At 71.3% G+C, this 55690-nt stretch carries 52 protein-coding genes and 1 pseudogene (1 of these 53 cut by a window edge); 24 read left to right on the top strand and 29 right to left on the bottom strand.

All coding sequences use genetic code 11. From position 1 onward, the window contains the following. From ACFXJ5_RS27355 to ACFXJ5_RS27345, 3 genes are all read right to left on the bottom strand, one after another. Positions 1-322: the 5' portion of a carbohydrate ABC transporter permease gene (locus tag ACFXJ5_RS27355; RefSeq protein ID WP_384636383.1), read on the bottom strand. 587 nt of this gene lie to the left of the window's left edge; the window shows 322 of its 909 coding nt (coding positions 1-322); it begins with the start codon at positions 320-322; its stop codon lies beyond the left edge, outside the window. A 69-nt stretch (positions 323-391) separates the two neighbouring features. Further along, a complete protein-coding gene (ngcE, locus tag ACFXJ5_RS27350) occupies positions 392-1813 on the bottom strand; it encodes an N-acetylglucosamine/diacetylchitobiose ABC transporter substrate-binding protein (protein WP_384636381.1) in 1422 nt (473 codons plus the stop codon). 64 nt (positions 1814-1877) lie between these two features. Beyond that, on the bottom strand, positions 1878-2888 hold the full coding sequence (locus ACFXJ5_RS27345) for a hydroxyacid dehydrogenase (RefSeq protein WP_384636378.1): 1011 nt from the start codon (positions 2886-2888) through the stop codon (positions 1878-1880). Between the two features lie 311 nt (positions 2889-3199). On the opposite strand from ACFXJ5_RS27345, the gene ACFXJ5_RS27340 reads away from it, so the two are divergent. The 3 genes from ACFXJ5_RS27340 (at position 3200) to ACFXJ5_RS27330 (ending at position 8628) form a co-directional block, all read left to right on the top strand. Continuing rightward, a complete protein-coding gene (locus ACFXJ5_RS27340; RefSeq protein ID WP_384636375.1) occupies positions 3200-6100 on the top strand; it encodes a polysaccharide lyase family 8 super-sandwich domain-containing protein in 2901 nt (966 codons plus the stop codon). Between the two features lie 64 nt (positions 6101-6164). Beyond that, on the top strand, positions 6165-7916 hold the full coding sequence (locus ACFXJ5_RS27335) for a DUF2264 domain-containing protein (protein WP_384636372.1): 1752 nt from the start codon (positions 6165-6167) through the stop codon (positions 7914-7916). A gap of 64 nt (positions 7917-7980) precedes the next feature. Then, positions 7981-8628: a ThuA domain-containing protein gene (locus ACFXJ5_RS27330; protein WP_384636369.1), complete on the top strand. Its 648-nt coding sequence runs from the start codon at positions 7981-7983 to the stop codon at positions 8626-8628. A gap of 8 nt (positions 8629-8636) precedes the next feature. Here the strand turns inward: ACFXJ5_RS27330 and ACFXJ5_RS27325 are convergent, their stop codons facing one another. Further along, positions 8637-8801: a hypothetical protein gene (locus ACFXJ5_RS27325; RefSeq protein WP_384636366.1), complete on the bottom strand. Its 165-nt coding sequence runs from the start codon at positions 8799-8801 to the stop codon at positions 8637-8639. Positions 8802-8944: 143 nt separating this feature from the next. Between ACFXJ5_RS27325 and ACFXJ5_RS27320 the strand changes: the two genes are divergently transcribed. Beyond that, positions 8945-9316 carry a nuclear transport factor 2 family protein gene (locus ACFXJ5_RS27320; protein WP_384636363.1) on the top strand — a complete coding sequence of 124 codons (372 nt, stop codon included), beginning with the start codon at positions 8945-8947 and terminating at the stop codon, positions 9314-9316. A 54-nt stretch (positions 9317-9370) separates the two neighbouring features. Then, positions 9371-10363, top strand: coding sequence for an aminoglycoside phosphotransferase family protein (locus tag ACFXJ5_RS27315; RefSeq protein ID WP_384636360.1), 993 nt, complete (start codon positions 9371-9373; stop codon positions 10361-10363). On the opposite strand, the gene ACFXJ5_RS27310 is transcribed toward ACFXJ5_RS27315, so the two are convergent. The 4 genes from ACFXJ5_RS27310 to sfnG are packed head-to-tail and all read right to left on the bottom strand — an operon-like array spanning position 10344 to position 14096. Then, complete coding sequence (locus ACFXJ5_RS27310) at positions 10344-11501, bottom strand: LLM class flavin-dependent oxidoreductase (RefSeq protein ID WP_384636357.1); 1158 nt, start codon at positions 11499-11501, stop codon at positions 10344-10346. The genes ACFXJ5_RS27315 and ACFXJ5_RS27310 overlap by 20 nt on opposite strands. A gap of 51 nt (positions 11502-11552) precedes the next feature. Beyond that, positions 11553-12740: an SfnB family sulfur acquisition oxidoreductase gene (locus tag ACFXJ5_RS27305; RefSeq protein ID WP_384636354.1), complete on the bottom strand. Its 1188-nt coding sequence runs from the start codon at positions 12738-12740 to the stop codon at positions 11553-11555. Continuing rightward, a complete protein-coding gene (locus ACFXJ5_RS27300; RefSeq protein WP_384636352.1) occupies positions 12737-12946 on the bottom strand; it encodes a hypothetical protein in 210 nt (69 codons plus the stop codon). Before ACFXJ5_RS27300 ends, ACFXJ5_RS27305 begins: the two co-directional genes overlap by 4 nt. A gap of 46 nt (positions 12947-12992) precedes the next feature. After that, complete coding sequence (gene sfnG / locus ACFXJ5_RS27295) at positions 12993-14096, bottom strand: dimethylsulfone monooxygenase SfnG (RefSeq protein ID WP_384636349.1); 1104 nt, start codon at positions 14094-14096, stop codon at positions 12993-12995. A gap of 396 nt (positions 14097-14492) precedes the next feature. Between sfnG and ACFXJ5_RS27290 the strand changes: the two genes are divergently transcribed. Beyond that, the gene (locus ACFXJ5_RS27290) at positions 14493-15413 is read left to right on the top strand and encodes a LysR family transcriptional regulator (protein WP_384636346.1); all 921 of its coding nucleotides are present in this window, start codon (positions 14493-14495) and stop codon (positions 15411-15413) included. Here ACFXJ5_RS27290 and ACFXJ5_RS27285 read toward each other — a convergent pair. The 4 genes from ACFXJ5_RS27285 to ACFXJ5_RS27270 form a co-directional block, all read right to left on the bottom strand. Then, the gene (locus tag ACFXJ5_RS27285) at positions 15383-16111 is read right to left on the bottom strand and encodes a class I SAM-dependent methyltransferase (protein WP_384636343.1); all 729 of its coding nucleotides are present in this window, start codon (positions 16109-16111) and stop codon (positions 15383-15385) included. The two genes, ACFXJ5_RS27290 and ACFXJ5_RS27285, sit on opposite strands and share 31 nt — an antisense overlap. Before the next feature lie 143 nt (positions 16112-16254). Next, positions 16255-17091, bottom strand: coding sequence for an aldo/keto reductase (locus ACFXJ5_RS27280; RefSeq protein WP_384636341.1), 837 nt, complete (start codon positions 17089-17091; stop codon positions 16255-16257). An 81-nt stretch (positions 17092-17172) separates the two neighbouring features. Next, complete coding sequence (locus tag ACFXJ5_RS27275) at positions 17173-19011, bottom strand: AMP-dependent synthetase/ligase (RefSeq protein ID WP_384636339.1); 1839 nt, start codon at positions 19009-19011, stop codon at positions 17173-17175. Positions 19012-19425: 414 nt separating this feature from the next. Further along, complete coding sequence (locus ACFXJ5_RS27270; RefSeq protein WP_384636337.1) at positions 19426-19644, bottom strand: hypothetical protein; 219 nt, start codon at positions 19642-19644, stop codon at positions 19426-19428. A 210-nt stretch (positions 19645-19854) separates the two neighbouring features. Between ACFXJ5_RS27270 and ACFXJ5_RS27265 the strand changes: the two genes are divergently transcribed. Further along, positions 19855-21726: a hypothetical protein gene (locus tag ACFXJ5_RS27265; RefSeq protein WP_384636334.1), complete on the top strand. Its 1872-nt coding sequence runs from the start codon at positions 19855-19857 to the stop codon at positions 21724-21726. 39 nt (positions 21727-21765) lie between these two features. On the opposite strand, the gene ACFXJ5_RS27260 is transcribed toward ACFXJ5_RS27265, so the two are convergent. Continuing rightward, entirely contained in the window at positions 21766-22638 is an 873-nt protein-coding gene (locus ACFXJ5_RS27260; protein WP_384636331.1) for a LysR substrate-binding domain-containing protein, read from the bottom strand. Positions 22639-22806: 168 nt separating this feature from the next. On the opposite strand from ACFXJ5_RS27260, the gene ACFXJ5_RS27255 reads away from it, so the two are divergent. Beyond that, positions 22807-23847 (top strand): bile acid:sodium symporter family protein, encoded by a 1041-nt coding sequence (locus ACFXJ5_RS27255; protein ID WP_384636328.1) that lies wholly within the window; start codon positions 22807-22809, stop codon positions 23845-23847. Between the two features lie 12 nt (positions 23848-23859). Here the strand turns inward: ACFXJ5_RS27255 and ACFXJ5_RS27250 are convergent, their stop codons facing one another. Then, positions 23860-24165 carry a hypothetical protein gene (locus ACFXJ5_RS27250; RefSeq protein ID WP_384636326.1) on the bottom strand — a complete coding sequence of 102 codons (306 nt, stop codon included), beginning with the start codon at positions 24163-24165 and terminating at the stop codon, positions 23860-23862. Positions 24166-24403: 238 nt separating this feature from the next. After that, positions 24404-24775, bottom strand: a complete 372-nt coding sequence (locus tag ACFXJ5_RS27245) for a DoxX family protein (protein ID WP_384636324.1) — start codon at positions 24773-24775, stop codon at positions 24404-24406. A 34-nt stretch (positions 24776-24809) separates the two neighbouring features. On the opposite strand from ACFXJ5_RS27245, the gene ACFXJ5_RS27240 reads away from it, so the two are divergent. Both ACFXJ5_RS27240 and ACFXJ5_RS27235 read left to right on the top strand, forming a co-directional pair. Beyond that, entirely contained in the window at positions 24810-25196 is a 387-nt protein-coding gene (locus ACFXJ5_RS27240) for a VOC family protein (protein WP_384636321.1), read from the top strand. Then, positions 25196-25789 (top strand): histidine phosphatase family protein, encoded by a 594-nt coding sequence (locus tag ACFXJ5_RS27235; RefSeq protein ID WP_384636318.1) that lies wholly within the window; start codon positions 25196-25198, stop codon positions 25787-25789. Before ACFXJ5_RS27240 ends, ACFXJ5_RS27235 begins: the two co-directional genes overlap by 1 nt. Here ACFXJ5_RS27235 and ACFXJ5_RS27230 read toward each other — a convergent pair. Next, positions 25755-29951: a glycoside hydrolase family 38 N-terminal domain-containing protein gene (locus tag ACFXJ5_RS27230; RefSeq protein ID WP_384636316.1), complete on the bottom strand. Its 4197-nt coding sequence runs from the start codon at positions 29949-29951 to the stop codon at positions 25755-25757. The two genes, ACFXJ5_RS27235 and ACFXJ5_RS27230, sit on opposite strands and share 35 nt — an antisense overlap. After that, complete coding sequence (locus tag ACFXJ5_RS27225; protein ID WP_384636313.1) at positions 29948-30940, bottom strand: N-acetylglucosamine kinase; 993 nt, start codon at positions 30938-30940, stop codon at positions 29948-29950. Before ACFXJ5_RS27225 ends, ACFXJ5_RS27230 begins: the two co-directional genes overlap by 4 nt. Before the next feature lie 256 nt (positions 30941-31196). Between ACFXJ5_RS27225 and ACFXJ5_RS27220 the strand changes: the two genes are divergently transcribed. From ACFXJ5_RS27220 to ACFXJ5_RS27200, 5 genes are all read left to right on the top strand, one after another. After that, on the top strand, positions 31197-32363 hold the full coding sequence (locus ACFXJ5_RS27220; protein ID WP_384636310.1) for an ROK family protein: 1167 nt from the start codon (positions 31197-31199) through the stop codon (positions 32361-32363). Positions 32364-32653: 290 nt separating this feature from the next. Continuing rightward, positions 32654-33982 (top strand): ABC transporter substrate-binding protein, encoded by a 1329-nt coding sequence (locus ACFXJ5_RS27215; protein ID WP_384636307.1) that lies wholly within the window; start codon positions 32654-32656, stop codon positions 33980-33982. 45 nt (positions 33983-34027) lie between these two features. After that, positions 34028-34996, top strand: a complete 969-nt coding sequence (locus ACFXJ5_RS27210) for a carbohydrate ABC transporter permease (RefSeq protein ID WP_384636563.1) — start codon at positions 34028-34030, stop codon at positions 34994-34996. A 32-nt stretch (positions 34997-35028) separates the two neighbouring features. After that, a complete protein-coding gene (locus ACFXJ5_RS27205; protein ID WP_384636304.1) occupies positions 35029-35910 on the top strand; it encodes a carbohydrate ABC transporter permease in 882 nt (293 codons plus the stop codon). 15 nt (positions 35911-35925) lie between these two features. Beyond that, positions 35926-37869, top strand: a complete 1944-nt coding sequence (locus ACFXJ5_RS27200) for a hypothetical protein (RefSeq protein WP_384636560.1) — start codon at positions 35926-35928, stop codon at positions 37867-37869. Between the two features lie 3 nt (positions 37870-37872). Here the strand turns inward: ACFXJ5_RS27200 and ACFXJ5_RS27195 are convergent, their stop codons facing one another. After that, positions 37873-38247: a cupin domain-containing protein gene (locus tag ACFXJ5_RS27195; RefSeq protein WP_384636300.1), complete on the bottom strand. Its 375-nt coding sequence runs from the start codon at positions 38245-38247 to the stop codon at positions 37873-37875. 90 nt (positions 38248-38337) lie between these two features. Here ACFXJ5_RS27195 and ACFXJ5_RS27190 point away from each other — a divergent pair, with 90 nt between their 5' ends. Beyond that, positions 38338-38784 carry a MarR family winged helix-turn-helix transcriptional regulator gene (locus ACFXJ5_RS27190; RefSeq protein WP_384636297.1) on the top strand — a complete coding sequence of 149 codons (447 nt, stop codon included), beginning with the start codon at positions 38338-38340 and terminating at the stop codon, positions 38782-38784. A gap of 68 nt (positions 38785-38852) precedes the next feature. Further along, complete coding sequence (locus ACFXJ5_RS27185; protein WP_384636294.1) at positions 38853-39551, top strand: alpha/beta fold hydrolase; 699 nt, start codon at positions 38853-38855, stop codon at positions 39549-39551. Positions 39552-39557: 6 nt separating this feature from the next. On the opposite strand, the gene ACFXJ5_RS27180 is transcribed toward ACFXJ5_RS27185, so the two are convergent. After that, a complete protein-coding gene (locus ACFXJ5_RS27180) occupies positions 39558-40016 on the bottom strand; it encodes a MarR family winged helix-turn-helix transcriptional regulator (protein ID WP_384636291.1) in 459 nt (152 codons plus the stop codon). A 61-nt stretch (positions 40017-40077) separates the two neighbouring features. Between ACFXJ5_RS27180 and ACFXJ5_RS27175 the strand changes: the two genes are divergently transcribed. Both ACFXJ5_RS27175 and ACFXJ5_RS27170 read left to right on the top strand, forming a co-directional pair. Further along, the gene (locus ACFXJ5_RS27175) at positions 40078-41034 is read left to right on the top strand and encodes an LLM class flavin-dependent oxidoreductase (protein WP_384636288.1); all 957 of its coding nucleotides are present in this window, start codon (positions 40078-40080) and stop codon (positions 41032-41034) included. Positions 41035-41038: 4 nt separating this feature from the next. After that, the gene (locus ACFXJ5_RS27170; protein ID WP_384636285.1) at positions 41039-41272 is read left to right on the top strand and encodes a hypothetical protein; all 234 of its coding nucleotides are present in this window, start codon (positions 41039-41041) and stop codon (positions 41270-41272) included. Here the strand turns inward: ACFXJ5_RS27170 and ACFXJ5_RS27165 are convergent. Both ACFXJ5_RS27165 and ACFXJ5_RS27160 read right to left on the bottom strand, forming a co-directional pair. After that, positions 41245-41691: a GNAT family N-acetyltransferase gene (locus tag ACFXJ5_RS27165; protein WP_384636282.1), complete on the bottom strand. Its 447-nt coding sequence runs from the start codon at positions 41689-41691 to the stop codon at positions 41245-41247. The genes ACFXJ5_RS27170 and ACFXJ5_RS27165 overlap by 28 nt on opposite strands. Further along, the gene (locus ACFXJ5_RS27160) at positions 41688-42557 is read right to left on the bottom strand and encodes a LysR family transcriptional regulator (protein ID WP_384636280.1); all 870 of its coding nucleotides are present in this window, start codon (positions 42555-42557) and stop codon (positions 41688-41690) included. Before ACFXJ5_RS27160 ends, ACFXJ5_RS27165 begins: the two co-directional genes overlap by 4 nt. 41 nt (positions 42558-42598) lie before the next feature. Here ACFXJ5_RS27160 and ACFXJ5_RS27155 point away from each other — a divergent pair. Continuing rightward, positions 42599-43432, top strand: a pseudogene (locus tag ACFXJ5_RS27155) (DMT family transporter); the annotation flags it as partial. A gap of 40 nt (positions 43433-43472) precedes the next feature. Here ACFXJ5_RS27155 and ACFXJ5_RS27150 read toward each other — a convergent pair. From ACFXJ5_RS27150 to ACFXJ5_RS27120, 7 genes are all read right to left on the bottom strand, one after another. Continuing rightward, positions 43473-44312, bottom strand: a complete 840-nt coding sequence (locus ACFXJ5_RS27150) for a thioesterase family protein (protein WP_384636277.1) — start codon at positions 44310-44312, stop codon at positions 43473-43475. A 2-nt stretch (positions 44313-44314) separates the two neighbouring features. Further along, on the bottom strand, positions 44315-44917 hold the full coding sequence (locus ACFXJ5_RS27145) for a TetR/AcrR family transcriptional regulator (RefSeq protein WP_384636275.1): 603 nt from the start codon (positions 44915-44917) through the stop codon (positions 44315-44317). 83 nt (positions 44918-45000) lie between these two features. Beyond that, the gene (gene fdhD / locus ACFXJ5_RS27140; protein WP_384636272.1) at positions 45001-45858 is read right to left on the bottom strand and encodes a formate dehydrogenase accessory sulfurtransferase FdhD; all 858 of its coding nucleotides are present in this window, start codon (positions 45856-45858) and stop codon (positions 45001-45003) included. A gap of 152 nt (positions 45859-46010) precedes the next feature. Then, a complete protein-coding gene (locus tag ACFXJ5_RS27135) occupies positions 46011-46898 on the bottom strand; it encodes a 2Fe-2S iron-sulfur cluster-binding protein (protein ID WP_384636269.1) in 888 nt (295 codons plus the stop codon). Then, the gene (locus tag ACFXJ5_RS27130) at positions 46895-48766 is read right to left on the bottom strand and encodes an NAD(P)H-dependent oxidoreductase subunit E (protein WP_384636266.1); all 1872 of its coding nucleotides are present in this window, start codon (positions 48764-48766) and stop codon (positions 46895-46897) included. Before ACFXJ5_RS27130 ends, ACFXJ5_RS27135 begins: the two co-directional genes overlap by 4 nt. Further along, positions 48767-50704 (bottom strand): molybdopterin oxidoreductase family protein, encoded by a 1938-nt coding sequence (locus ACFXJ5_RS27125; RefSeq protein WP_384636263.1) that lies wholly within the window; start codon positions 50702-50704, stop codon positions 48767-48769. It abuts the gene before it with no gap. Continuing rightward, positions 50701-51684 (bottom strand): 2-dehydropantoate 2-reductase, encoded by a 984-nt coding sequence (locus ACFXJ5_RS27120; protein ID WP_384636261.1) that lies wholly within the window; start codon positions 51682-51684, stop codon positions 50701-50703. The genes ACFXJ5_RS27125 and ACFXJ5_RS27120 overlap by 4 nt, the downstream gene beginning before the upstream one ends. 202 nt (positions 51685-51886) lie before the next feature. On the opposite strand from ACFXJ5_RS27120, the gene ACFXJ5_RS27115 reads away from it, so the two are divergent. Together ACFXJ5_RS27115 and ACFXJ5_RS27110 are read left to right on the top strand one after the other, a co-directional pair. Next, on the top strand, positions 51887-52033 hold the full coding sequence (locus ACFXJ5_RS27115; RefSeq protein WP_384636258.1) for a hypothetical protein: 147 nt from the start codon (positions 51887-51889) through the stop codon (positions 52031-52033). A gap of 84 nt (positions 52034-52117) precedes the next feature. Then, on the top strand, positions 52118-52669 hold the full coding sequence (locus tag ACFXJ5_RS27110; protein ID WP_384636256.1) for a cysteine hydrolase family protein: 552 nt from the start codon (positions 52118-52120) through the stop codon (positions 52667-52669). Here ACFXJ5_RS27110 and ACFXJ5_RS27105 read toward each other — a convergent pair. Further along, positions 52666-53280, bottom strand: coding sequence for a TIGR03086 family metal-binding protein (locus ACFXJ5_RS27105; protein WP_384636253.1), 615 nt, complete (start codon positions 53278-53280; stop codon positions 52666-52668). The genes ACFXJ5_RS27110 and ACFXJ5_RS27105 overlap by 4 nt on opposite strands. A gap of 167 nt (positions 53281-53447) precedes the next feature. On the opposite strand from ACFXJ5_RS27105, the gene ACFXJ5_RS27100 reads away from it, so the two are divergent. Beyond that, positions 53448-54131 carry a GntR family transcriptional regulator gene (locus ACFXJ5_RS27100; RefSeq protein WP_384636250.1) on the top strand — a complete coding sequence of 228 codons (684 nt, stop codon included), beginning with the start codon at positions 53448-53450 and terminating at the stop codon, positions 54129-54131. A gap of 128 nt (positions 54132-54259) precedes the next feature. Then, positions 54260-55612, top strand: a complete 1353-nt coding sequence (locus ACFXJ5_RS27095) for an alpha-amylase family protein (RefSeq protein ID WP_384636247.1) — start codon at positions 54260-54262, stop codon at positions 55610-55612. Positions 55613-55690: the final 78 nt, after the last annotated feature.

Below are 55690 nucleotides of genomic sequence, written 5' to 3'. Positions count from 1 at the left end.
CCGAGCCGCGGACTCCCGCCACCTTGCCCCCCGAGCCGCCGACGTTGAGCATGCCGGCGAAGAACAGTCCGAGCGCGATCGTGACCAGCGGCACCACCAGCAGAAGCAGCCCGTTGTGTGCCAGGGCCCGCCAGAAGTCCGGGTCCTGAAGCAGGCGCTGGAAGTTGTCGAACCCGACGAAGGGCTTGTCGGCGGTGAACCCGGACCAGCTGGTCAGCGAGATCTGGAACGCCTGCGCGTAGGGGGAGACCACCAGCACCGCGTACAGGGTGAGCGGCAGTGCCAGGAAGAGAAGAATGATGCGGGTTTTTCCGTGGTTCACGAACGACTCCGGAAGTAGGGAGACGGGATCTGCCGCCCCAACCCCGTGGGGGCGACAGATCCGATCCGGCTAGCGCTTGAACTTCGTGATGGAGGAGTCGGCGGCGACGGTGTCGGCCTTGGCCTGCATTTTGGAGAGGAAGCCGGCCGCGTCGGTGCGCCCGGCGAGCAGGTTGGCCATCTCGGTCTTCATCGTGGTGGCCAGGTCGGCGTACCAGCTGGGGAACAGGTAGGAGAACAGGTCGTTCCCGGCCGCGTCGATGGCCTTCGTCACCGATCCCAACGCGGTGGAACCGAAGTCCTTGTCGCCCGTCGCCCCCTTGACGACGGTGAGGGCATGGGTCGTCTTCGTGAAATTGGCCGCGGCCTCCTTGGAGAGCATGGTCCGCAGGAACTCCTTGCCGCCACGGACGTTCTTGGCCTTGGCGGGGACGACGTAGATCTCCCCTCCCACGGCGTGCAGCGCGGTCTGCGGCAGGCTGCCGGTCGCCGAAAGCGGGGGGACCGTGCCGAAGACCATGTCGAACCCGTCCGGAGTGATCGCCTTCATCTCGTTCTCGATGAATGATCCGGAGTGGTACAGCGCGGCCTTGCCCTGTACCCACGCGGTCTGGGCCTGGGTGTGGTCCAGTCCCTCGCTGCCCTTGAGGAAGTACCCGGACGAGGCCAGTGAGGCGATCGCCTCGGCGGCGGCCTTCACCGGCTCGGCCTGCCACGCCTTGGCTTCCAGATTGTCGATCGCCTTGATCACGTCGACCCCGCCCTGCTTCACCGCGAGCGCAATCAGCGGGCTGAGGAAGTAGTCGGGCGCCGTCGTGCCGCCGTACGCGAACGGTGCGATGCCCGCCTTCTTGATCTTGGCGGCCAGGGCGGTCAGGTCGTCCCAGGTGGTCGGCCAGGTCCAGCCGTGCTTGTCGAACAGTGTCTTGGAGTACCAGAAGCCGCTGACGGTGAAGACGTACGGAAGACCCATCACCTTGCCGTCGAACGTGGCGGGGTCCAGCGCACCCGACAGGAGGGTGTCCTCGACCGTGGTGTCCGGGTCGTCGGCCGAGGGGGCCTTCAGCAGGTCGGACAGGTTGGCCACCTGGCCGTCGGCGACCAGCGTGCCCAACACCATCTTCGTGGCACCACTGTTGTCGACGACGTCCGGCGGGTCGCCGGCGACGAACCGCGGCTGCAGCTCGGTCCCGATCTCGGTGATGCCGGAGTGGCTGACCTTCGCCTTCGGGAACTTCTTGGCGTACAGCTTCTCGTCGAACTTGGCGTAGTCGTCGCTGTAGCCGCCCTTGAAGACGACGACGTCCAGCGCGGCGTCCTCGGCGACGCCGAACGGGTTGGTGGCGGTGACCTTGCCTTCGGCCGCGGTGGTGGTGTCACCGCTGGAGCCGGCGCACGAGGCCAGCAGGCCGGCGCCGGACACGGCGAAAGCGGCGACCGCTGTCGATCTCAGCAGGGCCCGTCGTGAGAAGGCCGGGGGGAGGGTGTTCATTGGTGCCTCTCCTTGATTGCGATGGGGACGGTGTTGCGATGGGGGCGGCGCCGGACGGGCCGGGTCAGGCCAGCAGCGCCAGTTGGTCGGCGCGGATGCGTCCGTGCAGGGGCTGGTCTGCGGCGAGACGTTCGATCTCGGCGACGGCGAACTCGCCGAGCCGACGTATCTCGGTGCCCATCGCCCCGGCCACGTGCGGCGTGACCGTGACGTTGGGCAGCGCCAGCAGCGGGTGGCCGGCGGGCAGGGGTTCGGGGTCGGTGACATCCAGGACGGCGTCGATCCGGCCGGTGACGCAGTGCCGGAGCAGTGCCTCGGACTCGATCAGCTGTCCGCGCGCGGTGTTGATCAGGACTGCGCCGTCACGCAGCAGCGCGAGACGGCGGTCGTCGAGCAGGTGGTGGGTCTCGGGCAGGGCCGGTGCGTGCAGGCTGACCACGTCGCTGCGGCGCAGCAGGTCGTCCAGCTCGACCAGTTGCACCTGTCCGGCCGGAAGCAGCTCGGCCGCCGCGCGCGCGTCCAGGGTCGGGTCGCTGACCAGCAGCTGGAAGCCGTGCGGGGCGAGCAGTTCCAGGACCAGACGACCGGTCCGGGAGGCGCCGACGACCCCGACGACCCGTTCGTGGTTGCCGGTGTCGTCGGCGAGCTTGTTCTTGTAGTGGCCCCGCGAGTACGCGTCGGCCAGCCGGAAGGCGCGCTTGCCCGCGAGCAGGATCGCGCCGACGGTGTACTGCGCGACCGGGAAGGCGTTGGCGGAAACCGCCGAGGAGACGAGGATTCCGCGCTCCCAGACCTCGGGCGTGAGGTGGTGCTTGACCGACCCCGCGGCGTGCACGATCGCGCGCAGCCGGGGGGCGGCGTCGAGGACGTCGCGGTCGACGAGGGGACAGCCCCAGCCGGTGAGGAGCACGTCGGTGTTCGCCAGGCGCTCGCCGACGGCCGGATCGGTGAAGTCGGTGATGACGTCGGGCTGTACGGCCGCGCTCTCTTCCAGCCGGGCGGCGAGCGCCTCGGTGAGGGCGAGGGCGGCGACCTCACGCTGCATCGCGATCGCGACGGTCATGCGGCGGCTCACCGTTTCACTGCTCCTTGGGGAAAGAGGGTTGCTCCAGTGCGTGCAACCGGTTTCATGATTGGGGTGCCGTCAAGGTAGGGGCCATCGAGACACCGCGTCAAGAGACGGCATGGAGGAGACGATTTCCCCATGAAAATCGGCTAAGAGTTGGGATCGATGAAGGAAGGAAAGGTTGCCTCTCAAGAGGCAACCGGTTTACTGTCCCCGCCAACTGACCTGCCCCAGCTACCGGGGGGAGGTGGACATCCGTCCAACGCGGACGCTTGCGTCCGCCCGACCGCACCCCGCACGGGGCGCGGAGGGGATCCCCGATGCTCACTCGCCGACAGTTGCTGCAAGTCGCCACCGCCACAGCCGGCATCACCCTGGGCCTGGCCGCGACCGGTGCGTCGCCGGCCTTCGCCGCCGACGAGTACGACACCCTGCGCCTGCGCTGGATCGACAAGACCCTGCTGGGAACCGGCTACGACTCCTCGGACGAGCCGTTCGCCACCCTCCTCGCCCTCATCGGCAGTACCTCGGCCGGCTTCCGGACTGACATGAACCCGACCAGCACGTCTCTCTGGGACGACCTGCCGATCGGCAGCGTCAGCGGCAACGTCACCTCCAGCTATGGGCGCCTGAAGTGGATGGCCCAGGCGTGGGCCTTCGACGGCACCGGTCTGACCGGGGACGCCGATCTCCTCTCCGACGTCCTGACCGGCCTGGACTGGATGTACGCCAACGCCTACACCCCGACGACCACCACCTACGACAACTGGTGGGACTGGCAGATCGGCGCACCACGCCTCTCGCTGGACATCTCCTGCCTGCTGTACGCCGAGCTCAGCAGCGGCCAACTCGCCGACTACTACGAGGCGATCGACGCCTTCGTGCCGGATTCGGCGGTCTCCTCCTACAGCGGGGTCAGCACCGGAGCGAACCGGGTCGACCTGTGCCGCGTGCTCATCCTGCGCGGCGTCCTCGCGAAGAGCTCGGCGAAGATCACCACCGGGGTCACCGGACTCTCACCGGTGTTCCCGCTGGTCCGCAGTGGCGACGGGTTCTACGCCGACGGCTCGTTCATCCAGCACACCACCGTGCCCTACACCGGGTCCTACGGCTCCGTCCTGATCAGCGGACTGGCCGGCCTGCTGTCGCTGCTGGCGGGATCGAGCTGGGAGGTGACCGACGACAACCGGCAGCTCCTCTTCGACGCCGTCACCGACGCCTTCGCCCCGTTCCTGTTCAACGGGCTGATGATGGACGGCGTGTCCGGGCGGGCGATCAGCCGCGGCGTCAAGGTCGTCGACAATCCGCTGGGGATTCAGCAGGACGACCACGTGCGCGGCCATCTCATCATCGGAAGCATCCTGATGCTGGCGGACGCCGCCTCGGCCACCGAGGCCGCCACGTGGAACGCGATGGCCAGAGGCTGGCTGGAGCGCGACTACTGGGCCCCGCTGCTCCAGGACGAATACCAGTCGCTACCTGTCCTGGCGCTCGGCAAGTCCGTTCTCGAGGACACCTCGATCACTCCGACCGCCGAACCGGTCGCCGCCCGGGTCTTCGGCAGCATGGACCGCGCCACCCACCGCCGCGGCTCCTGGGCCCTCGCCGTCTCCATGTGCTCAGGTCGGACCGCGTTCTACGAGTGCATCAACGGCGAGAACCTGCACGGCTGGCACACCAGCTCCGGAATGACCTACTGGTGGGGCGACACCTACGGCAACGGCCAGTACTCCGACGCGTACTGGCCGACCGTCGACCCCTACCGCCTGCCCGGCACGACCGTGTCCCGCATCCCGCTGTCGGACGGCCAAGGCGGTTCCCGGCCGACGCCGTCGTCGAGCGTCGTCTGGGTCGGCGGGGCCACCGACGGCACCTACAGCGCGCTCGGCCAGGACACCCGGGGCCTCGGCTCCACACTGGTAGCCAAGAAGTCCTGGTTCTGCCTCGACGACCAGGTCGTCTGCCTGGGCGCCGGGATCACCGCCACCGACGGATACACCGTCGAGACCACTGCCGACAACCGCAACCTCGGCGCCACCGCCTCCAACAGCCTGGTCGTCGACGGGGTCACCCAGTCGACCACGCTGGGCTGGTCCGCCACCTTCACCGGCGCCTCCTGGGCGTCGATCAACGGGATCGGCGGCTACGTCTTCCCCGGCGGGGCCACCGTGAAGGCGGTGCGCGAGGCCCGCACCGGCGCCTGGAGCGACATCAACACCGAGAGTTCCACCACCTCCCTGACCCGCCGTTACCTGACCCTGTGGTTCGACCACGGCACCGATCCCACCGCCGCCGCCTACAGCTACATCCTCCTGCCCGGCGCCACGTCCACGGTCACTGCCGCCCGCGCCGCCGCCCCGACGGTGACCGTCCTGGCCAACACCGGCTCCATCCAGGCGGTCACCGACACCGCCACCGGCGTGACCGCCGCCAACTTCTTCGCCGCCGGTACCGCGGGCCCGATCACCGTCTCGGCCCCCTGCTCCGTCCTCATACGGGAGTCCGACGACACGCTGTCGGTCAGCGTCGCCGACCCCACCCGCGCCGCCGCCACCATCACCGTCACCGTCAACCGCAGCGGATACACCCAGGCCACCGCGGACGACGGCGTCAGCGTCGTCGGCCTGTCTCCCATCACGCTGATCGTGGAGGTCGGCGGTGCCCAGGGCGCCTCCCGCACCATCACGTTCGGCACCGGTACGACCGTCACCGCCGGCGCGTACACCAAACTCACCCCGACCGCGGACGCCTACGTCCGCGACGGCTCCTACGCCACCACCAACTACGGCAGCACCACCGACCTGGACGTCAAGAACACCGGCACAGGCACGGGCTACAACCGCCGCTCCTTCCTCAAGTTCGACCTGTCCGGCCTGGCGGCCACACCCAGGCGCGCGGTGCTGTGGGTCCGGGGGGTCACCTCCGATTCCGCCGGCACCCAGGCCACCGTCACCGGGTACGGGGTGAGCAGCGACAGCTGGACGGAGACCGGCCTGACCTGGAACACCCAGCCGGCCCTGGGCAGCGCGCTCTCCTCCGGCTCGATCGGCAGCGCCAACGACTGGATCCCGATCGACGTCACCAGCCACATACAGACCCAGTACGCCGGCGACGGGACCGCGACGGTCGCCCTCGCCGAGGCCTCGGCCGGGGTCATCGTCCTCCTGGCCAGCCGGACCAACTCCACGAATCCGCCGTTCTTGCAGGTCATCACGGGGTGATCTGACTGATGGAAACGTAGGCAACCGGTTGCACGTCGGGGGCTTGATCCCTACGATGGCGGCCATGCCCACCCCGTCGCAGCTGTTCGGCCCAGCCCCCACCACCCGGGAGGGCTGGGCCGACGCGCTACTCGCCCTCGTCGCACCGGCCACGCGCACGGCGGCCGCCGGACCCGAGCGCATGCCGGTCCACGCGAGCATGAGCGACCGTGGGGCGGTCTGGTTCGAACTCGTCGCCCGCCCGCTGTGGGGACTCGCCGCGCACGCCGCCGGCGGCCTGTCCGGCGCGGACCGGCAGTGGGACGAACTGCGCCGCGCGCTGACCGCCGCCGTCGACCCCGAACATCCCTGGTACGTCGGCCGACCGGCCGACATGGACCAGCGCCTCGTCGAATCCGCCGCCGTCGGCTACGCCCTCGCCGTCGCGAAGGACCAGCTCTGGGATCCCCTCACCGAACGCCAGCGGGAACAGCTCTCCGACTGGCTGTCGGCGGCGGCGTCGGCAACACCCTTTGACAACAACTGGTGTTTCTTTCCCGTGCTCGCCGCCGCCGGACTGCGTTCGGTGGGCGTACCCGTGGACGAGGCGCGGGTGGCCGCGCACCTGGATCGCATCGAGGACTTCGCACTGCGCGACGGCTGGTATGCCGACGGGCCCGGCACGCCCGAGCGGCCCGGCTCCCGCGACTACTACGTCCCGTTCGGATTCCATTTCTACGGGCTCCTGCTGGCGTCATTGAAAGCGGTCGACGACGAGCGGCGGCGACGCTACCGGCAGCGGGCGACCGAGTTCGCCGCTCAGTTCCAGCACTGGTTCGCCGCCGACGGAGCCGCCGTGCCCTTCGGCCGCAGCCTCGGCTACCGGTTCGCCCAGGGCTCCTTCTGGTCGGCACTGGCCGCGGCCGACCTGCCCGCCGTCGACTGGGCCACCGCGCGCGCCCTGGCGCAGCGCAACCTCGGCTGGTGGTGGCGGCAAGCCATCCTTGCCGAGGACGGCTCCCTCACCGTCGGCTACGCCTACCCGAACACCGGTGTCGTCGAGCAGTACATGGCCGGTGGGTCGACGTACTGGGGCCTGAAGATCTTCGCGAGCCTCGCCGCGGCCGACGATCATCCGTTCTGGACGGCGACGCCCGCGCCGGACCTGCCTGCTTGCGTCAGCCCGCAACCGGCCGCGGCGGTGATCCTCGCACGGGACGCGGCGGGGGACGTCGTCGCCCTCGCCGGGCAGAACGCGCCCGCCTGGAACCCCCGCGGCGGTAACGCCAAATACGCGAAGTTCGCCTACTCCACCCTCGCCGGGTTCAGCGTGCCCACCGGCGAACCGTCCCTGGACCAGGGCGGCTTCGACAGCACGCTGGCCCTGTCCGACGACGGTGAATCCTGGCGTGCGCGTTCCGCCGGAGAATCCCGGATCGAGGGCGAAACCCTCGTCGTGCGCTGGCAGCCGTGGCCGGACGTGGTCATCGAAACCCGGCTGCGGCACGCCGACGGCGGGCACGTCCGCGAGCACCGCATCATCACCAGGCGTCGGCTGTACACGGCCGAAGGCGCGTTCTGCGTCCCGAAGACCGGCCTCGGGGCCACGCCCCACAACGTCACGGAGCGCCCCGGCCTGGCCCGCGCGACGGCCGACACGGCCGTCAGCGAGATCGTCTGCCTGACGGCCGACGAGCCACCACGCGACGGCGTCGTCGTGCTGCAGATGCCGGGCTCCCACCTCCTGCACCCGCGCGCGGTCCTTCCGACCCTGAGAGGCGTCCTCGATCCCGGCGAGCACACCCTGCGCTGCCGTGTTTCCCTCACCCGCCGGTGATGACAGCGCCATCCGGAGGGTCAGCGGGTGGCGACAAAGATCGTTTTCCAGCACTGGAGCGTGCATGTCCACCAGACAGGTTCTCGTGTACACAGCGACCGCCGCCTACCGGCACGAGTCCATTCCCGCCGCTGTCGCCGCCTTCGGCGAGTTGGGCGCCGAGCACGGGTTCACGGTCCGCGCCACCGAGGAGCCGCTGCGTTCCCTCGACGGGTACGACGCGGTCGTGTTCCTGTCGACCAGCGGCGAGGTCCTCGACGAACCGGGCCGGGCGGCACTGCTCGATCACATCGCGGGCGGCGGCGGATTCCTGGGCGTTCACTCCGCTGCCTGCACCGAGTACCAGTGGCCCGCCTACGGTGAACTCCTCGGCGCCAGGTTCGCCGGACATCCCCCGGTGCAGCCGGCCGTACTCACCGTCGACCGCTCGCATCCGGCCACCGCACACCTTCCCCGGCAATGGCACTGGACCGACGAGTGGTACGACTTCGGGACACCACCCCGCGACGTCACCGTCCTGGCCACCGTCGACGAAACGACCTACACCGGCGGCGGTATGGGCGCCGACCATCCCCTCGTCTGGTACCGGCGCCACGGCCGCGGACGCAGCTTCTACACCGCGCTCGGCCATGCGACCGAGGCCTACGACGACCCGGTCTTCCGGGCCCACCTGCTCGGCGCCCTGGGATGGGTCGCCTCCTGGCCGTGCTGAATGGAAGCTCAGGCCGCCGTGGCGGGGGCGGCGGCCGTCGTCCGCTCGGCGCGGACCTGCCGGAGCAGGTGCTGCACCTCGTCGTAGACGCGGTCAGGGTCGCCGGTCTCGAGGAGTGCCGCCAGGTGATGGAGGCGGCGCCAGGTGGCCCCGCAGTGCTGACCGCGGAGCACTGTGCTGATTCGGTGCTGACCGATGATCCCGCTGCCGCCTGAATCGCAAGCCAAGAGGCTTGCCGCCATTACCTCAGCGGTAATCGACGCTCTCGCCGCCCCGGGGCATCGTGGGTCTCGTCCGAACCGACGGAGGAGCGAACATGACGCAGACGCAGTACGAGAACGCAGCCGCCCGCTACATCGAGGCGTGGAACAGCGGCGACCCCGACGAGCGGGCCAAGGCGGTGGCGGCCGCGTGGACGGAGGACGGCAGCTACACGGACCCGTTGGCGGAGGTGGCCGGGCATGAGGGGATCGCGGGGGTGATCGCGGGGGCTCAGGAGCAGTTCCCGGGGTTCGAGTTCAGGTTGGCGGGGGCGGTGGACGGGCACCATGGCGTGGCGCGCTTCGGGTGGGAGCTGGTGTCGGTGGCCGACGGCTCGGCGCCGGTCGCGGGCTTCGATGTGGTGACGCTGGCCGAGGACGGCCGGATCCGTACGGTCAGCGGCTTCCTGGACCGGGTCCCGGGCTGAGCGCCGGGGCAAAAACGGATGCGGGTGGCGGGGGCGCGGTGGTGGGATGCCGTCGTGGACAGCGAGCTGATGACCATCGACGCCGGGGGCTACGACGTCCGGGCCACCCCGTGGTGGGATGTGCGGTGGCGGCGCGACGCACTGGCGTGGGCGGAGGAGGCGCTGGCGGGCGCCGGCCTGCGGGCGGGGGAGCGGGCCGGGTGGGGGGTGCGGTTGCGGCCCTGGTCGGTGGTGATCAGGATTCCGGTGGGGGACGGGACTTCGGCGGTGTGGTTCAAGGCCAATCCGCCGGGTTCCGCCTTCGAGGCGGGGCTTACGCGGGCGCTGGCGGAGTGGGTGCCGGGGCAGGTCCTCACGCCGCTGGCCGTCGACACGGCGCGGGCCTGGTCGTTGCTGCCGGACGGCGGGCCGCTGCTGGCCCACGCCGTGGCGGACGAGGAGGCCGACCCGCACTACTGGGAGGCCCCGCTGCGGCAGTACGCGGTGCTGCAGCGGGCCGTTGGGCCCCGGGTGGGGGAACTGGCCGGGCTCGGGGTGCCGGATCTGCGGCCGGAGGGTCTGGCCGAGCGGTTCGACGAACTGGTGGCGCTGACGGACGCGCCGGAGGCCGTACGGCGGATGCGGCCCCAACTGGCCGACTGGTGCGCGGAACTGGCCGGCTCCGGCATCCCCGCCACCCTCGACCACTCCGACCTGCACGAGGCCCAGGTCTTCCGTGGCGACGGCCGCCGCTTCGTCTTCTTCGACTGGGGTGACTCCTCGCTCGCGTACCCCTTCTCCAGTCTGCTGGTCACCGCCCGCGTCGCGCGCCGGCGCTTCGGCGCGGACGCCCCGGCCGTCCTCGCCCGGCTGCGCGACGCCTACCTCGAACCCTGGACCGACGACGGCCACGACCTGCCCGCACTGCGCCGGCTGGCCGGCCTCGCCTGCCGGATCGGGCCGGTCGGGCGGGCGCTGGCCTGGGGGCGGGTCTTCCCCGGTACGGAGGTTCACCAGGAGCAAGTCGCCCGGTGGCTGGGCGAACTGCTCAACGAGCCGCCGTTGTGAAAGGGATCTGGGCGGGCTGGGCTGCCGCGCCGGGGGCGAAGGGATGGGTCCACAGGCCCTGGGTCTGCAGCAGCGGCAGGACGCCCTCGCCGAACCAGTAGGCCTCTTCCAGGTGCGGGTAGCCGGAGAAGATGAACTCGTCGATGCCGAGGCGGTGGTATTCGGCGATCCGATCGGCGACCTCCGCATGGCTGCCGACCAGCGCGGTGCCGGCCCCACCCCGGACCAGGCCGATGCCGGCCCACAGGTTGGGGTGGATCTCCAGCCCGTCGCGCCCGCCCCCGCCGTGCAGGGCGAGCATGCGCTGCTGCCCCTCGGACTCGCTGCGGGCCAGGCCCGCCTGGACGGAGCGTACGGTCTCCGGGTCGAACCCGGCGAGCAGCCGCCCGGCCTCGGCCCAGGCCTGCTCGGAGGTGTCGCGGGTGATGACGTGCAGCCGGATCCCGAAGCGCAGGGTGCGGCCCTGTTCGGCGGCCAGGCGGCGGATCCAGGCGATCTTCTCGGCGACGGCGGCGGGCGGCTCGCCCCAGGTCAGGTAGACGTCCGCGTGCCGGGCCGCGACGGCACCCGCGGCGGGCGAGGATCCGCCGAAGTACACCTCGGGCACCGGATCCGGGAGCCGGGCGAGCCGCGCGTCCTCGACCTGGAGGTGCTCGCCGGCCAGGTCGACGGTCTTGCCCTCCCACAGGCCGCGTACGACCTCCAGGAATTCGCCCGTACGGGCATAGCGGGCGTCCTTGTCCAGGAAGTCGCCGTACGCGCGCTGCTCGTGGCTCTCGCCGCCGGTCACGACATTCAGGAGCAGCCGTCCGCCGGTCTGCCGCTGGAAGGTGGAGGCCATCTGCGCGGCGAGGGTCGGCGACACGAAGCCGGGGCGGAAGGCGACGAGGAACTTCAGCCGCTCCGTGCGCTGGCTGACCATGGCGGTGGTCAGCCAGGCGTCCTCGCACCAGGCCCCGGTGGGGGTCAGCGCGCCGGCGAAGCCGAGGTCTTCGGCCGCCCGGGCGATCTGGGAGAGGTAGCCGACGGTGGGTGGGCGGTCGCCGCCGGCTGCGGTGACGGGGGTGCCGTGGCCGCCGCCGACGACGTGGCGGCTGTCGCCGTTGGTGGGCAGAAACCAGTGGAAGGTCAGGGTCATGGGTGAACTCCGTTCAGGTCAGCGGTGGGGGAGAGCAACCCGCGCCGCCGGCTACAGCAGACCATGGCGGGGCGGCAGGGTGCCGTTGAGGATGTGGCGGCCGAGGTGTTGGACCTTCCAGCGGACGGGGTCGTGGAGGGTGTGGGTGCGGGCGTCGCGCCAGAAGCGGTGGAGGTTGAGGCCGTCGAGGGCGGCGCGGGTGCCGGCGACCTCGAAGAGGGCGGAGGAGACCTCGACCGCGGCCGTCGCGGCGAAGGCCTTGGCGGAGGCGACGGCGAGGGAGGCCTCGGCGGCGGAGGTGTCCGTGAGGTCGGCGCGGGCGGCGTCGACGGCGCGGGCGGCGGCCACCAGCAGCGCGTCGGAGGCTCGGACCTGGAGGGCGAGTTCGCCGAAGCGCTGGATGAGGAGGGGGTCCTCGGCGGCGGTGTCGAGGCCGGATTCGAACCAGGGCCGGCTCTTGGTGCGTACGAACTCCGCCGCTGCCTCCAGCGCCGCGCCCGCCAGCCCTGCGTCGATGGCGGCGTGCAGCAACTGGGCTACGGCGCCGTGCAGTTGGGGCCCGGTGAAGGTGAGGTGGTGCGGGACGACGCGGTCGGCCGGGACCGGGACGGAGTCGAGGCGGACGGTGCCGCTGGCGGTGGTGCGCTGGCCCATGCCGTCCCAGTCGTCGACGACCGTGAGGCCGGGGGCCTCGCTCGGTACGTATGCGACGTGCAGCAGGTCGTCCTCCGCGCGGGCCAGCACCGGGATCCAGTCGGCGAACAGCGCGCCGGTGGAGTAGTGCTTGACGCCGGTGAGGACGTACGAGCCGTCGGGCTGTGGCTCCAGGCGGGTGCGGATGTCCTGGACGTGCTTGGTGCCGGCCTCGGACTGGGCGTTGCCGAAGCGCTTGCCCGCCAGGAGCTCGGCGAAGAAGAACTTCCGCTGGTCCTCGGTGCCCTGGCGGCGCAGGACGTTGACGTACGCGAAGTGGCTCTGCGGGATCTGGGAGAGGCTGGCGTCACCTGTCGCGAGCAGCCGGAAGACCTCGGCGAGGGTCTGGGCCGAGACGTCGGCGCCGCCGTGCTCGGCGGGGACGGTGATCGCCAGAAGCCCGGAGGCGGAGAGCCGGTCGAGCTCCGCGCGGGGCAGCCGGCGCAGGGCGTCCCGTTCGGCGGCGCCGGCGCGGAATTCGGTGGCGAGGGAGGCGGCGACGGCGAGCGCCTCCGTGTCGTCGGCGATCACATGTGCGGCGGTCACGAGGCCTGCTCCAGTACGGGTGAGGTGCGTATCAGCGCGTCCGAGAACTGGTCGACGACCTGATGCAGGGCGGCGGACGCGTCGGGGGCCACCGTGACACCGCCGTCATCGCCCGGTGTGATCTGCCGGTCGAGCACGAACCAGCCCTGCGGGTCCTTGGAGGCGGGGGCGTTCTTCCAGTCGGTGACGGGGGTGACGGTGCTCATGATGAACCTCTCAAAGATCGATGGGGGTCGGATGATTGATGGTTCGTCAGATGAGAACGGCCTCGCCGGCCTCGGCCGCCTCCAGCTCGCGGACCAGCGGCAGCACCTTCCTGCCGAAGTACTCGACCTCCTCCAGGTAGTGGAGGAAGCCCAGCAGGAAGAGGTCGACACCGAGCCGCTTGTAGGCGACGATCCGCTCGGCGATCTGCTCGGGGGTGCCGATCAGGCCCGTACGGAAGCCGTCGTTGTACTGGACGAGGTCCTCGAAGGAGGAGTCCTGCCACATGCCCTTGCCGTCGGCCGCGGACTGGCCGGCCTGCTTGACGGCGGCGCCGAAACCGTGGACGGCCTCGGTGTCGGCCTTGGCGATGATCTCGCGGAGGGTGTCGCGGGCCTCGGCCTCGGTGTCGCGGGCGATGAGGAAGCCGTTGAGACCGAATTTCGGTGCCGTACGGCCCACGGAGGCGGCGGAGGCGCGGACGTCGTTGATCTGCTCGGTGACGCCGTCGAAGTCCTTGCCGTTGGAGAAGTACCAGTCGGAGACCCGGCCCGCCATGGCGCGGGCGGCGGTGGAGTTGCCGCCCTGGAAGATCTCCGGGTGCGGGCGGCCCGGGACCTCGACCGGCTTGGGCTTGAGGGAGAAGTCGCGGATCCGGTAGAAGTCGCCGGGCAGTTCGACGTTGTCCTCGGTCCAGATGGCGCGCAGCGCCCGGATGAACTCCTCGGAGCGGCGGTAGCGCTCGTCGTGCTCCAGCCACGGCTCGCCCAGCGCCGTGAACTCGCCCTTGAACCAGCCGCTGACGACGTTCACCGCGAAGCGGCCGTTCGAGAGGTGGTCGGCGGTCGCGCCGAGCTTGGCCAGGACGCCCGGATGCCACAGGCCGGGGTGGACGGCGGCGATGACCTTCAGGCGCTGGGTGGCGAGGAGGAGGGCGAGGCTGAAGCTGGTGGACTCGTGCTGGTACTCGGCTCCGTAGCTGGCCATGTAGCGGACCTGGCTGAGCGCGTAGTCGAAGCCGTTGTTCTCCGCGAGGACGGCGAGCTCGCGGTTGTAGTCGTAACCCCAGTCGGTGCGCTGCTCGATCTTGCTGGTGACCAGGCCACCGCTGACGTTGGGCACCCAGTACGCGAAGCGTGCGGGATCGGACATAGGGACTCCCGGTGCAGGAAATGCGGGCATGACGAAGGAGGGCCGGAAGCGGCCGGGGGAGTGGTTCAGGCAGCGCGGCGACAGGAAGCGCTGAAGACGCGCGCGAGGTCGATGTGACGGCGCCGCGTGAGATCAGAAGTCATGATGGCGAAGGGCTCTCTGGGAAGCCGGCCGGAGGGAACGAGGAACGTACGGAGGGACGCGCTGCGCGCTTCAGCGCGGACAGGCGTGGGTGAGGATGCGCACGTAGTCCACGTGCCGCCGCCTCGTGAGGCTCCGAAGTTCGTTCACCATGCAGCGAGGCTACCGGCGGGCGGCGCCGGGGGTCGAGTCGGCGTTGACGAGGGGTTGGTAGGGTTTCCCTATCACTGCGCGCAGGAGGCGGGAGCCGGGCCCGTGCGGATCGAGCAGCTGGAGTACATCGAGGCGGTCACCCGCCTGGGCTCACTGCGCCGGGCCGCCGAGGAGCTGCACCTCTCCCAGCCCGCGCTGAGCGAGACCGTACGCAACCTGGAGCGCGAGCTCGGCGTGGACCTCCTGGACCGCAAGCGCTCGGGCGCGAAGATCAGCGACCAGGGCCGTGAGCTGCTGCCGCACATCATCAGCGTGCTGGAGGCGGTCGACCGGCTGCGGCGGGCGGCCGACGACCAGCACCACACCAGCCGCATGGTGCGGCTCGGGACGGTCAACGCCGCCACCGTGCCGCTGCTCGTGCCGACGATCCGCGAGTTCCGCGAGACGCATCCGGTCACGCAGGTCGAGGTGATCGCCGCGCAGCAGACCGAGATCCACCGGGCGCTCCTCGAAGGCAGCCTCGACCTCGGCCTGGTCAACTACCTCCAGGGCGACGACATCCCGCCGGACTTCCAGACCACCGAGCTGCTGCGGGGCCGGCCCGTGGTCTGCGTACGTCCCGACAGCCCGCTCGCCGCTCTGGCGACCGTCGGCGTGGCCGACCTGCTCGCCGAGCCGCTGATCGTGATGCGCTCCGGCTACGTCATGCACCGCTACGTTCACCGGCTGCTGGCCGGCCGGACCCCGTCCTTCTCGTACTCCACCGACGGTGCCGAGATGGGCAAGCTGATGGTCGCGGAAGGGCTCGGCGCGACCGTGCTGCCCGACTTCAGCGTCATCGGCGACCCCCTGGAGCGCAGCGGCGCCATCACCTGCCGGCCGCTGCGCGACGACGACACCGCTGTCCTCATGGTCATCCAGCGCAGCCGCTCGGGATCGGCCCCCCGCGCCGCCCGCGACCTGCACGAGTTCTTCGAACGGCGGGCCGAGGACTACCGCTTGCGGAAGGCCAGCAGCCGGTAGACGGGATCGGGGCGCGGCTCGTCCGGCTCCGGGAGGGCGTTGAGGCGCCGGGCCAGCGGCGCGGGGTCGTGCGGGCCGAGGAGTGAGGCGTAGTAGCCGCGTTCGGCATCGGCCGCCGCGTCGCGCGGGCTGCGGCCCTGCCCGTGGCCGGTGAAGTGGGTCTCGCCGGCGGGGGTGAGGCCGTGCCGCGCGGCGGTCTCGGCGACCGTCGTGGCGGCGTCGTAGGGCTCGCGGGGCGCACGGTACGGGGCGAGCAGCGCCTCGATGTCGCTGTGGGCGTGGTGGGCGGCGTCCTTGTCGACCGTGGTGACGAAGACCCCGCCGGGGCGCAGGACGCGGGCGGCCTCGGCGATCACGGCGGCCGAGAAGGGCACCAGGTGCAGCAGCCACACCGTCACCACGGCGTCCAACGTGCGGGTGGCGTACGGGAGTTGACGGCAGTCGCCGAGAGCCACCGTGGCCCCGACGCGCCGGGCCGCCATCCGGGCCATGCCGGGTGCCGGGTCCACGCCGAACACCGTCAGGCTGCTGCGGCGCGCGTACCGCTCGGTGACCAGGCCGGTGCCGCACCCCACGTCCAGCAGCGTGCGGGCGTAGCCGGGCACCAGGCTCAGCACGGCTTCCGCCGCCGCGTCGGCTCGCGGTACGCCGCCGCGGGTGGCGTCGTACGCGGTGGCTTCGGCGTCGTAATCGAGCATGTCCGCCTGTCGTCGGGACGTGAACCAGTGACCGGATAGGCGAGAGTAGCCAATGCGGCAGTCGGCCACCAGTGCGACGGGAAACGCCGGCACCCGCGCATGTCAGCGCGGGCGGCGGCGTCAGGACCGGGGGCCGGGCGAGGTCAGCCGACGTAGTCGAAGGTGGCCGGGTCCGGGCCGAGGCGGGTGCCGTTGTCGAGGGCGTCGATGGCGGCCAGGTCGTCGGCGTCGAGCTCGAAGTCGAAGACGTCGAGGTTCTCCCGGATCCGGGAGGGGGTGACGGACTTCGGGATGACGACGTTGCCGATCTGGAGGTGCCAGCGCAGCACGACCTGGGCCGGGGTCTTGCCGTGCTTGGTGGCGAGGGCGGCCAGCGCCGGGTCCTCCAGGAGGCCGCGACCGCTGCCGAGCGGGGACCAGGCCTCGGTGGCGATGCCGTGGGCGGCGTGGAAGGCGCGCAGCTCCGCCTGGGGGAGGTTGGGGTGCAGCTCGATCTGGTTGACGGCCGGGACGACCGAGCCCTCGTCCAGGACCTCCTGGAGCTGCGCGACGGGGAAGTTGGAGACCCCGATGGCCTTGGTGCGGCCGTCGGCGTACAGCTTCTCGAAGGCCCGCCAGGTGTCGAGGTACAGGCCGCGCGAGGGCACCGGCCAGTGGATCAGGTAGAGGTCCACGTGGTCCAGGCCGAGCTTGTCCAGCGAGGCGTCGAAGGCGCGCAGGGTGGAGTCGTAGCCGTGCTCGGCGTTCCAGAGCTTCGTGGTGACGAACAGCTCGTCGCGGGGCAGCCCGGCGTCGGCGATCGCCTGGCCGGTGCCCTTCTCGTTCTCGTAGATCGCGGCGGTGTCGATGCTGCGGTAGCCGGCCTCGAGGGCGGTCCTGACCGCGGCCCGCGCCTCGTCGTCCGGGACCTGCCAGACGCCGAATCCGAGCTGCGGCATCTGGACGCCGTTGTTGAGCGTGATGAAGGGGACCTTGCTCACGAGCAGGTGTTCCTTACGTTGTCGGACTGGTCGTACACGTTCTCCCAGCCTCAACGATCTGCCCCTTGATCGCATTCCCGGTCATGCCCGGTACAGCGCGTCGACCTCCGTCGCGTACGCCTTCTCGATCGCCTTGCGCTTCAGCTTCAGCGAGGGCGTGAGCAGCCCCTGCTCCTCGGAGAACTGGCCCGCCAGGATGCGGAAGGTACGGATCGACTCGGCCTGCGACACCAGGGTGTTCGCGGCCACCACGGCCCGGCGGATCTCGCTCTCCATGTCCGGGTCGCGGACCAGTTCGGCCATCGTGCGCGCCGACTTGCCGTGCATGGCCAGCCAGTGCGAGACGCCCTCCGGATCGAGGGTGATCAGGGCGGCGACGAAGGGCCGGTCGTTGCCGACGACCACGCACTGGGCGACCAGCGGGTGGGACCGCACCCGCTCCTCCAGCGGCACCGGGGAGACGCTCTTGCCGCCGCTGGTGACCAGGATTTCCTTCTTGCGGCCGGTGATCGTGAGGTAGCCGTCGTCGTCGAGGGCGCCGAGGTCGCCGGTGGCCAGCCAGCCTTCGTGGAGGACCTGGTGGGTGGCCTTGGGGTTGTTGAGGTACTCGGCGAAGATCTGGCCGCCGCGCAGCCAGATCTCGCCGTCGTCGGCTATGTGGACGGTGGTGCCCGGGATGGGCCGGCCGACCGTGCCGAAGCGGGTCTGCTCGGGCGGGTTGGCGGTGGCGGCGGCGGTGGACTCGGTGAGGCCGTAGCCCTCGAAGATCCGGACGCCGGCGCCGTCGAAGAACAGGCCGAGCTGCCGGTCCATCGCGGAGCCGCCGGAGAAGGCGTGCCGCACCTTGCCGCCGAGGGCGGCGCGCACCTTGCCGTAGACCAGCTTCTCGTAGAGCTGGTGCTGTACGCGCAGGCCGGCGCCCGGTCCCGGTCCGGTGCCGAAGGCCTTGGCCTCCATGGCCTCGGCGTGCCGCTCGGCGACGTCGACGGCCTTCTCGAAGACCGACAGCTTGCCGCCGGCCTCGGCCTTGCGGCGGGCGCCCTGGTAGACCTTCTCGAAGACGTACGGGACGGCGAGCACGAAGGTCGGCTTGAACGAGCCCATGGCCGGCAGCAGCTGGGCGGCGGCCAGGTTCGGCTGGTGGCCGAGCCGGACCCGGGCGCGGATGGCGGCGACCTCGACCATCCGCCCGAAGACGTGGGCGAGGGGGAGGAAGAGCAGGGTGGAGGCCTCGTCGCCGGGCTTGCTGTGGAAGACCGGCTCGTACTTGTCGATGATGTTGTCGGCCTCGGCCATGAAGTTGGAGTGCGTGATCACGCAGCCCTTGGGGCGGCCCGTCGTGCCCGAGGTGTAGATGACGGTGGCGATCGCGTCCGGGGTGACCGCCATCCGGTGCCGGTGGACGACGTCGTCGTCGATGTGCGTGCCGGACTCGGCGATCTCGGTCACGGCGCCGGAGTCCAGCTGCCACAGCCGGGTGAGCTGGGGCAGCTCGTCGACGACGGCGCCGATGGTCATGGCGTGGTCCTCGTGCTCGACGATGCAGGCCACCGCGCCCGAGTCGTGGAGCATCCAGCGGACCTGGTCGGACGACGAGGTGGGGTAGATGGGCACCGGCTGGGCGCCGATCGCCCACAGCGCGAAGTCCAGGACCGTCCACTCGTAGCGGGTGCGGGACATCAGCCCGACACGGTCGCCGAAACGTATCCCCTGAGCGATCAGGCCCTTGGCGACGGCCATCACCTCGTCGCGGAAAGCGGCGGCGGTGACGTCCTGCCACGGCGCGTCGGGACCCTCGGCCTCGGCTCTGCGGCCGAGCACCACGCGGTCCGGCTCCTCGGCGGCGGTGGCGAACACTGAGTCGGCCAAACCGCCTACCTGGGGTGCCGTCACCAGTGGGGGGATGGTGAACTCACGCAAGAGTCGCTCCTCGACCGCTTGGGGCGCCCGTAACGTACCTGATCCTCAGGGAAGGAGGGAGGGGGGTGAGTGCGGCCCTGTGAGCAGCGGGGATTAGTACATCAGTGCTGGTCGGGGCCGAAAGCCCAGTTGCCGAGGGGAACGCGGCGCGCGCCGGACCCGTGTTGTGGGGCCCGACGCGCGTAGATCTCCATCAAATCTGCTCGCGTCAGTCACTGACGCTCTACAGCGAGGAGAGCGGCTCCCGCCGCCTGTTCCGGCTGGTCATGGGCGACTTCCGGTGCCTTTGTCCGTACGGGAAGGATGACGACGACGCCGGCCGTCAGTCCCACCGCTCCGGCGACCATGGCTGCCGTATCGAGCCCGGAGGCGAAGAGCGGCGCCCGGAGAGCAGCTCGTCCGCTCCGGAGTCCTTTAGAGGCCGCGCGAATAGGTGGGGCGGCCTCTTATTTCGACATGCAATTCGACGCCGAGCTGCTCGGCTACCACGCCCAGGCCGTAGTCTGGCTCACAGTCGCGCCATCCGCGCTCGCCACCGTCGGCGAGGCGCTCGCCGGCCACCCCGAGACCGCCTTCGTCGCCGCGACCACCGGCACGTCCGATCCGATCGCCACAGTCCTCTGCCGCGACCACGTGGGCCGCTCCGCATATCTCAGCGCAAAGAAGCGCAAAGATCGGAGCACTGGAGGGTGTGCGACACGTTGGGACAGCGCCTGTCGTACGGAAGTTCAAGCAGATGACGTACGAAGAACGGATATAGGGCAGGTCCTCTTGCGCAGGGACGCCTACCTGCTCCATCGTACGCACCACAATGCGACCGCCCAGGGGGTGGGTACGACGGAAATGACAGGGGAACAGGCCCCCCACAGAACCACCGGCACCAGCGAACTGAGCGAACGGCTCGCGCGGCTCACGGCCGCGCAGGTCCGCCAGGGAAGCGAACTCGACGGCCTGAACGTCAAGGTGGCCGGCATCGGCGCCTGGGTCGGTGGCCTGCACAGCACGATGAGCGATCTGTCCGGCCGCCTGGCGGACGTGACCCGGACGGCGTCCGGACTGGGCGAGGAAGTCGCCCGCAGCCGCGAGGAGTTCGCGGCCTTCCTCCAGCAGTACGAACGTGACCGCCTCGCCACCGGCGCCCAGGCCGAGCTGGCCCGGCTCACCTCCGACTGGCTGGCCCGCTTCGACGAACGGAAGCGGATCCGCTCCCTCGCCCGGGGACTTGTCCACACACTCACCGCCGACGCGATACGACGGGACGTCGTCGAGACCGTGATCGTCCGGGAGTGCGTACAGGGCGCGACACTGCGGGGCAGCAGCCACTGGCTGGCTCCGGCAACGATGTCATTGGCCGCCCGCTACCTCGGCGACGCGGACCTGTGCGAGCACGCCCGCGGCCTGGCCTACGCCCTCGATCCCGCCAAGGCCAAGCTCTTCACCGCCCTCACCTGCGCCCGGCTCGGCGAGGACGACGCCGCCCGCTGGGCCGGCCGCTATCTGGAGACCCTCGACCCCAGGCGGCTCGGCCCGGAGTTCCTGCCGGTGCTCAGCGCCATCGCCGCCGGCGAACTCGGCGCCGAGGCCCACACCTTCGCCCTCCAGGCGATGCTCCGCTGGGACAACGACCCGGCGGCCCCCGACGAGGGCCCGCAACAGGCCCGGCACATCAGCGCCAGCCGCCCCCGTTCCCTGCGCTGGGAGGGGCGCCTGTGGGACCTGCGCACCCCGGTCTCCGCCGACCGCTTCCCCGCGCTGCGCCAGCTCGCCGCCGACCAGTGGGAACCGCTGGCGTACGGCTGGGAGCTCGCCACCGTCCCCGGCGGCCTGCTCGCGCACCTCAGCCGTGAATTCCCCGACACCCCCGAGGAGTTCGCCGCCGGCCGAGGCTATGCGGGCCTCGCCCTGGACAGCCTCATCGACCGCCTCGAACCCGACGAGGACGAGCTCCACCGCGAGATGGAATGGCAGCGCCGCGTCGTCGAGAGCCGAGGCGAGCCCCCGGCCTCCGTGGTGCCGCCGGCCCTGGACGTCCCGCCGCCCGGCCTCTGCTTCTCCGACGTCCTCGACCACGCCGTCTTCGAGGCCGCCCGTGTCGAACTCGGCGCCGCCGCCCGGCGGCTGGCCCTCATCTGTGTCTGGAAGAGCGTCCAGCACGCCGCCGGTGACTTCGTCATCGCCGCGGCCGCCCAGCGGCCCCCGCACATCCTGCTCTCCCTCGACGGCTGGACCGCCGACGTCCCCACCGATCCCGCGATCCAGGTCGACGAGCCCTTCCTCGCCGACGGCCTCGCCACGCACATCGAGGAGCGCACCCTCCTCAGCGTCCAGGCCATCACCCACAGCCCGCTCCGCCTCCTCGCCGCCGGTCTCGGCGGCGCCCTCACCACCACCCTTGCCGCTCTCCTGCTGCGCGGCACCCCTGCCATATCCGTCGGCCTCGCCGGCTGCGCCCTCCTCCTGTGGGGCCTCCTCGACCTCCGCCGTGTGCCCGTACTGCGGCGCAGGTGTCTCGAGCAGGGTGCGCGCGCAAGGAAGGAAGGGCTGCGGCTGCTGGCCGCCGCCCTGCGACAACGTACGGAGTTCTTCGACACCTGGGACCGCAACAGCAGCGAACTCACCGGGCTGCGGGTGTGGTCGCCGTTCGGCACGGGTTCGGAGTCGGTACCCACGACCCTGGTCTATGACGACGACGAAACCGGGCCGTCCGGCGGGTGACGGATCGCTGTAAGGGGCGGTGGCCCTTGTGGCCGCCCCTTACAGCGGGCGGTGCAGCCGGTCGCCGCCCGCCAGGATCGCGGCTGCCAGCGCCTGGGCGGCGTCCTGCGCGGCAGGACGCCGCCGCCCGTGCAGCAGGACGAAGTCGACGCCGCCCAGCTCCGGCAGCCCCGCGCGAGCGGCCGCCACCCGCGCCAGCCCGGGCGGGATGAGGCCCTGGGCGTGTGCCATCACGCCCAGTCCGGCCCGCGCTGCAGCGATCAGCCCGCTGAGCGAACCGCTCGTGCACGCCAGGCGCCAGGCGCGCCCTTCCCGTTCCAGCGCCTCCAGCGCCCGGGCGCGCGTGATCGCCGGCGGCGGATAGACGATCAGCGGCACCGGACGCTCGGGGTCGATCCGCAGTCCCTCGCTGCCGATCCACACCAGCTTGTCCCGCCACACCAGCTGTCCGTGGGTGGCCTCGCCACCGCCACGCTTGCCGAGTATCAGATCCAGCCGCCCGGCGGCCATCCGCTGATGCAGCGTCGCCGACAGCTCGACGGTCAGCTCCAGGTCGACTTCGGGGTGCTCCCGCCGGAAGGCCTCAAGGATTTCCGGCAGCCGGGTGAGGACGAAGTCCTCCGATGTTCCGAAGCGCAGCCTTCCCCGCAACCGCGTGCCCGCGAACCACCCCGCCGCCCGCTCGTTCGCCGCCAGGATGGTCCGGGCGAACCCGAGCATCGCCTCGCCGTCCTCCGTCAGCTCCACGCTGTGCGTGTCGCGGGCGAAGAGCTGCCGCCCGGCCGCCTCCTCCAGCTTCCGCACGTGCTGGCTCACCGTCGACTGCCGCAGGCCGAGCCGCCCCGCGGCCTGCGTGAAGCTCAGGGTCTGGGCGACCGCCAGGAAGGTCCTCAACTGCACCGGATCGAACACGAGAGCAGTCTATCCGCGCCTATCGCGATACGTGATGACAGTCAGCACGGTCACAGGGATTTACGATTGCCGTGCCAAGGAGGATCCTGGAGAGGGCCCGTTCGGGCACGAGCTCCCCGAGCACGCACAGCGCGACAAGCACAGCACCCCAGTACGTAGAGGAAGAACATGCCCCGCCTGCGTTTCCCGTCCCGGCTCCCCCTGGACCCGTACATCGCGGCGCTCCTCGGCACCGTGCTCCTCGCGGCCCTGCTGCCCGCGCGGGGCCCGGCCGCCACCGCTGCCGGCGGCGCCTCGACCGGCGCGGTCGCCCTCCTCTTCTTCCTCTACGGCGCCCGGCTCTCCACCCGCGAGGCAATGGACGGCCTCAAGCACTGGCGGCTCCACCTCACCGTGCTGGCCTGCACCTTCGTCCTCTTCCCGCTGCTCGGCCTCGCCGCCCGCGGCCTCGTTCCGTACGTCCTGACCCCGCAGCTCTACACCGGCCTGCTCTTTCTGTGCCTGCTGCCCTCCACCATCCAGTCCTCGATCGCCTTCACCTCGATCGCCCGGGGCAATGTGGCGGCCGCCATCTGCGCGGGCTCCTTCTCGAGCCTCATCGGGCTCCTGGTGACGCCGCTGTTCGCCGCGCTGCTCCTGGGCGGCAGCAACGGCGTCGGCTTCTCGGCGGGTTCGGTGCTCGGCATCGTGCTCCAGCTGCTGGTGCCCTTCCTCGCCGGACAGGTGCTGCGCCCGCTGGTCGCCCGATTCATCGCCCGCCACAAGAAGATCCTCGGCTACGTCGACCGCGGCTCGATCCTCCTCGTGGTCTACGCCGCCTTCAGCGAGGGCATGGTCCAGGGCATCTGGCACCAGGTCACTCCGCTGCGCCTCGTCGTGCTCCTCGCCATCGAGGGCCTGCTGCTCGCCACGATGCTCTCCATCACCTCGTACGGCGCCCGACGCCTCGGCTTCTCCCGCGCCGACCGCATCACGATCGTCTTCTGCGGCTCCAAGAAGAGCCTCGCCTCCGGCCTCCCCATGGCCACCGTCCTCTTCGGCGGTCCGCAGGCCGCGCTGGCCGTCCTGCCTCTCATGCTCTTCCATCAACTCCAGCTCATGGTGTGCGCCGTCATCGCCAAGCGCTGGAGCCGCACCCCGGCCCCGCCCAGCCGCCCGCAGCGGCCGCACGTCGACGCCCCCGCCGAGGTGGCCTCGGCGAGGGCGTAGGAGCGGCAGGCGTTACCGGTGGTTGCAGACCCAGTGTCCGGGGACCCAGACCTTGACCCAGAACCCGTGGTTCGAGTGGTTGTGGTGGCCCTTGGAGCCGTGGTGCCAGACCCACTGCCAGTGGCCATGCGTCTTGTGACAGTGGCGGTTGTGGTTCTGATCGTGGTTCTGGTTGTGCCCGGAATTGTTGTGCACCGGTCCAGGGGGCCGGGGTGCGGGAGCCGCGGATGCCGCGCCTGCGGTGGCGAACGCGGCACCGCCGGCCAGCATCGTGGACGCCGCGCCTATCGCGGCGGCTCGCATCAGTCGGTTGCGCATGGGTTGTCCTTCCATGGCGGTTGTCTGTGGTTGCACGCCTGATACGCAGGGTTGGCCGATCGTCAAGTTCCGAGCAGCGGAAGCCAGATGCTGATCGTCTGCGGCTCCACGGCGTTGCACCGGGGTGGCGTCAGCGACCTCTCTCCCCGGAAGAAGGGCCAGACCCACATCAATACAAATCAGAGTATATGCAAATAACTGTTATTAAGCAGAAAAATTAGGCAAAATCGGGCATTTGTCAACGCAGTATGTCCACGACCAGCACGGACAGCGCCATCGTCAGAAACAGCATGTAAGCCCCGAGTGCCCGTCCCCGATCCCCCGACCGCAGCTGCATGGCCAGCACCCAGGCGAAGACCAGCGCCTCGACCGACGCGCCCGCGACCCCCAGCGGCGGCGCCCAGAGACCGACGATGACGGCGACCGTGCCGAACAGGTGCAGTGAGCCCAGCAGTGTCAGAAACCACAGGTGGCGGCCCTGGAGTACGCCCAATCGGGTGAGTTCGTCGAACCGGGTCAGCCCCGGCCGGGCACGGGCCAGCTGGACGACCGCCGACGGCAGCGATTCGAGGACGAGGAGCACGGTGAGGGCCACAGCCAGCGCGAACACGGCGGTCAGTCTGGCATCCGCCTAGGCTGTCGGTGTGGGATCACCCGAATCTTTCATCCATCACATCGGCGTCTTCGCGTCGGACCTCGCCCTCAGCAGAGGCTTCTACTCGGCCGCGCTGGCGCCGCTCGGCATCCGTATCGGATACGAGAGCGACGTGGCCGCCGAATACTGGCACCCCGACCGCGACACCCCCTCGCTCTCCTTGGAACAGCCCGGCGCCGAGCCCACCCGCGGCGTGCACATCGCCTTCGCGGCGGGCGACAGGGGCCAGGTGGAGGCCTTCCACGCGGCGGCCGTGGCGGCGGGCGGCAGCAGCCGCCACGCGCCCCGCCACTGGCCCGAGTACCGGGCATACTGCGCGTTCGTCAGCGACCCGGACGGCAACAACATCGAAGCGGTCCACAAGGAGGAGTCCTGATGCCCCCGCGCCTCATCCTGGTCCGGCACGGCCAGACGGAGTGGTCCAAGAGCGGCCAGCACACCGGCCGTACGGACATCCCGCTCACCGAGGAGGGCCGCGAGGCCGCCCTGCTGCTCGGCAAGCGGCTGAAGCGGGCCCCGTGGAACGACTTTCCCGGCGCCCGGGTCCGCACGAGCCCGCTGGTCCGCGCCCGCGAGACCTGCGAGCTGGCCGGCTTCGGGGACCGGGCCGAGGAGTGGGACGCGCTCAGGGAGTGGGACTACGGCGAGTACGAGGGCCGTACGTCCCCGGAGATCCGCGAGGAGCGCCCCGGGTGGGTGATCTGGCGCGACGGCGTCATCGGCGGCGAGACCTCCTGGCAGGTCGCCAACCGCGCAGACGAGGTCGTCGCCTGGGCCAAGGGGGGCGAATCCGACTGCGTCGTCTTCGCCCACGGCCACTTCCTGCGCACCCTCGCCGCCCGCTGGCTGCGCCTCGACCCGATGCGCGGCATGGTGCTCAGCCTCGCCCCGGCGTCACTGTCCATCCTGGGCTGGGAGTACGGCGACCCGGCCCTCACCCTGTGGAACGACACGGCCCATTTGCAGTGAGCGGCAGCGCGGCCGTGTAGTGCACCGCGCCGAACGCCGAGACCTTGGCCAGCACCCACCACTGGCCGCTGCCGTGTGCCTTCGCGGTGGCTGCGTACGGGAGTTCGGCCGTCTCCCCGGGCGCGACCGCGAACCCCTGGGTGCGCGGCGTGACCGCGAGGTCGTCCCCCGGAGCGCCCCACGTGCCGTACGGGCTGATCAGTTGGACCTCGCCCCGGATCTCCGACCGGGCGTCATTGGTCACGCGGACGCTGTGCGGCGTCAGTTCGGCGCGTAGCGGCTCGGCGGTCGCGGTGCCCACGGTGACGGGCACCACGTCCTCCAGAAGCTGCCCGAGGTCGTCCCGGATGCGCGCCGCGACGTAGTACGTGCCCGGGGCGGCGCCCTCGTCCGGCCTCACGTTCACTGTGAACTCGGCATGCTCGCCCGGCGCCAGGTCGTAGTCCAGGGCTGCCTGCGGCTCGCTCACCAGCCCGGCCGGCACGTCGAGCCCGACCGTGCCCCGCGCGGCCCCGGCGGACGCGGCGACGGTGACCCGGATCCGCCCCGGCTCGGCGAGCTGCGTGAGGTGCACGCTCACCGGCAGGTAACCCACGGGCGCCGGGCCGGTGTTGTGCAGCCAGTACCGGGTGAACACCGGTTCAGCCGCGAGCAGGGGCCGGGGCCGCGGCCCCGAGGGGGGCTCGGGGGCGGGGGAGTACACCGGGCGCGCAGCCAACGTCGCCACGTCCGCCGCCCCCAGCCCGACCCGTACGTCACCGTCCTCCACCGCCAACGGCCGCACATCGGAAGCCTGCTCCAGCAGATCCGTCGCCTCGGCGTCGGCCAGCCCGCCGTACAGCCGCACGCGAGCCGTGGTCGCCCGCCCCTGCGACTCGTACAGCCGGACGGCCAGCCCGTCCGCCACCGGATCGACATCGCCGGGGAGCCCGGAGGCCATCGGATTGCCGCGCGGCTTGAGCGCGCTGAGCAGTACGTTGGCGGGCTCGACGGTCAGCAGCGAGGCCCGGGCGGGAAGTTCGCCGTCGCCGACGGCGGTCTCGGTCGCCAGGAGCGGTTGGTTGGCCTCCTGGCCGGCCCGTACGAAGCCGCCGGCGCGCCAGTCGCCGGGGCCGGCGACGAGGCTGTAGCGGAAGTCGTGCGTCCAGTGCTGGAAGGCGAAGCTGCTGCCGTCGGGGGCGGTGCGGCGCTCGCCGTCGATCCAGACGCCGGCCGGCCAGTCGGTGCAGGCGCGCATGAGGGTGAGGCAGAGCGTGCCGTCGGAGGTGGCGACGAAGCTCGGGGTGCCGTGGTTGATCAGCGCGGCCGAGTAGTCCACGGCGGGCTCGGCCGTGGTGCCGAGGCCGTCGGGCACCGGCACGTCGATGACGGGTCCGTCCACCGCGAGGCCGTGCGCGGCGATGAGCACCGGCAGATCGCGCGGCCCGCGCAGATCCGCGCCGGGCACCCAGGCCTCCCGGCGGGACCGACGGGCCGGTACGAAGACGACGCCGCGCGTGGCCAGCGCCTTGCGATAGACGGGCCCGGCGGAGCGCAGGACCTCCTCCGCGAAGGCATTGTCAGTGCCCAGTGCGAACCTGATGTCGGGGAGATTGGAGTCCGCGTCGAGGGAGCCGTAGCGCAGGCCCTCGGGGCGGGTTGTGGTGGCCGTGACGCCTTGCGCGACAAGGGCGGCCAGGAGGGGGCGTACATCATGGTCTTCGGGGGCGATCACTTCGGCGACGCCGATGGCGTGCCGCTGCGTGCGGCCGTCGGCGCCGTGCAGGGCGAGGCACGCGGTCGTGCCCAGCCCGGCCCAGGTGTGGGCGGGGTTGTCGAGGGTCCACAGGTGCTCGGCCGCGTCGGAGTCGGGGAAGCCGAACGACCGCCCGATCGCGGCGAACCCGACCTCGGAGACCGGCAGCGCGCCCGGCAGGTCGAGGTCGAAGCGGACGCGCAGCATCCGGTCCTCGCCGATCGAGCCGTCGGCGCGGGTACGGAAGTCGATGCGCTCGGCGCCCTCCCACAAGGTCGCCTCCTGTGTGAAGCGCAGTCCGCCGAGGCTCACTTCGCTGGTGATCCGGCGGCCGGCCGCGCAGTGCTCGACGCGTACGGAGGCGGCGCGCTGCGTGCCGGTCCCGCTGCCGGGTCCCTTGGGGAGCAGGTGCCAGGGGCCCTCGCCCCACACGGGGTGGGTGGAGTGCTCGTCCTGGACGACGAGTTCGGCGCCGAGGCCGCCGGGGCGCAGCAGTTCGCGGCCGGTGCGCAGGTCGGTGATGCGGGTGAGGGCGCCGCCGCGCGCGGGGTCGGCCCCGATGCGGAAGACGCCGTTGTCGATGCCGGTCGCGCCGGGGACGGCGGTCCAGCCGCGCGCTGCGCTCTCGCTGTCGCCGTCGCCCTCGCCCTCGACGAGCCGGAAGACGCGGTGGCCGAGGGAGGGCACGTCCTTGGCGATGAAGCTGATCGAGTCCTCCTCCGTGAGGCAGGGCACGGGCCGCCCGGTCTCGTCGCGGACCTCGAGGCCCTGCGCAGAGGGGACGGTCACGATCCCGTCCCGCTCCCACGACAGCGTGTTGGCGACGAACACCGCTCGCCCCTCGCCGCGCGTGTCCGTGCCCTCGGCAAGCTGCTCCAGCGCGGCGCCGCGTACCTGGTCGCCCAGTTCGTACGCCTCCCGCCAGCCGCCGACCAGGTCGATGTACACCTGGTCGGACTCGGTGCCGGTGACGGCGTCGTGGTGGGCGCCGTAGGCGAGTTGCCGCCAGGCCTTGTCGAGGGACTCGGCGGGGAAGCGCTTGCCGAGGAAGGTGGCGGCGAGCGTGGCGAGGCGCTCGCCGTCCAGGACAGCGGTCTCGGCGGCCCGTTGCGCCTGCTTGGTGTCGATGTACGAGACGTCCTTGCCGGTGAAGACCGGGTTCATGTCGCGGGTCTGCGGCAGGACCGGCGACACGGGCCGCGCCTCGGCCTCGCGCCGCACGGCGGCGAAGAAGTCGCGCGGCAGGCCCATCGTGAAGCGTGGCCAGACATAGCGCTTGGCCCACTCGCGGTGGACCTCGGTGCACCAGCGCGACGGCACGTTGTGGTCGTGGCCGACCGGCAGCATCACATTGCGGGTCGCGGCGACCTTCTTCAGGTCGGCGTACTGCCCGTAGGCCGCGTCCATGGCGGCCTCGACCGACTCCGTACGGTGGATGGCCCAGCCGGCGGTGTAGTGCGCGGCCATGTAGTGGGTGAGCACGCCGCGCCCGCTCGGGGCGATCCACTCGAACTCGGAGGGGAACTGCATGCGGGTGATGTCTTCGGTGTGGCCCTTCGGGCCGGAGTTGTGGAAGGGGCCGCGCGCCCAGGCGCTGGAGTCCAGGCCGGCGTCGGCCATCAGGCCGGGGTGAGCGGGGTCGTGGCCGAAGACGTCCAGCATCCAGCCGGAGCGCGGGTCACCGCCGAGGACGTCGCGCTGGTAGCCGATGCCGTAGACCGTGTTGCGGATCGTCGATTCGGGGTGGGTGAGATTGGTGTTGGGCTCGTTGTAGCTGCCGCCGACCAGTTCGATGCGCTCGGAGCGCAGGAAGCGGCGCAGGTCGGCCCGGTCGTCGGGGTAGGCGTCCCAGTGCGGTTTGAGGTAGTCGATCTCGGCGAGGACGAAGCGGTAGTCCTCGTCGTGCCGGGCCGCGTCGAGGTGGGCGCGTACGAGGTCGAAGGCGCTGCGTACGAAGGGCGGGCGCAGCCGGTCGACCCAGGGCAGGTCGGGGAGTTCGTGGCGCACGGCGGTGAAGCCGGCCTGGGTGTTCCACCACACGGGGTCGTAGTGGAAGTGGGACACCATCCACATCGTCCAGCCGGTGGCCTCGGCCGTCACCGTCCCGCCGGCTGTGCAGCGGCGGCTGCCGTGGGCGCCGTCGGTACCCTCGGTGCCCTCCGCGATCGCGGTGACCCGGTGCACGGAACCCTCGGCGGCCGGGGCGGAGATGACGACGCCGACCTCGGCGACGGCTTCCCCGCCGGGGCCCGGGGCGGCGATCAGTTCGGGTTCGGGCGTGCTGACGGTCGAGCCCTCCACGCGGACCCGGACCGGGCCGGTGCCGCCGTGCAGGGTGACGCGGACGACCTGCCGGGGCGCCTGGCCGGTGCCGACGAAGAGGTCGGTGGACCGGATGGCGCCGATCCGCATGGTGTCCCGGTTCATCCCGTGGCCGCCTTTCCGGGGGTAGGTTCGGTGGCGTCGGCGTCGGCGTCGGCTTCGTCGGCCTTGGCGTGGGCGCCTGCGGCAACGGCCCGGGCCAGCCGCACGGCTCCGGTGACCGGTGGCACCCGCAGAGGGTGCACCCGGGTGCCGGGAAGTGCCGCGGCGAGGGCGTGGGTGAGGGCGCCGAAGAGCTCGGGCTGGTTGAGTACGACGCCGCCCGCGACGACGATGTCGTCGGTCTCGGCGCCGCGTTCGGCGAGCCGGATGACCAGGCCGGCCAGGGCCCGGCCGCCGGCCGCGATGACTTCGCGGGCGATATCCGAACCGGTCGCGGCCGCCTCGAAGACGGCGGCGCTGTGGCGCCCCCAGTCGGCGGACGGCTCCTGCGCGGCCTCCAGGGCGGCGCCGAGCGCGGGCACTTCGGCCACGCCGAAGGCAGCGAGCAGCAGCCGGGCGAGTTCGTCGGGCCGGTCGTCGCGGTCGTGGGCCGCGTAGACGGCGCGTACGGCCTCGCGTACGAGACCCGCCGCGCTGCCCTCGTCGCCCAGGACGGCGCCCCAGCCGCCGACCTGGACGGCGGTGCCGTCGGGGAGTTGGCCGACGGCGATCGAGCCGGTGCCGGCGACGAGGCCGACACCCCTGTCCAGGCCGAGGGCGGGGACGAGGAGCCGGGAGTCGTTGACGACGTGGCAGGGCACATGCCCGCCGAGGCGGGCGACGAGGGCCTGCCGGATGAGCGCGCTCTGCCGTGGGGTCTCGCAGGCGTGGGCGCCGACGGCGACCGAGGCCGGACGGTACCCCACGGGCAGGGCGTGGTGGATCAGTTCGGTGAGCCAGTCCGCGGCGTCGGCGGCGTTGTGGGGCCGCCAGCCACGGGTGGTACGGACGTGGTCGGCGACGACGATGTCGTCGTCGCCGAGGCACGCTCGTAGATGCGTCTTGGTGCCGCCGACGTCGATACCGACGACGAGGGCAGTGGAGTCCTGCACGTGGTTCCTTCGCCTTTCGCGACGCAGCGCTGGGGGGTGGGGCTGCTGCGCACGGCGGGCGAGACCGTGGCTGGGTGAGGGCAGAGCAGCGGTGTCGGGAGACCCCGGGACGGGCCTCGGTGGGGAGTGACAGGCGTGTGTCGGACTTCGTTAGGAAATTAACTAACGAAGTACAGTGAGTCAAGGGGCTGCCGAAAAACGAGCGGCCGATGTTGGATGCGCAGTGTTCGATCACCAGGGATTTTTGGGGGACCGTATGACCAACGGCGACACCGCAGCCGCCGCCGGGCAGCTGCCGAGCGACAGCGCCAGAGCCGTCTTCGCCGTCCTGGCCGGGGCCGGCAGCGCCACCCGCCCCCAGCTGGCGGCTGCCTGCGGCCTGTCCAAGCCCACCGTCTCCCTCGCGATGGCCGAGTTGGAGACCGCCGGCCTGGCCGCCCGCTCCGGCACCGCCAACGGCGGCACCGGCCGCTCCGCCGCCGTCTACCGCCTCGGCCCCCAGGCCGGCTGCGTCCTCGCCGTCGACCTCGGCTCCACCCACACCGACGTACGCGGCTGCACCCTCGACGGCACCGTCCTCGCGGTCCAGGGCACCGGCGACGAACTGCGCCCCGCCGACGCCGTCCACACCGTCATCGACGCCCTCCAGGCCGCCGGGGCCGGCCCGCTGCGTGCCGTCGTCGTCGCCGTCCCGGACGTCGCCGGCCAGGACGCGCAGGGCCGCCCGCGCCTCGCCACCGCCCGGCCCCGCGCCGCCTTCGAGGCGCTCGCCCTGCCGCCCGGCGTCCCGGTCCAGGTCGAGAACAACGTCAACTGCGCCGCCCTCGCCGAGCTGCACGAAGGCGCCGCCCGTGACCGGGGCGCGGCCGGCTTCGGCTATCTGCAGATCGGTTACGGCATCGGCCTGGGCATCGTGCTCGGCGGCCAGGTCCTGCGCGGCGCCAATGGCGCGGCCGGCGAGGTCGCCCGGCTGCCCTACCCCTGGGCCGAGGGCCGGCGGCCCGAGCACGAGGGCCTGGAGGCCTACGCGGGCGCCCGCTCCCTCGTCGCCCGCGCCGCCAGTGCCTGGCGCCCCGACGCGGGCGACGGCCCCCGCCCGCGCACCGCCGAGCGGCTGTTCGCGCTTGCCGCCGAGGGCCATGCCACCGCCGCCGCCCTGGTCGCCGACCATGCCGCCGAGGTGGGCCGGCTCGCCGCCGCCGTGGCCGCCGTGCTCGACCCGGGCCTGATCGTGCTCGGCGGCGGCATCGGCGCGAACCCCCAGCTCCTGCCCGGTGTCCGGGCCGAACTGGAGCGGCTCAGCTGGCCCACCGAGGTGGTCTCCAGCGTGCTCGGCAACACCGGCACCGTCGTCGGCGCCACCCGCCTCGCCGTCGCCCGCGGAATCCAAACTGTTACCGGCGGAGCCCAAGTCGGGCATTGACTCCGGACCCGCGTCTCTGCGAATGTCCGGACAAGCGCTTACCGAGCCGGCGGGATCCCGGCTCCGGGTGAGGGGTTCCCAGTACGAGGGCGTGCTCGTACGGCAGGACGGACACCGGGACTCCTCCCCGCCATGGCGGCGCGGCCGGGCGAGGCCGCGATCCGCGGGAGCGACAACACACCCCCGTAGGACCCCTTGCAGAACGCCGCACAATCCCCCCGCAGAACCCTGACAGAACCTTCAGCCCCGAATTCATCGGGCACTTCGTCACGCACACGTAGGAGGAACCGGTGGGCACCGACATCTCTCGTAGAGGCCTGCTCCGCATCGGCGGAGGGCTGGCCGCGGTCACCGCGCTCGGCGGCACGCTGGCCGCATGTGGCGGCACCGGCGCCAGCTCGGGCAGTAGCGAGCTGGTCATGACCTGGTGGGGCAGCGACGACCGGCACGCGGCCTACAAGAAGGCGCTGGCCACCTTCACCAAGAACAACCCCGGCATCAAGATCAAGCCCCGCTACTCCGGCTACGACGGCTACTTCGACAAGTTCAACACCCAGGTCGCCGGCGGCAGCGCCCCCGACCTGCTCCAGATGGACACCGCCCTGGTTGCCTCGTACGCGAAGAAGGGCGTGCTCGCGCCGCTCGACGACTACGTCGGCAAGTCCCTCGACCTGACCGGGTTCTCCAAGTCGCTGCTCGCCGCCGGCACGGTCGACGGGAAGCTCTACGGCGTGCCGTCGGGCATCGGCGTCAACGTCCTCACCATCAACGTCACCGGTCTGAAGAAGCTCGGCCTCGCGGAGCCCGACAAGGAGTGGACCTGGGAGGACCTCAAGACCTACGCGGCCAAGGTCTACAAGGCCAGCGGCGGCAAGGTCTTCGGCGTGGACGACGGCGGTGGCTCCACCAACCAGGCCTTCGACATCTTCACCCGTGAGAAGGGCCAGAACCTCTACACCGCGGGCGGCAAGCTCGGCTACACCGAGGCCACCCTCGAGGAGTGGTGGACCTACTGGGCCGAGATGCGCAAGATCCACGCCTCCCCGGGCGGCGCGGTCACCTCCTCCGCGCACAATGACCTCACCAAGAACGCGGTGGTCATCGGCAAGGGAATGATCACGTTCGACTCGGGTCTGACCAACTCCTCCGGCAGCCTCACCGGCGCCACCCTGGACTTCATCCCCACCCCCCAGGGCAGCTGGTCGGGCGCGCACGAGGGCAACTACGTCAACGGCGGCGTGCTGCTCAGCGCCACCGCCCGCAGCAAGCACATCGCGGACTCCGTCAAGATCATGAGCTTCTTCGCCCAGGACAAGACGGCGATCGCCGACATGGCGCTGCTGCGCGGCATCCCGCCGACGGCCAAGGCCCGCGCCATCATCGCGCCGTCCCTGGCGGGCAACGACAAGCGGGCCTCGGACGCCGCCGCCTACGTCTCCGACCGGGTCACCAAGGCCACCAACGCGCTCGCCGCGCCGGTCGCCCCGCCCACCGGCGCGGACCAGATCTCGGAACTGCTGTTCCAGTCCAACCTGGCCATCGCCTTCGGCAAGAAGACGATCAAGTCCGCGCTGAGCAGCTTCTTCGACCAGGCCAACAGCATCCTGTCGTCGTCGTAACCGCCGTCACCCCACCAGGAGAGGCCAGGAGCCAGGGAGATGAGTGTGACCACCGAGAAGATTGACGAGGTCGTCAAGGAGCCGCCGGGCCCGGCGACCACGGCCGATCGCGAACGGATGCGCAAACGCGCCGCGAGAAGGCGCGCCGGCGGCTGGTGGCCGTTCCTCTTCCTGGCTCCCTGGTTCATCGGGGTCTTCGGGCTGACCATCTACCCGATGCTGGACTCCCTCTACCTCTCCTTCACCGACTTCAACCTGCTCACCCCGGCCAAGTGGATCGGTGCGCAGAACTACACCCACATGTTCGGCGACGACCCGAACTTCTGGAACACCGTCCATGTGACGCTGCTGTACGTCGCGGTCTCGGTCCCCCTCAAGCTCGCGCTCGCGCTCGGCGTGGCGGTGCTGCTCAACCGCCCGCTGCGCGGACTCGGCCTGTACCGGGCGGCGTTCTACCTGCCGTCCCTGCTCGGCGGCGCGGTCGCCATCGCCATCATGTGGCGGCAGATCTTCGGTGGCGACGGTCTGTTCAACGACTTCCTCGGCTGGTTCGGCATCAAGGGCCAGGACTGGGTCTCCTCGCCCGACACCTCGATCTACACCCTCATCCTGCTGGCGGTGTGGCAGTTCGGGACCCCGATGGTGATCTTCCTGGCCGGCCTCAAGCAGCTCCCGAAGGACGTCTACGAGGCGGCGGCGATCGACGGTGCGGGGGTGTTCACCCGGTTCTTCCGGATCACGCTCCCGCTGCTGACCCCCATCGTGTTCTTCAACGTGGTGCTGCAGATCATCGGTTCGTTCCAGACCTTCACCCCCGCCTACGTCATCAGCAACGGCAGCGGCGGCCCGATCGGCTCGACCATGCTCTACTCCCTCTTCCTGTACAAGGAGGGCTTCAACTACTTCCACATGGGATACGCCTCCGCGCTGGCATGGGTGCTGTTCCTGGTCATCGCCGCGTTCACGGCGCTGAACTTCGCCGCCAGCCGGTTCTGGGTCCATTACGACGACTGAGTCGTCGGTGAGGTCGTAGGAGTACGGAAGAGATGTCTGCCAACACCGCCACCACCATGGCCCCCCTCAAACGGCTGCGCGCCGTGACCGGCGCCCGCCGGATCCTGCTGCACACCGTGCTCATCGGCGTGGCGCTCGCCATGCTCTACCCGCTGATGTGGATGCTCAGCAGTTCGTTCAAGCCCGACCAGGACATCTTCACCCAGGTCGGCCTGTGGCCGAAGCACTTCCACCCGCAGAACTACAGCAAGGGCTGGAGCGGCTCGGGCAACTCGTTCTCGCTCTACCTGACCAACTCGCTGCTCGTCACGATCGGAGCGGTGATCGGCAACGTCGTGTCCTGCTCACTCGCGGCGTACGCGTTCGCGCGCTTCGAGTTCCGGGGCAAGAAGATCTGGTTCGGGCTGATGCTCGGCACGATGATGCTGCCGATGCAGGTGACGCTGATCCCGCAGTACACGCTGTTCTACAACCTCAACTGGATCAACACGTTCCTGCCGCTGATCGTCCCGAAGTTCCTGGCGACGGACGCGTTCTTCATCTTCCTGATGGTCCAGTTCATCCGCAGTATTCCGCGTGAACTCGACCAGGCGGCGATGATGGACGGTGCCAATCCCGGGCAGATCTATCTGCGGATCATCCTGCCCCTGATGCGCCCCGCCCTGATCACCACCACCATCTTCACCTTCATCTGGACCTACGACGACTTCTTCAGCCAGTTCGTCTACCTCAACCAGAACGCCAAGTACACCGTGCCGATCGGCCTGACGCTCTTCCTCGACAAGACCAGCGGCTCCTCGTACGGCGCGATGTTCGCGATGTCCACGCTCGCCCTCCTCCCGACGCTGATCTGCTTCCTCGTCTTCCAGAAGCGCCTCGTCGAAGGCATGGCCACCTCCGGAATGAAGGGCTGACCTCCCAAAGCCATGGTGTTCCTCACCCACCAGCTCGGCGCCCTGCACGACCTGCCCGACGACCCGGCCGCGTACGACGCCGTGCTGGAGCGCGTCGCCGCCCAGGCCCTCGACCGCATCACCGCCGACGGCAACCTGGAGCGCCCCGGCTGCGACGACGACATCGGCGACACCTCGCTCGGCATCACCTCGCTGCTGGCCCTGGCCTGGCAGCGCTCGGGCGGCACACTCGACCACCTGGCCGAACCGGTGCGCCGCAGCCTGGACTTCCACCTCCGCGAGCGCGTCCACCGCACCGACAACCCCGGCTATCCGAACCTGCGCGTACGCGACTCCGGCGAGCCCTACGCCCGTTACGTCCTCGACGACGGGAGCCACCCCATCGGCGACTGGCCCAGCACCGCCTGGGCACTCCTCCAGGCCGTCAACGTCCTCGACCTCGCCGACGGACTGCTCACGGCCGAACAGCGCGCCGAACTCACCGACGTCGCCCACGGCTACTGGCGCTGGCTCACCGACATCGCGTACTTCAACCCGCAGGACACCGCCAACCAGGCCATCGGCGCCATCGTCGGCGCCCTGATGCTGACCCGGCACCTCAAGGACCCGAAGGACGCGGAGGCCGTCCGCGAGCGGGCGCTCCACCTCTACGCCACCGAGATCCGCGCCAAGCGCCTGCCCGACCGGGGCGCGCTGCTGCCCCCCGAGCACGGGGGCGCGTACGACAACAACTACGGCCCGATCTCGCTGTCGTTCCTGGCGCAGGCCCACCGGGTCACTGGCAAGCAAGCGTTCGCCGAGGACGGTGACGAGATCGCCCGCTACCTCGACGCCCGGCTCGCCTCCGGCGGTTACGACGTCGGCGGCCCCCGCTACAGCGAGCAGCACTCCGGCTTCGAAGCCGTCCTCGGCCTGCGCTACTTCAGCCGCCGCATCGGCTCCGACCTCGGCCGCTACCTCGGCGACACCCGCTGGGGCCGGCACGCCGCAGGCCCCGACGGCGCCGTCGACGGCCACTTCGCCTTCATGCTGGTCTGGCAGACCCAGGACACGACCCGCTGGTACCGCACCCCGCGCACCGCCCCCGCCCGCCACCAGCTGCGCTCCGCGCGGGTCTCGGTGTCCTTCGACTCCGTCATGACCCCCGCGCTGATCGAGACCGCCGGTACGATCCTGCTCCCCGCCGCCACCAACCGGCAGCACGGCATCGGCCCGGCCGTGGACGGCTTCCTGCTCACGCGGCCCATGGGCGAGGTGCGGGTCCGCGACGTCGCCGCTCCCGGCCTGGTGGCCAAGCTCGTCACCAAGCCCGTCGTCAACCGCGACCAGGTCCTGGCCCACGTCCAGTCCCTGTACGTCACCGACGGCACGAGCCTGTGGCTGACCGTCGCCCTGGAACGTACGCCGGGCGCCCGCCTGCTGGCCGGACTCCCGTACGCCACCGCCGCCGACGGCCGGCTCGCCAAGCTCACCGAGGCCGCAGGCGTCAGCTTCGCCGACAAGGGCGCCCGGCTGGTCGCCGACGGTCCTCTGGTCGTCGGCGCCCTCGCGGTCACCTCCGCCGGCGAACTCACCCTCACCACCCCCGACTTCCCCGGCACCGACGGTTCGGCCTACTTCAACAGCCCCGACACCATCGGCCTCACCCAGGAGCAGGCCGCCTTCCGCCTCGCCGCCGACCCCCGCGGCTACGGCAACCCCGACTCCGGCTGGCGCGACATCATCGCGACCACCGCCCTCGAAGCCGCCCCCGCCCCTTCGCCCCCGGACGGCCTCACCGTCCTGGCCGTCCGCTACGGCCCCGCCCACGCCGCCGACGAACCCTTCGCGCCCGACTTCGCCCTGGGCGCCGACGGCCTGACGGTCCGTACGGAGGCGTTCACGGCGGTCGTCGGGCCGCCGGCCGGTAATGCGGCCGGGAACCCGACGCTGACGCTGGGCCCGGCCCCAGCCCCGTAAGGATCACCGCGCCCAGGGAGGCGAAACGCGCGACCCGTCGGGGAAGACGCCCTCCAGGCCGATGCTGGTGGTGACCCAGACGGTGGCCGCCGACTCCGTCAGGTTGTCGAACTTCAGGGTGGATCCGGCGGGTGCGATGGCGACGTCACCGGGGGAGAGGGAGCGCGGCTCGCCGTCGAGGGTGAGCCGCACCGAGCCGGTGAGTACGAGGAAGACCTCTTCGCGGCTGATGGAGTGGGCGGGGGTCTCGGTGCCGGCGGGGATCTCGCTGCGCCAGGCGCAGAGTTCGGTGCTGCCGAGGGCGGACGCGGCGTACGAGACGAAGCGGGAACCGTGCATCTCGTGGACGACGGCGTTCGAAGCGTGGATGACGGGCATGGCGGAAACCTCCGGATTTAGGCAAGTAACTTGCGTAAGTTGCTTACCTATATGCTCAAGCTGCTTGCGCAATGTGTCAAGCTTGACGGTGTGAGAGACGAAGAAGCCATGGCCCTCAGCGCCACCCTCCTCGCGGCTGCCGGCGGGCTGGTCGCCCGTATCGACGCGGGCGTCACCGCCCGGGGCTTCGACGACATCCGCCCCGCCCACGGCTTCGCCTTCGCGCGCATGTCCGCCGCCGGCGCCACCGTCAGCGAGCTGGCCGACCACCTCGGCGTCACCCGCCAGGCCGCCAGTCAGCTCGTCGACGAGCTCGTACGGAAGGGCTACGCCGAGCGCCGCCCCCATCCCGAGGACGCCCGCGCCCGCCTCGTCGTCCTGACCGAACGCGGCCGGGCCTGCACCCGCGCTGCGGAGGAGGCCGCCGCCGACGCCGTACGCCCCTGGGCCGCCGAACTCGGCGAGCGCCGGCTGCGGACGCTCCGCGACGACCTGCTCCGGATCGCTCCGGGCGGTCCCATTCGGCCCACCTGGTAGGCATACTCGCGGGTGGGACGCGCACGGCCAGGGGAATGCCGTGCCGATCAATTCGAGTTGGGGTGGGCATGACGGCAGCGGATCGGTTGCGGGTACGGGAGTGGGGCGACGGCGAGCGGGTGGCCGTACTGGTGCACGGCATCACCAACGACTCCGGGAGTTGGTGGCGGCTCGGCCCGGCCCTGGCCGGGCGCGGCTACCGCGTACTGGCGCCCGAACTCACCGGGCACGGGCAAAGCCCGCACACGGACACGTACACCCTGGACGCCTGGTCCGACGCCCTCACCGCCGCCGTTCCGGCCGAACCCGACCTGCTGCTCGGCCACTCGCTCGGCGCGCTGGTCACCGCGCTCGCCGTCGGCCGCATCCGCCCGGCCCGCGCGGTGTACGTGGACCCGGCCTGGTCGCCGTCCATCGACTCGGCGGTCCTGCGCGGCATCCTCGCCGAGAAGTCCTGGACGCCCGCCGACATCCGCGCCGCCTACCCCGCCTGGCCCGCCGAGGCCCAGCAGGCCAAGTTCGACGCCCTCCAGCGCTGGGACACCACCACCCTGCGAGCCTTCGAGGGATTCCGCGGCCACGAGCCCGGCCACCCCGACGTCCCCTCCCTCGTCCTGACCGCCGACCCCAGCGACCTCATCCCGCCGGCCCGCGCCGCCGCCCTCACCGCCGACGGCTACGAGGTCCGGGTCGTACCCGGCACCGGGCACATCATCCACAACGACGACTTCGACGCCTTCCTCAAGGCGCTGGAGGGCTGGATCTAGCCGGGCCTAGGCCTCCGCGGCCGCACCCTGCCCGAAGTTGAGGATCTGGAGGGTGCGCACGAGCCGGTCCGCCTCCTCCTTGCCGAGGGGCGCGAGGAAGCGGCGCTCGGCCGCCGCGCGGGCCCGTTCCGCGCGGCGGAGGCAGTCCTGGCCGGCCGGGGTCAGGCCGACGATGTTCTTGCGCCGGTCCTCCGGGCTGCGACGGCGCTCGACGAGCCCCTTGCCCTCCAGCCTGTCGACGAGGGCCACCATCGTCGTGCGGTCCACGCCGAGCCGTCCCGCCGCGTCCAGTTGCGACAGTGGGTGCTCGGCCGACTCGGCCGCGAGTACGACCAGTACCGCCAGTTCGCGGCCGTCGATGCCGAACGGGGCGAGCGCCTGTGCGGCCGCCTCGGTCAGCTTGAGCTGGGCGTGCTTGAGGAGGTAGCCGAGGCGGGATGCGAGGGCCCCGGGGGGAGTGGTCATGCCGGTACGGTACCGCCGGCGCTGATAGTCAGTACTGCTGACGATCCTCTATGCTGATCGTATGGAGTCAGCCCGGAAAGTCAGCTTCGGCATCAAGACCACGCCGATGCACGTCGATTACGAGGACATCCTGCGCGTGTGGCAGGAGGCCGACGCCGTACCGGAGATCGCGGACGCCTGGCTGTGGGACCACCTGATGCCCCTGGCCGGGCCAAGGAACGGCGCGGTCCACGAGGGCTGGACGCTGCTCAGCGCCCTCGCCGCGCAGACCCGGCGGCTGCGCCTGGGCCTGCTGGTGACCAGCAACCGGATCCGCGAGCCCGCCGTCCTCGGCAAGATCGCCACCACCGTGGACGTCATCTCCGGCGGCCGCCTGATCATGGGACTCGGCGTCGGCGGCACCCACCAGCCGCCCGGCACCGGCGGCATCGCCGGCGAGAATCCCGCCGTCGCCGAATACGAGGCGTACGGCCTCACCCTCGTCCCGCCCGCCGAGGGCATCGCCCGCCTCGCGGAGACCATCACCATCCTCAAGCGCATGTGGACCGAGGACATCTTCGACTTCCACGGCCACCACTACACGCTCAAGGGCACCCGCAACGACCCCAAGCCCGTCCAGCGCCCCGGCCCCCCGCTGCTGCTCGGCGGCTGGGGCACCAGAACCCTGCGGCTCGTCGCCGAACAGGCCGACATCTGGAACATCCCCGGCCCGCCGCACAACCCCGTCGAGTACGTCGCCGAGCGCAGCCGCGTCCTGGACCAGCACTGCGCCGCCATCAGCCGCGACCCACGCGAGATCGCCCGCTCCGTGCAGCTCATCGTCTCGTACGACGACATCACAGCCACCCGCACGACGGTCCTGGACCTCGTCGCCGCCGGCATGAACCACATCGTCCTCAGCCTCCCGAGGCCCTACCCCCAGGGCGTCGCGCAGTGGCTGGCCGACGAGATCATCACGCCGGTCCGGGCGACTGCCGATATTCCGGACGACACCACGTCGCGCCGGTCGCCAACGTGACCGGATGGCGCTGAACCTCTACTGCCAGGAGATGGCCTGGGGGCCGATGAGTTACGCGGTCGAGAGCGCGGAGAATCCGGGCTGCGTGCGGTACGCGGTCGCGTTGGACCCTGCCGAGCCGGCGGCGGGGTACATCGAGGGGTGGGTGAGCGGGGAGGATGCCCGGAGGCGCCGGGACGACCACGGCCTGCTCGACGGACCGTCCGCCCGCTACCCCGAGGTGCGCTTCTTCTCCTGATCCCGCACCGGACGCTTGAGATACGTGGCCGTCTCCTCGAACCCCAACCGCAGGTAGTAGTCGCGGGCCCGGCGCGTCGGCACGGTGACCTCGACCGCGCCTTTCGCGCGGGCCCGTTCGAGGACGGCAGCCACGAGCCGTTCGCCGATTCCCCGGCCGCGGCAAGCCGGGTCGACCATCAGCTCCTGCAACTCGCAGACGTACCCGTTCGCGTACAGCACCAGCAGGTCGCACACGAGCGCGTACCCGACCACCTGCCCCTCTTCCGCCTCCGCGACCAGCAGGCCGTCGCCGAGCAGCGGGAAGTGCCGGTCGAAGGCGTCCCGGCGGGGTCGATGGCTGGTCACGAAGGCGCCGAGCAGCCCGAAGACCGCCTCGGCGTCGCCCTCGGTGGCCGACCGGACCGTCACGACGCTCACGCCTGGACCTCCTGCGTGGCCTCGGCGAGAGCCGACACCGCCGGCAGCCAGGGCCGTGACGCCGGCCCGGTGAATACCAGCCGCCGGTGGACACGTTGCCGCAGCTGTACGAGAACGAGATCCCCCGGCAGCATGGCCCGGGCCAGCCCCGGTACGACGGAGACGCCGATGCCGGCGCGCACCATGCTGATGAGCGTGCCGAGTTCGCGGATGCGGTGCACGGGTGCGAAGCGGGCGCCCGCGCTCCGGAAGATCTCGCGGATCCGGCGCTCGCAGCCGCCCAGGGACAGCAGGAACGGGTCGTCCTCCAGGTCGCCTACGTCGGCCTCGGCCTCCCCGGCGAGGGGGTGGTCCCGGCGCAGCACGGCATGGAAGGCGTCGTGAGCGAGTAGCCGCGAGCCGGGCAGGGCGGGCTCCGGGTCGACCACCACGGCGGCGTCGGCCGTGCCGGACTCCAGCCAGGTGGCGATCTCGTCGTCCTCGCCCTCGAAGATCCGTACGCGGATCCGGGGATGGGCCGCCGCCCAGCGGGTGAGCAGGTCCGGCAGCAGCCCCTGGCACACGGTCTGGGGCGCGGCGAGCCGCACCGTCCCGGCAGGGGCGCGGCCCAGCCGGGATGCGATGGCGGTGACGGCTTCGGCGGAGACGACGGCCGCGCGGGCGTGCGGCAGGATCTGGTCGCCCAGCGCGGTGGGGCGGACCGGGGCGTCGCGGTGGACGACCGGTGCGCCGAGCGCGCGCTCCAGGGCGGCGACGGCGTGCGAGACCGCCGACTGGCTGACGGCCAGCTCCTGCGCCGCCGTGCTGAAGCCGCCGGTGTCGGCGACGGCGAGCAGGGCGCGCAGCTGGGCGAGGTTGACGGTCATGAGCAAGTCTCATCTCGCGGAGGGCCGGACTTGTTGGACTCATGCCTATCCCGGCCGACACGGTGATGTCCATGGGGACCTTGAGGACATGGCTGCCGGGCTTCACCCTGCTTTCCGCGATCTGGGGATCGAGCTTCGCGCTGATCAAGGTCGCCGTCGACGCGGGCGTGCCGCCGGCCTGGGTCGCCCTGTGGCGTTGCGCGCTGGGCGCGGCGGCCCTGTGGGCGATCCTGGCGGCACGTCGCGAGCGCCTGCCGCGCGACCTGCGGGCGTGGGGTCACGCGGCGGTCGTCGCGGTGCTGCTCAACGCGGTGCCGTTCGTGCTCTTCGCCTTCGGCGAGACGCGGATCAGCTCCGTGCGGGCCGGGGTGTGGAACGCGACGACCCCACTGTTCACGATGCTGAGCGCCGTTGCCCTGCTCCGGGCCGAGCGGCTCGGTCCGCGCCAACTCGGCGGGCTCGCCCTGGGCTTCGGCGGCGTCCTGGTGGTCCTCGGGGTGTGGCGCGACCCCGGCTCCGAGCAACTCGTCGGCAGCCTCGCCTGCCTGGCCGCCGCCTTCTGCTACGGCGTCGGCTTCGCCTACACCAGGCGCCACCTCACCGCGCTGCCGCACTCGGTGACCGCCCTGGCCGCCCTCCAGGTCACCTGCGGCGCCGCCGAACTCGCCCTCGTCGTCCCGGCGTTGTGCGGGCCGCCCCGCTGGCCGGGCGCGGGCGCGGCCGCCGCGCTGCTCGCCCTCGGGGCGGTCGGCACCGGCGTGGCGTACATCCTCAACCTGCAGCTCGTCCGCACCGCCGGCCCGACCGCCGCCTCGACGGTCACCTATGCGATCCCGCTGTGGTCCACCACCCTGGGCGCGCTGCTGCTCGCCGAGCCGGTCGGCGCGCACACGGTCATCGGCGGTCTGCTGGTCGTCACGGCCGTGGCACTCGTACGCGCGCGAGCTGACGCGACTGCGCCACCAGCCGGCCCGTCGAGTCCCACACCTCGGCGTCCTCCTCCATGTAGCCGTCGGCGAAGTTCCGGGTCGCGTGGCTGATCCGCAGCCAGCCCGGGGCGGGCTTGGCCCGTACGTGCGCGGTGAGTTCGAGGGTGGGCGCCCAGCCGTTGATGCCGAGGTCGAAGCTGACCGGCGGCAGGGTGTCGACGGCCAGCAACAGCATCAGCGGATCGGGCTCGCGGCCGTCGGGGAAGCGCAGCCAGCCCTGGATCCGCCCGCGTCCGGTGGGTGCGCCGACGGCCCAGCCCACGGTGCCGGGGTCGAGCCGCAGCTCGATGCTGTCCAGCATCGGGGCGTCCTTGAGGAATTCCGGCGGGGCCAGTTCCGTGCCCACGCACCTCTCCGGCGGCGGCATGTCCGGGGGAGTGGCCGACGTGCGGACGTCGCCGCCGGCGTGGCCTTCCAGGTCGCCGTACGTGGCGATGGCCCGCAGCCGCTCCTCGCCGTCCTGCACCAGGGACGCCGTACCGGTGGATACCGTACGCCCGCGCCGCAGCGTCTCGGTCCGTACGGTCACCGGGCCGGGCCGGGAGGTGGACAGGTAGTAGGCGCTGATCGAGAACGGGTCGCTGTGCCCTTCCTCACCGCCGCCCAGCTCGGCGGCGAGCGCCCGCCCGGCGAGGGCCAGCAGCAGGCCGCCGTTGATGCCCATGCCGATGCGCCAGCTCTCGTACAACTCGGCGTCATGGAGGCCGGGGGCGTCGGGGCGCGGTGCGACGGCGGTGTCCCGGTCGAACTTGCTTATCTGACTCATCGTCAATGTCCTTCTGAAGATACGTCATTCAGGCCGAAGGCGCACAGCAGTGCCTCCAGCGCGTCGTCTACGTCCGCTGCCCCCGTCGCCAGCGGAAGGGAGCCCCACATCCACAGCTGCGCCAGCCCGTGCAGCCCCGACCACAGGGCTCCGGTCAGCAGCCGTGCGTCATCGGCCGGCCGCCAGCCCACCTTCTGGGCGGCGTGGACCAGCGTGATCAGGTCCTCGAAGCACGTCAGGCTGACTTTGCTCAGCTCCCGGTCATGGGGGTCGAGCAGGTCGTGCCGGAACATCAACGTGAACATCGCCGGGTTCGCGAGTGCGTAGGCGACGTATCCCCGCGCCCTGGTCCGCAGCCGCTCGACCGCCCCGACCCCGCCCGGGCACCCGGCCACGGCGTCATCCGCGCGGCGCCGCATCTCCCGGAAGCCGAGCGTCGCCACGGCGGACAGCAGTGCCGCCCGGTGCGGGAAGTGCTTGAGGGGTGCGCCGTGCGACACGTCGGCGCTGCGGGCGATGGCCCGCAGGGTCAGGCCCTCGACGCCTTCCTCGGCGAGCACGGTGAGTGCGGCGTCGAGGAGGCGACTGCGTGGGTCGGTGGTCATGGTAGACAGTGTCTACCGACGAGGTGGACACTGTCTACCACGATCTCCCGACGGTCCGGAAGGACCGGTCGGCGCAGGGGGCGCTATCCCGCCGACCGGTCCCCGGCCCGCGCACGCAGGGCGATTCGCTGCTCGCCCGCGTACACGTTCATGGAGGTGCCACGGAGAAAACCGACCAGGGTCAGACCGGCCTCGTCGGCGAGGTCGACGGCCAGCGACGAGGGCGCGGAGACGGCGGCCAGGACCGGGATGCCGGCCATGACGGCCTTCTGGGCCAGCTCGAAGGAGGCCCGGCCGGAGACCATGAGGATCTTCCCGGCCAGCGGCAGCAGCCCCTGCTGCAGGGCCCGCCCGACAAGCTTGTCGACGGCGTTGTGGCGGCCGACGTCCTCCCGTACGTCCAGCAGCTCGCCCTCGGCCGTGAAGAGCGCCGCGGCGTGCAGGCCCCCGGTCCGTTCGAAGACCTGCTGGTGTGCCCTGAGCCGGTCGGGGAGGGCGGACAGCAGCTCAGGTTCGAGGCGGAGCGGGGGAGAATCGCTGATCGGCCAGCGGGCCTGCGTACGCACCGCGTCAAGGCTCGCCTTGCCGCACAGCCCGCAGGACGATGTCGTGTAGACGTTCCGCTCAAGGGTGATGTCGGGGACCGCGACGCCGGGCGCGAGCCGCACATCCACGATGTTGTACGTGTTCGAGCCGTCCACCGTCGCGCCCGCGCAGTAGACGATGTTCGCCAGCTCGTCCGCGCGGCCGAGCACGCCCTCGCTGACCAGGAAGCCCGCAGCCAGCGCGAAGTCGTCGCCCGGCGTGCGCATCGTGATGGCCAGCGGTTTGCCGTTCAGCCGGATCTCCAGCGGCTCCTCGGCGACCAGAGTGTCCGCGCGGTGGCTCTCGGCGCCGTCCCTGATACGCAGTACGCGGCGCCGCTCGGTGACCCGTCCCATGAGTTCTCCTCCACGAATGGCGCAGAGCGTCACCCGATTGCTACAGTCTGTGTTCATGCCGACAGGTATCGGTCAGGGCTTGGCCGTCATGAGGCCGCCACGGCAGCCGAGTGAGAAGCCGCCTTCTTCGGAAGGGGGAGGAGTCACAGTGATCAGTCCCGGTTCTGTACGTGCTGGAATCCGAAGCGGCCTTTGATACACAGGTTGCCATGGGTCACGGGGTTGTCGTGGGGGGACGTCACCTTCACGATCTCGTTGTCCTGCACGTGAAGCGTGAGATTGCATCCCACACCGCAATATGCGCATATGGTCGTGGCCTGGCTCTGGGACGCCTCGTCCCAGGTCCCGGCCTCGCGCATGTCGAATTCCGTCTTGAAGGACAGCGCACCGGTCGGGCAGACCTCGATGCAGTTGCCGCAGTACACGCAGGCCGAATCGGTCAGCGGCGCGTCGTGCTCGACGGAGATCGTGTTGTCGAAGCCGCGACCGGCGACGGCGATGGCGAAGGTGTTCTGCCACTGGTCGCCGCAGGCGTCGACGCACTTGTAGCACATGATGCACTTGCCGTAGTCGCGCACGTACAGGTCGTTGTCGACCTTCGGCGCCCGGTCGGCGACCGTCGCCGCGTCCGGCCCGAAGCGGTCGGGTTCGGCCCCGTACTCGCGGATCCAGCCGGCCACATGCGGGGTCGTGGACAGGTCCACGGACGAGGCGAGCAGCTCCAGCACGATCTTGCGGCTGTGCCGGGCCCGCTCGGTGTTCGTACGGACCGTCATGCCCGGCTCCGCCTTGCGCGAGCAGGCCGGGGCGAGCGTGCGGGCGCCCTCCACCTCGACGACGCAGACGCGGCAGGCGTTCTTGGGGGTGAGGGTGTCGCCGTAGCAGAGGGTCGGGATGTCCTTGCCGGCCGCTTCGCACGCGTCGAGGATCGTCGACCCCTCCGGGACCCTGACCGGCTCGTCGTCGAGGGTGAATTCCACCAGCCGGCGCGGCAGGCCGAGCTGCACGGGCACGGGCACGGGCTTTGACACGGTTGTCATTCGTACGCTCCCAGACGGTCGATCGCGGACTCCACGGCATTCCAGGCGGTCTGGCCGAGTCCGCAGATCGACGCGTCCCGCATCGCCTGCCCGACCTCCCGCAGCAGCGCGATATCGGTGGCCGCAGCCGCCCCCGTGCGGTCCGCGATCCGGTGCAGCGCCTCCTCCTGCCGTACGGTCCCCACCCGGCAGGGCACGCACTGCCCGCAGGACTCGTCCCGGAAGAACTCGGCTATGCGAAGCAGGATGCGCGGCAGCTCGACGCTGTCGTCCAGTGCGAGGACCACCCCCGAGCCCAGTGTCGTCCCGGCGGCCCGCGTGCCCTCGAAGGTGAGCGGGATGTCCAGCTCCTCGGGGCGTACGAAACCGCCGGCCGCGCCGCCCAGCAGCACCGCCCGCAGCGACTCCGGCGGCCCGGCCAGGTCCATCAGCTCGCGCAGGGTCGCCCCGAACGGCAGCTCGTAGATGCCCGGGCGGCTCACCGACCCCGAGACGCAGAACAGCTTGGTCCCGGTGGATCCCTCGGTGCCGGTCGCGGCATAGGCCGCCGCGCCGCGCTCCAGGATCGGCAGCACGTTGACGAGCGTCTCGACGTTGTTGACGGCCGTCGGCTTGCCGAACAGGCCCTTCTCGACCGGGAACGGCGGTTTGCTGCGCGGTTCGCCGCGGCGGCCCTCGATCGAGTTGAAGATCGCCGTTTCCTCGCCGCAGATGTACGCCCCGGCTCCGCGCCGGATCTCGATGTCGAAGGCGTACCCCTGGCCCAGCACGTTCGCGCCGAGCAGCCCCCGGGCGCGGGCCTGCTCGATCGCGTGGCCGAGGCGGTGCAGGGCCCGCGGGTACTCGCCCCGCAGATAGATGAAGCCCCTGTGCGCGCCGATCGCGTACCCCGCGATCGTCATCGCCTCCACCAGCGCGTAGGGGTCGCCCTCCATCAGCACGCGGTCCTTGAAGGTGCCGGGCTCACTCTCGTCCGCATTGCAGACCAGATAGTGCGTCCGCTCCGGCTGCCGTGCCGTCGCCTCCCACTTCCGGCCCGTCGGGAACGCCGCCCCACCGCGCCCCACCAGCCCCGCGTCCAGCACCTCGCGGATCACCCCGGCCGGGCCGAGGGCGAAGGCGTTGCGCAGCGCGGTGTAACCACCGTTGGCCCGGTAGTCGTCGAGGTCCGTCGGGTCCACCACGCCGATCCTGCGCAGCAGCACCGGCTCCGGGTTCCCGGCCTGGGGCACGGCCGCGGTTGCCGGCGGCTCCGCCGGGGCGGCCTGCGGCGCGTGGGCCGCGGCGACGACGCCCTCGGCGGTGGCCGGGGCGACGACGGCGGTGGCGAATTCGGCCTGTCCGGCGATCGAGGACCCGGACCCGGGAGCGGCACCCGCCTGGATCACCAGCGCCGCGGGCGCGCGCTCGCACAGGCCGAGGCAGGGGCTGGACTGCCAGACGGCGCCGTCGCGGGCCGCGCCCGCGGGGCCGAGGCGGTCCTCCAGCGCGGCGACGAGCGCCCCGGAGCCGCGGGCCGCGCAGGCGAGGTCCGTGCAGACGTGGACGACGCGCGCGGGGCGCGGCTTCACCGAGAACATGGCGTAGAAGGTGGCGACGCCGTACCCCTCGGCCGGCGGGATGGTGAGCCGGCGGCAGACGTAGTCCAGCGCGCCCTCACTGATCCAGCCGATGCGGTCGTTCACCGCGTGGAGCGCGGGAAGGAGCAGGTCCCGGCGGTCGCGGGCGGCGTGGCCGCCGCGCGCCCAGCGCAGGTCCGCTTCGGTCCGCTCACCGCCGTCCCAGCCGGACTCGGGTGGGCCGAGGTAGCCGTCGACGGCGTCGCGCTCCTCGTCCGTCGGCTTGGCGTCAGCGAAGTGCAGATCCATTTAGACACTCACCGCCAGCTTGTCGATCCGTACCGCCGTCGCCTTGTACTCGGCCGTGCCCGCGATGGGGCAGGTGGCCTCGATGGTCAGCTGGTTCGTGTCGACCTCGTCCGGGAAGTGCATGGTCATGAAGGCCAGCCCGGGCCGCAGCCCCGGGTCGATCCACACCGGTGCGGTGACATCGCCGCGGCGGGAGGAGATCCGGACCTCCTCGCCCGCCTCGACGCCGTACGTCGCCGCGTCCTCGGGGGAGAGCTCGATGTACTCGCCGCGCCGCATCGGCGAGGCGAAGCCGCTGCTCTGGACACCGGTGTTGTACGAGTCGAGCCGCCGTCCGGTGGTCATCCGGAGCGGGAAGCGCTCGTCGAGCAGGTCGACCGGCGGCGAGTGCTTGACCGGCCCGAAGGGCGCCGGCATGCCGCGCCGGGCAGGGTCCTTCTCCCACAACCGGCCGTGCAGATAGGTGGGTTCGATCCGGTCCTCGCTCGGGCAGGGCCACTGGATGCCCTGGTGTTCCTCGAGGCGGGCGTAGGTCATGCCGTAGTGGTCGGGGGAGACGGCCCGCAGTTCGTTCCAGACCTCCTCCGAGTCCGCGTACTTCCAGTCGTCGTGGCCGAGGCGGGCGGCGAGGTCGCAGAGGATGGCGATGTCGTCGCGCGCCTCGCCGGGCGGGGAGATCGCCTTGCGGACCCGCTGCACCCGCCGTTCGCTGTTGGTGGCCGTGCCGTCCGTCTCGCACCAGGAGGCCGAGGCGGGCAGTACGACATCCGCCAGCTCGGCGGTCTTGGTCAGGAAGATGTCCTGGACGACGAGGTGGTCGAGCATCTCCAGCCGCTTGATGGTGTGCTCGCAGTCCGCCTCCGACTGCGCGGGGTTCTCGCCGATGCAGTAGACGGACCGCAGGACGCCCCGCTCGATGCCGTCGAGCATCTCGGTCAGGTTCATCCCGTACCGGGGCTGGATCACGGTGTTCCAGGCGGCCTCGAACTTCGTCCGGACCTCCGGCACCAGGATGTCCTGAAATCCGGGCAGCCGGTTGGGGATGGCGCCCATGTCGCCGCCGCCCTGGACGTTGTTCTGGCCGCGCAGGGGCTGCAGCCCGGAGCCGTACCGCCCGACGTGCCCGGTGAGCAGCGACAGGTTGATCAGGGCGCGCACGTTGTCCGTCGCGTTGTGGTGCTCGGTGATGCCCAGCGTCCAGCACATCTGCGCGCGCTCGGCGGTGGCGTAGGCGTGCGCCAACTCCCGTATCGCGTCGGCCGGTACGCCGGTCACCTGCTCGGCGACCGAGAGGGTCCACGGCTCGACCTCGGCCGCGTACTCCTCGTAGCCGCTGGTCGCGCGCTCGATGAAGGCGGTGTTGGCGAGCCCGGCGTGGATGATCTCGCGGCCGACGGCGTGGGCGAGCGGGATGTCGGTGCCGACGTTCAGCCCGAGCCAGCGGTCGGCCCATTCGGCGGTGCTGGTGCGGCGGGGGTCGACCGCGTACATCCGGGCGCCGTTGTGGATGCCCTTCAGGACGTGCTGGAAGAAGATGGGGTGGGCGAAGCGGGCGTTGGAGCCCCACATGATGATCAGGTCGGTCTCCTCCACCTCCTGGTACGAGGAGGTGCCGCCGCCAGACCCGAAGGCCGCGGACAGGCCGGCGACGCTGGGGGCGTGACAGGTGCGGTTGCAGGAGTCGACGTTGTTGGTCCCCATGACGACGCGCGTGAACTTCTGGGCGACGTAGTTCATCTCGTTGGTCGACCGGGCGCAGGAGAACATCCCGAAGGCGTCGGCTCCGTACTCCTGTGTCGTACGGGCGAAGCCGGCGGCGGCCCGGTCCAGGGCCTCCTCCCAGGTGGCGCGGCGCAGTTCGCCGTTGTCGCGCACCATGGGGTGGGTCAGCCGGGGGTACTGCTTGGGTTTGCGGTCGTTGCGCTTGCGGTCCTTCACGCGATGCTCCTGGTGGAGGTGGTCCGGTTGAGAAGATCGGCGACGGCGTTGATGGCACGCAGCGTCGGGACGGGTGTGCCGGTCAGCTCGGCGAGCTCGACCACCGCTGTCAGGAGGACGTCCAGCTCCATCGGCTTGCCGCGCTCCAGGTCCTGGAGGGTGGAGGTCTTGTGTTCGCCGACTTTTTCGGCGCCGGCGAGGCGGCGCTCGATGGAGATCTTGGGATGGCTGCCGAGCCTGGCCGCGACCTCCAGGGTCTCGCGCATCATCTCGGTGACCAGCTCGCGGGCGTCCGGATGGCGGCAGATCTGGACCATCGTGGCGCGGGCGAGGGCGCTGATCGGGTTGAAGGAGATGTTGCCGAGCAGCTTGATCCAGATGTCGTTGCGCAGATCCGGCTCGACCGGGCACTTCAGCCCGCCGGCCTGCATGGCCTCGCTGAAGTCCAGACAGCGCCGGGACACGGTCATGTCGGGCTCCCCGATGGAGAACCGGGTGCCCTCCAGATGGCGGATGACGCCCGGTGCCTCGATCTCGGTGGCGGCGTAGACCACGCAGCCGATCGCCCGCTCGGGCGCCAGCGTCGCCGAGACGGCGCCGCCCGGGTCGACGCTCTCCAGGCGGTGTCCGGTGTACGGGCCGGGCAGCCCGTGGAAGTACCACCACGGGATGCCGTTCTGGGCCGCGATGACCGCGGTGCGGTCGTGCAGCAGCGGATGGACCAGGGGCCCGCTGGCGGCGTACGAGTTGGCCTTGAGACCGAGAAAGACGTAGTCGGCCGGGCCGACCTCCGACGGGTCGTCGGTGGCCTCGGGATAGGCGGTGAAGTCTCCACGTGGGCTCAGGACCCGTACGCCGTCGCGGCGCAGCGCGTCCAAGTGGGCGCCCCGGGCGATGAGATGGACCTCGGCACCGGCGCGGTGAAGGGCGGCTCCTACGAAGGCACCGATTGCTCCGGCGCCGACAACTGCGACTTTCACTGGACGGGCTCCCGTCTCGTAGTCGACAGAATATTGTCTACAGTATGCCGTCCAGGAGGGTCAATAGTCCTGCACGCGTGCAACGGCATCGCAAAAGGGGACGGCCGGTCGTATGTCTTCGACGGCCACACCTATCCGGGCGTCGAGACGGTGGGCGTCGCCTACGGCGAGTGGTACCGGCTCATTACGTCGGCGTTTCTGCATGTACTGCCGACGCAGGGCTTTTGCCTTCGCGTACGCGCCGAGGAGCCGGCAGGGGCTCGTCCAGGCGGCGGGGGCGGCCGTCATGGTGCTGGTGCTGGTCGCGCTCGTCGTGCTGAAGACGCAGGAACTGACCGGCGCCGCCTGAGCCGTCGCGAGCGCGGGCGGCCGCTGTCAGTGGGTGGGTCTACCGTGCGTGGAGACAGGAGTTCAGCGTGAGTAAGGGGAGACCATGACCACCCTCGAGAACCGGCCGAACACCGCACTCCTCGTGGTCGACGTGCAGAACGGCGTCGTAGAGGGCGCTCACGAGCGCGACGCGGTCGTCGCGAACATCGCCGGCCTTGTCGAGAAGGCCCGGCGGGAAGGGGCCCCCGTTGTCTGGGTCCAGCACTCCGACGAGGACCTTGCGAGGGGAAGCGACGACTGGCGGATCGTCCCCGAGCTGACTCCGGTCGACGCGGAGCCGCTCATCGAGAAGAACTACGGCGACTCCTTCGAGGCCACCACCCTGGAGACCGTGCTGTCGGGCCTCGGAGTCGGGCGTCTCGTCGTCGTCGGCGCACAGACCGATGCGTGCATCCGCTCGACGCTCCACGGCGCGCTGGTCAGGGGATACGACGCGACTTTGGTCAGCGACGCCCACACGACGGAGGACCAGACGGCATGGGGGGCGCCGCGGCCGGACCAGGTCATCGCGCACACGAACCTGTACTGGACGTACCAGACGGCGCCGGGGCGGACGGCCGGGACGGTCGAGACCAAGGCCGTCGACTTCGGTTAGGTCTTCGGCGTCCAGTGCGGGTCGCGGCCGAGGAAGCGCAGCAGGGTGGCCGCCTGGTCGCCGTCCGCCTTCGCCGGGGCGGGCAGCGCGGGGGCGAAGGCGCCGAAGCCGTCGCGCAGCGGGTCCGCGATCCGGTCGGCGACCGCCGTGAGCGGTACGGCGAGCGACTCGGGGAGGGGCAGGTGGTCCTGGCCCGTGGCCACCGCGATGTCCCAGGCGTGCAGTCCCGCGTCCAGAGCGGCCGCGCCCGCGCCCAGCCACGGCGGCAGCGGGCCCAGCAGGGGATCCAGCGGGGTCGACACGCTCTCCGTGTCGGCCGGGACGGTGGCCCAGGCAGCGGCCACCGCGGCCAGGACGGCGTCGAGTTCGGCGAAGGACCCCGCGCCGAGGGCGTCCTCGGGCTGGAAGGGGTTCGACGTCGGCATTCCCTCGCCGGTGATGACGGCGCCGTAGGCCTGCTGGTCGAGCCGCGCGTGGTTGAGGACCTGGCGGGCGGTCCATTCGCTGCACGGGCTGGGTTCGCCCCAGCGATCCTCGGGTACGCCGAGGACCACGGTGCGCAGGTAACCGTGCGAGTCCGCCAGTAACTTGAGTCCGTCGAATGAGGTCACGGCAGCAGCATAGGCGGACACGCACTGTGCGTGGACCGTGACCTTCCGCATATCACCTGTAGGTGTGATGTGAAACGGGTCACCACGAGGAGCTACATCTGGCCACCTGTACTCAGTAGACTGTAGACGAAAGCCAATCACCTTTCTCGTCGAGCTGGGGGACGCCGATGCTGTCCACAGGACTGCCGCAGGGTTCCGTGCCGAAGCTGGAGCGGCCAGGGCCGCTCCGGGAGCGGGTGTACGAAGCGCTGCTCGAACTGATCATCACTCGCTCCCTGCGCCCCGGCCAGCATCTGGTCGAGACCGAGCTGGCCGGCCACCTGGGCGTCTCGCGGCAACCCGTCCGCGAAGCCCTCCAGCGGCTCAGCACCGAGGGCTGGATCGACCTCCGCCCCGCGCAGGGCGCCTTCGTCCACGAACCCACCGAGGAAGAGGCCGACCAGCTCCTCGTCGTCCGTGCCCTCCTCGAGGCCGAGGCCGCCCGCCTCGCCGCCGCCAACGCCTCCGGCAAGGGCCTGAACCGGCTCGACGCCCTGTGCACCACCGGCGAGCGCGCGGTCGAGGCCGACGACATCGACGCCGTGGTCGCCGCCAACGCCGCCTTCCACGCCTACGTCATGGAGCTGGCCGGCAACTCGGTACTCTCCGAGCTGGCCGGACAGGTCGAGCGCCGCGTCCGCTGGTACTACACTCCCATCGCCCGCCAGCGCGGCATGCAGTCCTGGAAAGAGCACCGCGAACTCATCGCCGCCATCGCCGACCGCGACGAGGCCCGCGCCCAGCGGGTGATGCGCATCCACACCGAGCACACCCGCACCTCGTACCACCAGCGCGAGAAGAGCGCCGACTGACGCCTGGTGCCCCTCCCGGCAAGCTTTGCCCTGTCGCGCCGCCCAGCACGCACGCTCGCGGCGGACGACGCTCCTTGACGGGCAAACATTGCCGGTCACGGCACTAGCATCGCGTTGACACGCATTCCATGACGAAGGCGGGTGTGTCGATGGGCGCCAGGTCCGAGCGGATCATCTGGTGGCAGTTGCACCCCGTCAGCTTCCTCGGCGCCGAGCACCATGCGCTCCCCGAGTCGGCACCCCCCGTCCACCGCCTCGCGCAGCTCGACCCGTGGCTGGACTACCTGGTCGAGCTCGGCTGCGACGGGCTGGCCCTCGGCCCGGTCTTCGCGAGCTCCACGCATGGCTACGACACCGTCGACCACCTCAGGATCGACCCCCGGCTCGGCACCGACGAGGACTTCGACCACCTCGTGACGGCCTGCCGGGCGCGCGGCGTGAAGCTCCTGCTGGACGGCGTCTTCAACCACGTCGGCCGGGACTTCGGCCCCTTCCGTGACGTACTCGCGCACGGCGCCTCCTCCTCGTACGCCTCCTGGTTCCGGCTCGACTTCGAAGCCGGCGGCCCGGACGGCTTCGGCTACGCGGACTTCGAGGGGCACCGCTGCCTGGTCGCCCTCAACCACGCGGAGCCCGCCGTCCAGGACTACGTGTGGGGTGTGATGGACCACTGGCTGCGCCGGGGCGCGTACGGCTGGCGCCTGGACGCCGCGTACGCCGTGCCGTCCGCCTTCTGGCGCACCGTGACCGACCGGGTGCGCGCCGACCACCCGGACGCCTGGTTCCTCGGCGAGGTCATCCACGGCGACTACACGGCGGCCGTCCGCGACGGCGGGCTGGACTCGGTGACCCAGTACGAGCTGTGGAAGGCCCTGCGGAGCTGCCTCAACGACCGCAACTTCTTCGAACTGGCCTGGGCCCTGGACCGGCACGACGGCTTCGCCGAAGCCTTCCGGCCGCTGACCTTCGTGGGCAACCACGACGTCACCCGCCTGGCCAGCGCGCTCGAGGACCCGCGCCATCTGCCGCACGCGCTGGCCGTCCTGTTCACCGTCGCCGGCACACCCAGCGTCTACGCGGGCGACGAACAGGCCTTCCAGGGCGTCAAGTACGAACGCGCCGACGGCGACGCCGAGATCCGCCCCGCCTTCCCCTCCGGCCCCGCCGGACTCGCCCCGTACGGATGGCCGGTCCACCGGCTGCACCAGGACCTCATCGGCCTGCGGCGGCGCAACCCGTGGCTGACCCGCGCCCGCGTCCAGGTGTCGCAGCTGGACAACCAGTCCTTCGCCTACCGCGTCACCGACCCCGACGCCGGCACCCCCGGTCTGGCGGTGCTGCTCAACGTGTCCGACGCACCGGTCGCCTTCCCGTCCCTCGACCCCTCGGCCAAGCGCCTCCTGGGGTCCGCCGGCTCCCCGCAGTCCGGACACCGGCTCGAACCGCACGGCTGGGCCGTGCTCGAACTCCAGCAGCCTTAGGGCCTGTCTTGTGGATCTCCGCGGCGTCGCGTGCCCTGGCACTGGGGGCACCTCCCAGCCCCCAGGGCTTTGGGATCT

Origin of the sequence: Streptomyces sp. NPDC059373, from assembly GCF_042751495.1 — a bacterium.
Classification (GTDB): domain Bacteria; phylum Actinomycetota; class Actinomycetes; order Streptomycetales; family Streptomycetaceae; genus Actinacidiphila.
Note: the sequence above shows the minus strand (reverse complement) of the source record. Positions and strands in the feature narration are given on the sequence as shown.

Excerpts from the sequence above, each read along its gene's own strand:
- ACFXJ5_RS27255 (WP_384636328.1), top strand. The coding sequence starts at position 22,807 with ATGCCCCGCCTGCGTTTCCCGTCCCGGCTCCCCCTGGACCCGTACATC.
- ACFXJ5_RS27100 (WP_384636250.1), top strand. The coding sequence starts at position 53,448 with ATGCTGTCCACAGGACTGCCGCAGGGTTCCGTGCCGAAGCTGGAGCGG.
- ACFXJ5_RS27180 (WP_384636291.1), bottom strand. The coding sequence starts at position 40,016 with ATGACCACTCCCCCCGGGGCCCTCGCATCCCGCCTCGGCTACCTCCTC.
- ACFXJ5_RS27205 (WP_384636304.1), top strand. The coding sequence starts at position 35,029 with ATGTCTGCCAACACCGCCACCACCATGGCCCCCCTCAAACGGCTGCGC.
- ACFXJ5_RS27115 (WP_384636258.1), top strand. The coding sequence starts at position 51,887 with ATGTACTGCCGACGCAGGGCTTTTGCCTTCGCGTACGCGCCGAGGAGC.
- ACFXJ5_RS27110 (WP_384636256.1), top strand. The coding sequence starts at position 52,118 with ATGACCACCCTCGAGAACCGGCCGAACACCGCACTCCTCGTGGTCGAC.
- ACFXJ5_RS27185 (WP_384636294.1), top strand. The coding sequence starts at position 38,853 with ATGACGGCAGCGGATCGGTTGCGGGTACGGGAGTGGGGCGACGGCGAG.
- ACFXJ5_RS27150 (WP_384636277.1), bottom strand. The coding sequence starts at position 44,312 with ATGAGTCAGATAAGCAAGTTCGACCGGGACACCGCCGTCGCACCGCGC.
- ngcE (WP_384636381.1), bottom strand. The coding sequence starts at position 1,813 with ATGAACACCCTCCCCCCGGCCTTCTCACGACGGGCCCTGCTGAGATCG.
- ACFXJ5_RS27340 (WP_384636375.1), top strand. The coding sequence starts at position 3,200 with ATGCTCACTCGCCGACAGTTGCTGCAAGTCGCCACCGCCACAGCCGGC.
- ACFXJ5_RS27175 (WP_384636288.1), top strand. The coding sequence starts at position 40,078 with ATGGAGTCAGCCCGGAAAGTCAGCTTCGGCATCAAGACCACGCCGATG.
- ACFXJ5_RS27310 (WP_384636357.1), bottom strand. The coding sequence starts at position 11,501 with ATGACCCTGACCTTCCACTGGTTTCTGCCCACCAACGGCGACAGCCGC.
- ACFXJ5_RS27195 (WP_384636300.1), bottom strand. The coding sequence starts at position 38,247 with ATGCCCGTCATCCACGCTTCGAACGCCGTCGTCCACGAGATGCACGGT.
- ACFXJ5_RS27235 (WP_384636318.1), top strand. The coding sequence starts at position 25,196 with ATGCCCCCGCGCCTCATCCTGGTCCGGCACGGCCAGACGGAGTGGTCC.
- ACFXJ5_RS27335 (WP_384636372.1), top strand. The coding sequence starts at position 6,165 with ATGCCCACCCCGTCGCAGCTGTTCGGCCCAGCCCCCACCACCCGGGAG.
- ACFXJ5_RS27285 (WP_384636343.1), bottom strand. The coding sequence starts at position 16,111 with ATGCTCGATTACGACGCCGAAGCCACCGCGTACGACGCCACCCGCGGC.
- ACFXJ5_RS27265 (WP_384636334.1), top strand. The coding sequence starts at position 19,855 with ATGACAGGGGAACAGGCCCCCCACAGAACCACCGGCACCAGCGAACTG.
- ACFXJ5_RS27230 (WP_384636316.1), bottom strand. The coding sequence starts at position 29,951 with ATGAACCGGGACACCATGCGGATCGGCGCCATCCGGTCCACCGACCTC.
- ACFXJ5_RS27300 (WP_384636352.1), bottom strand. The coding sequence starts at position 12,946 with ATGAGCACCGTCACCCCCGTCACCGACTGGAAGAACGCCCCCGCCTCC.
- ACFXJ5_RS27250 (WP_384636326.1), bottom strand. The coding sequence starts at position 24,165 with ATGCGCAACCGACTGATGCGAGCCGCCGCGATAGGCGCGGCGTCCACG.
- ACFXJ5_RS27160 (WP_384636280.1), bottom strand. The coding sequence starts at position 42,557 with ATGACCGTCAACCTCGCCCAGCTGCGCGCCCTGCTCGCCGTCGCCGAC.
- ACFXJ5_RS27095 (WP_384636247.1), top strand. The coding sequence starts at position 54,260 with ATGACGAAGGCGGGTGTGTCGATGGGCGCCAGGTCCGAGCGGATCATC.
- ACFXJ5_RS27135 (WP_384636269.1), bottom strand. The coding sequence starts at position 46,898 with ATGACAACCGTGTCAAAGCCCGTGCCCGTGCCCGTGCAGCTCGGCCTG.
- ACFXJ5_RS27320 (WP_384636363.1), top strand. The coding sequence starts at position 8,945 with ATGACGCAGACGCAGTACGAGAACGCAGCCGCCCGCTACATCGAGGCG.
- ACFXJ5_RS27145 (WP_384636275.1), bottom strand. The coding sequence starts at position 44,917 with ATGACCACCGACCCACGCAGTCGCCTCCTCGACGCCGCACTCACCGTG.
- sfnG (WP_384636349.1), bottom strand. The coding sequence starts at position 14,096 with ATGTCCGATCCCGCACGCTTCGCGTACTGGGTGCCCAACGTCAGCGGT.
- ACFXJ5_RS27220 (WP_384636310.1), top strand. The coding sequence starts at position 31,197 with ATGACCAACGGCGACACCGCAGCCGCCGCCGGGCAGCTGCCGAGCGAC.
- ACFXJ5_RS27330 (WP_384636369.1), top strand. The coding sequence starts at position 7,981 with ATGTCCACCAGACAGGTTCTCGTGTACACAGCGACCGCCGCCTACCGG.
- fdhD (WP_384636272.1), bottom strand. The coding sequence starts at position 45,858 with ATGGGACGGGTCACCGAGCGGCGCCGCGTACTGCGTATCAGGGACGGC.
- ACFXJ5_RS27130 (WP_384636266.1), bottom strand. The coding sequence starts at position 48,766 with ATGGATCTGCACTTCGCTGACGCCAAGCCGACGGACGAGGAGCGCGAC.
- ACFXJ5_RS27170 (WP_384636285.1), top strand. The coding sequence starts at position 41,039 with ATGGCGCTGAACCTCTACTGCCAGGAGATGGCCTGGGGGCCGATGAGT.